The 56,651-nt window shown below is 65.2% G+C and carries 54 protein-coding genes (1 of these 54 cut by a window edge); 17 read left to right on the top strand and 37 right to left on the bottom strand.

The features are described 5' to 3' along the window. The 3 genes in view from AC56LN_RS19560 to AC56LN_RS19550 are tightly spaced (at most 45 nt apart) and all read right to left on the bottom strand, a layout consistent with a single transcriptional unit that may run on beyond the window. On the bottom strand, positions 1-267 hold the 5' portion of the coding sequence (locus AC56LN_RS19560; RefSeq protein ID WP_499574260.1) for a DUF3108 domain-containing protein. 480 nt of this gene lie to the left of the window's left edge; 267 of the gene's 747 nt are visible here — the first part of the coding sequence; the start codon lies at positions 265-267; the stop codon falls past the left edge of the window. Between the two features lie 7 nt (positions 268-274). Further along, positions 275-1,408 carry a DUF3108 domain-containing protein gene (locus AC56LN_RS19555; RefSeq protein ID WP_499574258.1) on the bottom strand — a complete coding sequence of 378 codons (1,134 nt, stop codon included), beginning with the start codon at positions 1,406-1,408 and terminating at the stop codon, positions 275-277. Positions 1,409-1,453: 45 nt separating this feature from the next. Continuing rightward, positions 1,454-2,257, bottom strand: a complete 804-nt coding sequence (locus tag AC56LN_RS19550) for an IclR family transcriptional regulator domain-containing protein (protein ID WP_499574256.1) — start codon at positions 2,255-2,257, stop codon at positions 1,454-1,456. A 175-nt stretch (positions 2,258-2,432) separates the two neighbouring features. Here AC56LN_RS19550 and AC56LN_RS19545 point away from each other — a divergent pair, with 175 nt between their 5' ends. From AC56LN_RS19545 to AC56LN_RS19515, 7 genes are all read left to right on the top strand, one after another. Continuing rightward, complete coding sequence (locus AC56LN_RS19545) at positions 2,433-3,110, top strand: 3-oxoacid CoA-transferase subunit A (protein ID WP_499574255.1); 678 nt, start codon at positions 2,433-2,435, stop codon at positions 3,108-3,110. Further along, positions 3,098-3,760, top strand: coding sequence for a 3-oxoacid CoA-transferase subunit B (locus AC56LN_RS19540; protein ID WP_499574253.1), 663 nt, complete (start codon positions 3,098-3,100; stop codon positions 3,758-3,760). The genes AC56LN_RS19545 and AC56LN_RS19540 overlap by 13 nt, the downstream gene beginning before the upstream one ends. Before the next feature lie 11 nt (positions 3,761-3,771). Then, positions 3,772-4,974, top strand: a complete 1,203-nt coding sequence (pcaF, locus tag AC56LN_RS19535; protein ID WP_499574251.1) for a 3-oxoadipyl-CoA thiolase — start codon at positions 3,772-3,774, stop codon at positions 4,972-4,974. Positions 4,975-5,063: 89 nt separating this feature from the next. After that, on the top strand, positions 5,064-5,792 hold the full coding sequence (locus AC56LN_RS19530) for an SDR family NAD(P)-dependent oxidoreductase (RefSeq protein WP_499574249.1): 729 nt from the start codon (positions 5,064-5,066) through the stop codon (positions 5,790-5,792). 85 nt (positions 5,793-5,877) lie between these two features. Then, positions 5,878-6,876: a Bug family tripartite tricarboxylate transporter substrate binding protein gene (locus AC56LN_RS19525; protein WP_499574247.1), complete on the top strand. Its 999-nt coding sequence runs from the start codon at positions 5,878-5,880 to the stop codon at positions 6,874-6,876. A 76-nt stretch (positions 6,877-6,952) separates the two neighbouring features. Then, positions 6,953-7,612 (top strand): PhaM family polyhydroxyalkanoate granule multifunctional regulatory protein, encoded by a 660-nt coding sequence (locus AC56LN_RS19520; RefSeq protein ID WP_499574245.1) that lies wholly within the window; start codon positions 6,953-6,955, stop codon positions 7,610-7,612. A gap of 111 nt (positions 7,613-7,723) precedes the next feature. After that, positions 7,724-10,870 carry a patatin-like phospholipase family protein gene (locus AC56LN_RS19515; protein WP_499574242.1) on the top strand — a complete coding sequence of 1,049 codons (3,147 nt, stop codon included), beginning with the start codon at positions 7,724-7,726 and terminating at the stop codon, positions 10,868-10,870. On the opposite strand, the gene AC56LN_RS19510 is transcribed toward AC56LN_RS19515, so the two are convergent. The 6 genes from AC56LN_RS19510 to pdxR all read right to left on the bottom strand — a co-directional run bounded on the left by AC56LN_RS19510 (position 10,867) and on the right by pdxR (position 17,546). Beyond that, the gene (locus AC56LN_RS19510; RefSeq protein WP_499574240.1) at positions 10,867-12,681 is read right to left on the bottom strand and encodes a tetratricopeptide repeat protein; all 1,815 of its coding nucleotides are present in this window, start codon (positions 12,679-12,681) and stop codon (positions 10,867-10,869) included. The genes AC56LN_RS19515 and AC56LN_RS19510 overlap by 4 nt on opposite strands. Then, a complete protein-coding gene (locus AC56LN_RS19505) occupies positions 12,678-13,379 on the bottom strand; it encodes a sensor histidine kinase (protein ID WP_499574237.1) in 702 nt (233 codons plus the stop codon). Before AC56LN_RS19505 ends, AC56LN_RS19510 begins: the two co-directional genes overlap by 4 nt. Positions 13,380-13,495: 116 nt before the next feature. Next, positions 13,496-15,202: an FAD-dependent 5-carboxymethylaminomethyl-2-thiouridine(34) oxidoreductase MnmC1 gene (mnmC1, locus tag AC56LN_RS19500; RefSeq protein ID WP_499574235.1), complete on the bottom strand. Its 1,707-nt coding sequence runs from the start codon at positions 15,200-15,202 to the stop codon at positions 13,496-13,498. Continuing rightward, a complete protein-coding gene (locus tag AC56LN_RS19495; RefSeq protein WP_499574233.1) occupies positions 15,168-15,731 on the bottom strand; it encodes a DNA-3-methyladenine glycosylase I in 564 nt (187 codons plus the stop codon). The genes mnmC1 and AC56LN_RS19495 overlap by 35 nt, the downstream gene beginning before the upstream one ends. Then, positions 15,728-15,994 carry an antitoxin Xre/MbcA/ParS toxin-binding domain-containing protein gene (locus tag AC56LN_RS19490; protein ID WP_499574231.1) on the bottom strand — a complete coding sequence of 89 codons (267 nt, stop codon included), beginning with the start codon at positions 15,992-15,994 and terminating at the stop codon, positions 15,728-15,730. Before AC56LN_RS19490 ends, AC56LN_RS19495 begins: the two co-directional genes overlap by 4 nt. Positions 15,995-16,022: 28 nt before the next feature. Further along, positions 16,023-17,546, bottom strand: coding sequence for a MocR-like pyridoxine biosynthesis transcription factor PdxR (gene pdxR, locus AC56LN_RS19485; RefSeq protein WP_499574227.1), 1,524 nt, complete (start codon positions 17,544-17,546; stop codon positions 16,023-16,025). Between the two features lie 102 nt (positions 17,547-17,648). On the opposite strand from pdxR, the gene AC56LN_RS19480 reads away from it, so the two are divergent. After that, on the top strand, positions 17,649-18,218 hold the full coding sequence (locus AC56LN_RS19480; protein ID WP_499574225.1) for an FMN-binding negative transcriptional regulator: 570 nt from the start codon (positions 17,649-17,651) through the stop codon (positions 18,216-18,218). On the opposite strand, the gene AC56LN_RS19475 is transcribed toward AC56LN_RS19480, so the two are convergent. The 3 genes from AC56LN_RS19475 to AC56LN_RS19465 form a co-directional block, all read right to left on the bottom strand. Continuing rightward, positions 18,215-18,844 (bottom strand): DUF4142 domain-containing protein, encoded by a 630-nt coding sequence (locus AC56LN_RS19475; RefSeq protein WP_499574223.1) that lies wholly within the window; start codon positions 18,842-18,844, stop codon positions 18,215-18,217. The two genes, AC56LN_RS19480 and AC56LN_RS19475, sit on opposite strands and share 4 nt — an antisense overlap. Before the next feature lie 193 nt (positions 18,845-19,037). Further along, complete coding sequence (locus AC56LN_RS19470) at positions 19,038-20,708, bottom strand: acid phosphatase (protein ID WP_499574221.1); 1,671 nt, start codon at positions 20,706-20,708, stop codon at positions 19,038-19,040. A 283-nt stretch (positions 20,709-20,991) separates the two neighbouring features. Then, positions 20,992-21,462, bottom strand: coding sequence for a GyrI-like domain-containing protein (locus AC56LN_RS19465; protein WP_499574219.1), 471 nt, complete (start codon positions 21,460-21,462; stop codon positions 20,992-20,994). A 106-nt stretch (positions 21,463-21,568) separates the two neighbouring features. On the opposite strand from AC56LN_RS19465, the gene AC56LN_RS19460 reads away from it, so the two are divergent. Then, positions 21,569-22,153 (top strand): O-methyltransferase, encoded by a 585-nt coding sequence (locus AC56LN_RS19460; RefSeq protein ID WP_499574215.1) that lies wholly within the window; start codon positions 21,569-21,571, stop codon positions 22,151-22,153. Positions 22,154-22,263: 110 nt separating this feature from the next. Further along, complete coding sequence (locus tag AC56LN_RS19455) at positions 22,264-22,893, top strand: head GIN domain-containing protein (RefSeq protein WP_499574212.1); 630 nt, start codon at positions 22,264-22,266, stop codon at positions 22,891-22,893. Positions 22,894-22,896: 3 nt separating this feature from the next. Here AC56LN_RS19455 and AC56LN_RS19450 read toward each other — a convergent pair whose 3' ends face one another. The 7 genes from AC56LN_RS19450 to cydD form a co-directional block, all read right to left on the bottom strand. Next, positions 22,897-23,235, bottom strand: coding sequence for a DUF4326 domain-containing protein (locus AC56LN_RS19450; protein ID WP_499574209.1), 339 nt, complete (start codon positions 23,233-23,235; stop codon positions 22,897-22,899). Positions 23,236-23,280: 45 nt separating this feature from the next. Then, the gene (locus tag AC56LN_RS19445) at positions 23,281-23,601 is read right to left on the bottom strand and encodes an ArsR/SmtB family transcription factor (protein WP_183554016.1); all 321 of its coding nucleotides are present in this window, start codon (positions 23,599-23,601) and stop codon (positions 23,281-23,283) included. A gap of 138 nt (positions 23,602-23,739) precedes the next feature. After that, a complete protein-coding gene (gene cydX, locus AC56LN_RS19440; RefSeq protein WP_482897127.1) occupies positions 23,740-23,847 on the bottom strand; it encodes a cytochrome bd-I oxidase subunit CydX in 108 nt (35 codons plus the stop codon). Positions 23,848-23,881: 34 nt separating this feature from the next. Further along, a complete protein-coding gene (gene cydB / locus AC56LN_RS19435; RefSeq protein WP_499574206.1) occupies positions 23,882-25,039 on the bottom strand; it encodes a cytochrome d ubiquinol oxidase subunit II in 1,158 nt (385 codons plus the stop codon). Between the two features lie 6 nt (positions 25,040-25,045). Then, positions 25,046-26,656, bottom strand: a complete 1,611-nt coding sequence (locus tag AC56LN_RS19430; protein WP_499574203.1) for a cytochrome ubiquinol oxidase subunit I — start codon at positions 26,654-26,656, stop codon at positions 25,046-25,048. Between the two features lie 42 nt (positions 26,657-26,698). After that, positions 26,699-28,441, bottom strand: a complete 1,743-nt coding sequence (locus AC56LN_RS19425; RefSeq protein ID WP_499574401.1) for an ATP-binding cassette domain-containing protein — start codon at positions 28,439-28,441, stop codon at positions 26,699-26,701. A 68-nt stretch (positions 28,442-28,509) separates the two neighbouring features. Then, a complete protein-coding gene (gene cydD / locus AC56LN_RS19420; protein ID WP_499574200.1) occupies positions 28,510-30,189 on the bottom strand; it encodes a thiol reductant ABC exporter subunit CydD in 1,680 nt (559 codons plus the stop codon). 285 nt (positions 30,190-30,474) lie between these two features. Here cydD and AC56LN_RS19415 point away from each other — a divergent pair, with 285 nt between their 5' ends. Next, positions 30,475-31,047 (top strand): GbsR/MarR family transcriptional regulator, encoded by a 573-nt coding sequence (locus AC56LN_RS19415; protein WP_499574198.1) that lies wholly within the window; start codon positions 30,475-30,477, stop codon positions 31,045-31,047. 75 nt (positions 31,048-31,122) lie between these two features. Further along, the gene (locus AC56LN_RS19410; protein ID WP_499574196.1) at positions 31,123-31,695 is read left to right on the top strand and encodes a hypothetical protein; all 573 of its coding nucleotides are present in this window, start codon (positions 31,123-31,125) and stop codon (positions 31,693-31,695) included. Here AC56LN_RS19410 and AC56LN_RS19405 read toward each other — a convergent pair. Next, a complete protein-coding gene (locus AC56LN_RS19405; protein WP_499574194.1) occupies positions 31,634-32,647 on the bottom strand; it encodes an alpha/beta hydrolase in 1,014 nt (337 codons plus the stop codon). The genes AC56LN_RS19410 and AC56LN_RS19405 overlap by 62 nt on opposite strands. Before the next feature lie 235 nt (positions 32,648-32,882). On the opposite strand from AC56LN_RS19405, the gene AC56LN_RS19400 reads away from it, so the two are divergent. The 4 genes from AC56LN_RS19400 (at position 32,883) to AC56LN_RS19385 (ending at position 37,363) form a co-directional block, all read left to right on the top strand. Continuing rightward, positions 32,883-33,887, top strand: a complete 1,005-nt coding sequence (locus AC56LN_RS19400) for a PEP-CTERM sorting domain-containing protein (protein ID WP_499574192.1) — start codon at positions 32,883-32,885, stop codon at positions 33,885-33,887. Positions 33,888-34,196: 309 nt separating this feature from the next. Then, a complete protein-coding gene (locus AC56LN_RS19395; RefSeq protein ID WP_499574190.1) occupies positions 34,197-35,636 on the top strand; it encodes a methyl-accepting chemotaxis protein in 1,440 nt (479 codons plus the stop codon). A gap of 18 nt (positions 35,637-35,654) precedes the next feature. After that, positions 35,655-36,914 (top strand): hypothetical protein, encoded by a 1,260-nt coding sequence (locus AC56LN_RS19390; protein ID WP_499574188.1) that lies wholly within the window; start codon positions 35,655-35,657, stop codon positions 36,912-36,914. A gap of 2 nt (positions 36,915-36,916) precedes the next feature. Next, a complete protein-coding gene (locus tag AC56LN_RS19385) occupies positions 36,917-37,363 on the top strand; it encodes a phosphate ABC transporter substrate-binding protein (protein ID WP_499574186.1) in 447 nt (148 codons plus the stop codon). 24 nt (positions 37,364-37,387) lie between these two features. On the opposite strand, the gene AC56LN_RS19380 is transcribed toward AC56LN_RS19385, so the two are convergent. From AC56LN_RS19380 to AC56LN_RS19350, 7 genes are all read right to left on the bottom strand, one after another. Continuing rightward, positions 37,388-37,657 carry a hypothetical protein gene (locus AC56LN_RS19380; RefSeq protein ID WP_499574181.1) on the bottom strand — a complete coding sequence of 90 codons (270 nt, stop codon included), beginning with the start codon at positions 37,655-37,657 and terminating at the stop codon, positions 37,388-37,390. A gap of 449 nt (positions 37,658-38,106) precedes the next feature. After that, complete coding sequence (locus tag AC56LN_RS19375; protein WP_499574178.1) at positions 38,107-38,985, bottom strand: phytanoyl-CoA dioxygenase family protein; 879 nt, start codon at positions 38,983-38,985, stop codon at positions 38,107-38,109. 742 nt (positions 38,986-39,727) lie between these two features. Then, entirely contained in the window at positions 39,728-40,501 is a 774-nt protein-coding gene (locus AC56LN_RS19370; protein WP_499574175.1) for an enoyl-CoA hydratase, read from the bottom strand. A 113-nt stretch (positions 40,502-40,614) separates the two neighbouring features. After that, positions 40,615-41,811, bottom strand: coding sequence for an acetyl-CoA C-acyltransferase (locus AC56LN_RS19365; protein ID WP_499574171.1), 1,197 nt, complete (start codon positions 41,809-41,811; stop codon positions 40,615-40,617). 24 nt (positions 41,812-41,835) lie between these two features. Next, positions 41,836-44,232, bottom strand: coding sequence for a 3-hydroxyacyl-CoA dehydrogenase/enoyl-CoA hydratase family protein (locus AC56LN_RS19360; RefSeq protein WP_499574168.1), 2,397 nt, complete (start codon positions 44,230-44,232; stop codon positions 41,836-41,838). Between the two features lie 130 nt (positions 44,233-44,362). Then, positions 44,363-46,153, bottom strand: coding sequence for an acyl-CoA dehydrogenase C-terminal domain-containing protein (locus AC56LN_RS19355; protein ID WP_499574166.1), 1,791 nt, complete (start codon positions 46,151-46,153; stop codon positions 44,363-44,365). Positions 46,154-46,200: 47 nt separating this feature from the next. Beyond that, positions 46,201-46,818 (bottom strand): TetR/AcrR family transcriptional regulator, encoded by a 618-nt coding sequence (locus tag AC56LN_RS19350; RefSeq protein WP_482897112.1) that lies wholly within the window; start codon positions 46,816-46,818, stop codon positions 46,201-46,203. Between the two features lie 327 nt (positions 46,819-47,145). Between AC56LN_RS19350 and AC56LN_RS19345 the strand changes: the two genes are divergently transcribed. Beyond that, positions 47,146-47,556, top strand: coding sequence for a hypothetical protein (locus AC56LN_RS19345; protein WP_499574164.1), 411 nt, complete (start codon positions 47,146-47,148; stop codon positions 47,554-47,556). A 12-nt stretch (positions 47,557-47,568) separates the two neighbouring features. On the opposite strand, the gene AC56LN_RS19340 is transcribed toward AC56LN_RS19345, so the two are convergent. From AC56LN_RS19340 to AC56LN_RS19295, 10 genes are all read right to left on the bottom strand, one after another. Further along, complete coding sequence (locus AC56LN_RS19340; RefSeq protein ID WP_482897110.1) at positions 47,569-47,955, bottom strand: RNA-binding S4 domain-containing protein; 387 nt, start codon at positions 47,953-47,955, stop codon at positions 47,569-47,571. Positions 47,956-47,967: 12 nt separating this feature from the next. Next, a complete protein-coding gene (gene clsB, locus AC56LN_RS19335) occupies positions 47,968-49,128 on the bottom strand; it encodes a cardiolipin synthase ClsB (protein ID WP_499574162.1) in 1,161 nt (386 codons plus the stop codon). Positions 49,129-49,132: 4 nt separating this feature from the next. Beyond that, positions 49,133-49,945, bottom strand: coding sequence for an endonuclease/exonuclease/phosphatase family protein (locus AC56LN_RS19330; protein WP_482897108.1), 813 nt, complete (start codon positions 49,943-49,945; stop codon positions 49,133-49,135). Between the two features lie 133 nt (positions 49,946-50,078). Next, positions 50,079-50,288 (bottom strand): hypothetical protein, encoded by a 210-nt coding sequence (locus AC56LN_RS19325; protein ID WP_499574160.1) that lies wholly within the window; start codon positions 50,286-50,288, stop codon positions 50,079-50,081. Positions 50,289-50,644: 356 nt separating this feature from the next. Then, positions 50,645-51,100, bottom strand: coding sequence for a dihydroneopterin triphosphate diphosphatase (gene nudB, locus AC56LN_RS19320; RefSeq protein WP_499574400.1), 456 nt, complete (start codon positions 51,098-51,100; stop codon positions 50,645-50,647). 47 nt (positions 51,101-51,147) lie between these two features. Further along, entirely contained in the window at positions 51,148-52,950 is a 1,803-nt protein-coding gene (gene aspS, locus AC56LN_RS19315; RefSeq protein ID WP_258837246.1) for an aspartate--tRNA ligase, read from the bottom strand. Between the two features lie 67 nt (positions 52,951-53,017). Further along, positions 53,018-53,644, bottom strand: a complete 627-nt coding sequence (locus AC56LN_RS19310) for a DUF502 domain-containing protein (protein ID WP_499574157.1) — start codon at positions 53,642-53,644, stop codon at positions 53,018-53,020. Between the two features lie 47 nt (positions 53,645-53,691). Further along, complete coding sequence (locus AC56LN_RS19305; protein WP_499574154.1) at positions 53,692-54,054, bottom strand: FmdB family zinc ribbon protein; 363 nt, start codon at positions 54,052-54,054, stop codon at positions 53,692-53,694. 333 nt (positions 54,055-54,387) lie between these two features. After that, positions 54,388-55,944 carry a ubiquinone biosynthesis regulatory protein kinase UbiB gene (gene ubiB, locus AC56LN_RS19300; protein WP_499574152.1) on the bottom strand — a complete coding sequence of 519 codons (1,557 nt, stop codon included), beginning with the start codon at positions 55,942-55,944 and terminating at the stop codon, positions 54,388-54,390. Continuing rightward, on the bottom strand, positions 55,941-56,630 hold the full coding sequence (locus AC56LN_RS19295; RefSeq protein ID WP_499574150.1) for a ubiquinone biosynthesis accessory factor UbiJ: 690 nt from the start codon (positions 56,628-56,630) through the stop codon (positions 55,941-55,943). Before AC56LN_RS19295 ends, ubiB begins: the two co-directional genes overlap by 4 nt. Between the last annotated feature and the right edge of the window lie 21 nt (positions 56,631-56,651).

Below are 56,651 nucleotides of genomic sequence, written 5' to 3'. Positions count from 1 at the left end.
CTGGCTGCGGTTATCGAGCAGCGTGCCCAGGATCGCCACGCGCGACTCGAAGCGCACGTCATATTTGCCGTCGCTGGCGCGCCAGGTGACGGTGGCGTCGCCTTTCAGCGCCAGACCTTTCTGGCGCGCGGCCAGGTCGTAGGCCAGATCAGCCGATGGCGGCAATTCGAACGCGCGCTTGACGGCCGGATGGGCGGGCTGGGCGGACGCGCCACCCAGTGCGAAGGTCAGCGCCAGGGCTGCACCGATGTGTCGAATGTTGTTCATAGGCATATCAAGATCCTGAATGGTCCAAGGCGATATTATTCACTGTTTGCGTGGTTACTGCTCCGTTTGCCTCGCTATTGCGAATCTGCACCGGATACCAGCCGTGCGCCGGGGCCAGCCAGATGTCCAGGCGCGACTTGTACGAGCCCGGTTGGGGCGGACGCGTCAGGTGCCAGGTTTGCAGTGTGCCGAGTTTGGTGTCGATCGCTTCCTGCCCCACCACCGTGAAGCGATAGATCACCGCGTCGCGGTCTTCCCCAACAAAAATATCGATGGCGCCGGTGAGCTGCTTCGGATCGCCGCGCGCGATCGCCGCCAGTTGCAGCGGGATGCTGGCCTTGTCCTGGGCGCCGGCCGGCAATTGGTGCGTCGCTTCCGATGCCGAAAACGTGATCACGCCCTTGCCCCAGTTGAAATGGGTGGCCGTCATGGCGCGGCCGCGCCGCTTTTCGGTCATCGTGATGGGCGCGAAACCCGTCGCAGCCACGGCGCCCTCGCTCTTCAACACCACCAGATTGACCCGCGCGAACACGACGCGGATACCCGCTTCGATCTGGATGCGGTAGCTGTCCGCGTTCAGTTGCCAGGCCAGCAGTGCCTCGCCCGACCACTCGGTGCCGTCGGCGTCGGTGCGCGCAACGTCGAGTGTGATCTTTGCGGGCGGCGGCATGTCGACCACGTAGCGGCGGGCTTCCGGTGCTGCCGGTGGCGGTGGCGGTGCAGCCGCTGCCGGCCCGGGTGCTGGTGGTGCCGGCGGGGCCGGCGCCACGGGCGTGGGCTCGGCCACCGGCGCGGCCGGCGCGGTGCCAGGACCGTCCGCGGCAGGCACCGCGGCAATGACCGGCGTGATGTCCCCTGGCCGGTCGGGTACCGCGATTTCCACCGGCACCGGCGGCACATGGGGCAATGGCGGCGGACTGGCCTCGGGCAGCGGGACCGGTTCGGGTGCAGGCATCGGTGCCGCATCCACCGGCAGCAGCTGGGTCACCAGCGTGACTGGCGCGTCTCCGGATGCCGCCCGATGCGGCAGGACCGGGCTGACGCCCTGCAGCACGGCCAGGACGATCCAGTGCAGCAGCACGACCACCGCCACTGGCAGCAGCCGGCGGCGACGGGGAAGAAGAATCGGTGCGGATGGCATGACGCTAGTGTAGCGCGGGCGCCGGGATGGACACGCGTGCCGGCATCAGGGCAGCAGGATCGACAACTCCTGCGCACCCGCGCGCAGGACCGGCAGGAAGTCGTCTTCCATCTTGCGCCGTGATACCCGCGCCGCGTGCGCGCCGATATTCAGCGCCGCCAGCACATTGCCCGACGCGCCGCGCACCGGCACCGCGATCGAGCGCAGCCCGACCTCCAGCTCTTCTTCCACCAGCGCGTAACCGGCCTCGCGCACCTCCGCCAGGATGGTCCTGAGCCGTTCGGGATTGACCACCGTGCGCCCGGTCATGGCCTTGAGCGGCACCCTTGCCAGGTAGTCATCCAGATCGGGCGCCGGCAGGTGTGCCAGCAGCATCCGGCCCAGCGCCGTGCAGTACGCCGGCAGGCGGCTGCCGGTAGTCAGCGACACCGACATGATGCGCGACGCCGCCGAACGCCCCACGTACAGTACTTCGTCGTCCTGCAGCACGGCGAGCGAGCAGGATTCGTTCAGGCTGCGGCTGACCTGGTTCAGGTAGGGATGGGCCGAGACCGTGAGCGGCGTCGACGACAAGTAGGAGTAACCGAGCGACAGCACCTTCGGCTTGAGCGAGAACTGGTTGCCGTCCGCACTGGCGTAACCGAGCGCGATCAGCGTGTGCAGGCAGCGCCGCACCGAGGCGCGCGGGATCGCTGTACGGTGGCTGATCTGGGCAATCGTCAGGCTGCGGCGCTGGTCGCTGAATGCCTGCAGCACCGCCAGGCCGCGCGCCAGCGACAGCATGAAATTCGGGTCGCTTGCAGCGACGTCCGCCGTGGCTGGCTCAGCCGGCTCGTGTGGCGTGTTCATGGTGCTCCTTGGCAATGAGGTGATAAACCGTTCGGCAATCGAACACATTCCGTCGAGCTGTCTTGCGCCGTGGGCCGGCACGCTCCTACACTCGATTCACCTGTTCAGTGATCAGACATTAGTGCGATTATCGAACAGTGTCAACGAGCGTCTTGCGCTGGAAAGGACCTGCACCATGATCGACAAGATTTCCCCTTCGCTGGAGGCAGCGGTGGCCGACATCCCCGATGGCGCGACCATCCTGATCGGGGGGTTCGGCACCGCCGGCATGCCTGCCGCGCTGATCGACGTGCTGATCGCCCAGGGAGCGCGCGACCTCGTCATCGTCAACAACAATGCCGGCAACGGCGACACCGGCCTGGCAGCGCTGCTCAAGGCGCGCCGCGTGCGCAAGATCATCTGCTCGTTCCCGCGCCAGGCAGATTCGCACGTGTTCGACGCGCTGTACCGGGCCGGCGAGATCGAACTCGAACTGACGCCGCAGGGCAACCTGGCCGAGCGCATCCGCGCCGCCGGCGCCGGCATTGGCGGCTTCTTTTCGCCCACCGGCTACGGCACCGATCTGGCGGCCGGCAAGGAAACGCGCCTCATCGACGGCCGCCACTATGTGCTCGAGTCGCCGATCCACGCCGACTTCGCGCTGATCAAGGCCTTCCACGGCGACCGCTGGGGCAACCTGGTGTACCGCAAGACCGCGCGCAACTTCGGTCCGATCATGGCGATGGCGGCGCGCTGCACCATCGCCCAGGTCACCCGCGTGGTCGACCTGGGCGAGCTCGATCCGGAAGCCATCGTCACGCCGGGCATTTTTGTTCAGCGTGTCGTACTGGGAGAACCCGCATGCAACGCTTGACCCGTGACCAGATCGCCGCGCGCGTCGCGCGCGACATTCCCGAAGGCGCTTACGTGAACCTGGGGATCGGCCTGCCGACGATGGTCGGCGCGCACCTGCCCCCGGACCGCGAGATATTCCTGCACAGTGAAAACGGCCTGCTCGGCATGGGCCCGCCCCCTGCCCCCGGCGACGAAGACGAAGACCTGATCAATGCCGGCAAGCAGCCGGTGACGCTGCTGGCCGGCGGCAGCTACTTCCACCACGCCGATTCGTTCGCGATGATGCGCGGCGGGCACCTGGACATCTGCGTACTCGGCGCATTCCAGGTGTCCGTGCGGGGCGACCTGGCCAACTGGCATACCGGCGGCCCGGACGCGATTCCGGCCGTCGGCGGCGCGATGGACCTGGCCATCGGCGCCAAGCGCGTGTTCGTCATGATGGAACACCAGACACGTGACGGTGCCAGCAAGATCGTCGAGCGCTGTACCTATCCGCTCACCAGCCTCGCGTGCGTGAGCCGCATCTACACCGACCTGGCCGTGCTCGACGTGACGCCCGCCGGCCTGGCGGTGCGCGAGATCGTCGACGGCCTGTCGTTCGCCGAACTCGAAGGCCTGACCGGGCTGACCTTGACGGATGCGACGCAGGCGCGCACCGACCAACCGTAACAGGAGCCACCATGCACGATGCGTATATTTGCGATGCCGTCCGCACGCCCATCGGCCGCTACGGCGGTGCCCTGAAGGACGTGCGCGCCGACGACTTGGCCGCCATCCCCTTGCGCACCCTGATGGCGCGGTACCCGGATGTCGACTGGTCGCAGGTCGACGACGTGATTCTCGGCTGCGCCAACCAGGCCGGCGAAGACAACCGCAACGTGGCGCGCATGGCCACCTTGCTGGCCGGCCTGCCGGAGCAGGTCAGCGCGACCACCGTCAACCGCCTGTGCGGCTCGGGGCTCGACGCGCTGGGCATCGCGGCGCGCGCGATCAGGACCGGTGAAGCGGCCCTGATCATCGCCGGCGGCGTCGAATCGATGACGCGCGCGCCGTTCGTCATGGGCAAGGCCGACAGCGCCTTCTCGCGCCAGGCAGGGTTGCAGGACACGACGATGGGCTGGCGCTTCATCAATCCGGCGCTGCAGGCGCAGTATGGCGTGGCGACGATGCCAGAGACGGCAGAAAACGTCGCGCGCGACTTCGGCATCAGCCGCGCCGACCAGGACCGCTTTGCGCTGGCCAGCCAGACCAAGACCGCCGCCGCCCGCGCGGCAGGCCTGTTCGACGCTGAAATCGTGGCCGTGACAATCCCGCAAAAAAAAGGTGCGGCGCTCGTGTTGTCACACGACGAACACCCGCGCGCGACGACGCTCGAGGCGCTGGCACGGCTTGCGCCCGTGGTCGCCGCCGACGGCACGGTCACGGCGGGCAATGCGTCGGGCATCAATGACGGCGCCTGCGCGCTGCTCGTGGCCAGCGGCGCGGCAGCAGCGCGCCACGGACTCACGCCGCGCGCACGCATCGTGGGCATGGCCACGGCCGGCGTGGCGCCCAGCATCATGGGCATCGGCCCGGTGCCAGCCGTGCACAAGCTGCTGCGCCAGACGGGCCTGACGCTGGCGCAGATGGACCTGATCGAACTGAACGAAGCGTTTGCCGCGCAGGGCCTGGCCGTGCTGCGCGAACTGGGGCTGGCCGACGACGATCCGCGTGTGAACCCGCAGGGCGGCGCGATCGCGCTGGGCCATCCGCTGGGCATGAGCGGCGCGCGCCTGGCCACCACCGCCCTGTTCCAGCTCGAGCGCAGCGGCGGGCGCTACGCGCTGTGCACCATGTGCATCGGCGTGGGGCAAGGCATCGCGCTGATCATCGAACGCGTCTGACTACAAAGGAGAAGACCCGCCCTACCCTGGTTCGTCAAGCAGCCGGCGCCCGACGCCAGCGCTTTCCTGTAAAAATACAAGGAGACAAAATGCATCGACAAGACGTGACACTGGTCACCGGCGGCAGCGCCGGCATTGGCCGGGCCATCTGCGAAACGCTGATCGCGCAAGGCCGCACGGTCATCAATCTCGACTACCGCCAGCCCGACTGGCGGCACGACCAGCTCGTGTCGTTCCAGGCCGACCTGACACGCCAGAACGAGACCCGCATCATCGCGCAGCAGATCGCCGCCGCCTACAACGTGACGGCGCTGGTGAACAATGCTGGCGCCACCCGCCCCGGCACCATCGACACGGCCACGATGGAGGATCTCGACCATGTCGTCGACCTGCATCTGAAGGCCGCCATCCTGCTGATCCAGGCGTTCCTGCCCGCGCTGCGCGCATCGGGACACGGCCGCATCGTCAACATCGCCTCGCGCGCGGCGCTGGGCAAGGCCGAGCGCATCGTGTACGCCGCCACCAAGGCCGGCCTGATCGGCCTGACACGCACGCTCGCGCTGGAACTGGGCGGCGACGGCATCACCGTCAATGCCGTGGCGCCGGGACCGATCGCAACTGAACTCTTCCACAACAGCAATCCCGACGGCGCGCCACAGACCCGGCGCATCATCGACAGCATCGTGGTGGGCCGCCTCGGAACGCCGGACGACGTGGCGCGCGCCGCTGCCTTTTTCCTGTCGCCCGACAACGGTTTCGTCACCGGCCAGGTGCTGTATGTGTGTGGCGGCACCACGCTGGGCGTGGCCCCGGTCTGATTCGATCAGCAACAAGGCCTGGCTGCCGCCTGCGCGCGTGCCCGGTCCATTTCGCCGCACCCGTTGTCCTTATTGGAGACCCATCATGTCACGTACTTTCCTGTCGACCCGCCGTACCCTCACCCTTGCCGCCGCGTCGGCCCTCGGCCTGCTGGCCCTGACGCCGCTGGCGGCGCAGGCCCAGGCCTTCCCTTCCAAGGCCATCACGATCATCGTCCCGTTCTCGGCCGGTGGCACGACCGACATCCTGGCACGCGTGCTGGGGCAATACATGAGCAAGGACCTTGGCCAGCCGGTCATCATCGACAACCGCGCGGGCGCAGGCGGCAATATCGGCACCCAGCTCGTGGCGCGCGCCGCGCCGGACGGCTACACCATCCTCATGGGCACGGTCGGCACCCATGCCATCAACCAGAGCCTGTATCCGAAACTGGGATTCGACCCGATCAAGGATTTCGCCCCGCTCACGCGCGTGGCGCTGGTGCCGAACCTGCTGGTGGCCAATCCGGCGCAGCCGTTCAAGACCGTCAAGGAGCTGATGGCGTATGCCAAGGCCAACCCCGGCAAGGTCACGTTCGGCTCGTCCGGCAGCGGCACGTCGATCCACCTGTCCGGCGAACTGTTCAACCAGATGACCGGGGTCGACATCCAGCACGTGGCCTACAAGGGCAGCGCGCCGGCCGTCAATGATCTGCTTGGCAACCATATCGCGATCATGTTCGACAATATGCCGTCGGCCATCGGCCACGTCAAAGCCGGCAAGCTGCGCCCCCTGGCCGTCACCACGGCGCAGCGCTCGCCGGCGCTGCCCGACGTGCCGACGATCGCCGAAGCGGGCGTGCCCGGCTACGAAGCCACGTCGTGGTTCGGCCTGCTGGCGCCGGCCAAGACGCCGGCACCCGTCGTGGCCAGACTGAACGCGGTGATCCTCAAGGCGCTGGCCGATCCGGACGTCAAGAAAAAGCTGCTGGAACAAGGCGCCGAACCAGCCGGCGAGACACCGGCGCAGTTCGCCGCCTTCATCGGCAGCGAGACGGTCAAGTGGGGCAAGATCGTCAAGCAGTCCGGCGCGACGGCGCAGTAAGCTGCCGTGATGTGCGGGGCGTGGTTTGCCCCGGCGTTATCTGCTACGCTAGCTGCACCAACCAAGGAGACGCCACATGCTCAAGCCGCCGATGCCCGGAATGACCGACACCCTCGACTTCGTCAAGAACCTGTGGGGCGGCATGCAGATTCCCGGCACCGTTCCGGGCATGGCCGGCATGCCCGCCATGCCCGGCGCCGGCATGTCGGTGGAAGACCTGGACAAGAAGATTGCCGACCTGAAGGCGGTCGAGGCCTGGCTCACGCTCAACCAGAACATGCTGCACGGTACGATCCAGGCCCTGGAAATCCAGCGCGGCACACTGGCCACGCTCAAGGCGATGGGCGACAGCATGGCCCAGGCCATGGGCCAGACGAAGGTCGGCGAATCGTCAGTCGCGCCGTTCGCGCAATTCTTCGCGCAGATGGCGCAGGCGGCCACGCCGGCTGCTGCGGCGCAAACGCCGCAAACGCCACCAGCGCCAGCGGCACCGCCGCCGCCGCCCGACCCGGCGCAGGCTGCACCGGATGCCGCAGGCGCTGCCATGCCAGCCGCCATGGCTTGGTGGAACTTGTTGCAAGACCAGTTCCGCCATGCCGTGGCCAGCACCATCCCGCCCGAGGGCGCTGAAGGCGCCGACGCGGCCGACCCTGCAGCCGCCCCGCCCGATGCACCATCGGCGGAACCGGCAGCGCGCGCCCGGCGCACCAACCGCGGCAAGGCCGACAAGCCCTGACGCCGGTAGCGCCCCATTGACGGGGCTGGTAGCGCACGCGCATAAACCGTGCTGAACTGATCGGGCGGCCCGCCTTTCGCGGCCGCGCCTGTCGTCCAGCCGGAGCGCGCCATGCTGCCCAGTGACCTGTCCCACCTGACACCATCGCAGGTCGACGACCTGCGCCGCAAGCTGGCCGCCGCCGGCTGCCATCCCCCACCGCACGCCACCACGATCAGCCAACTGCACGACGCGTTCGTGCGGCTGCGTCGCCGTCACGGCCTGGCGCCGGCAAGCACCATCGATGCCGACACGCTGCGCTGCCTGGACCTCGGCGCCGGCCTGCTGTTTGGCGAAGTGCTGCGCGACGAACTCGATCTGCTGCGGCCCGCCAGCAGCGAACCACTGGATGCCGGCGTGCCGCCCGACCACGCACGCTTGTCTGCACGCGCCCACGACGGCATGCTCACCGGCCTGGCCCTGTCCGGCGGCGGCGTGCGCAGCGCCACGTTCGGCCTGGGCGCCCTGCAGGCGCTGGCACGCCACCGCTTGCTGGGCCGGATCGATTACCTGTCCACCGTGTCGGGCGGCGGTTTTGTCGGCGGCTGGCTGGCACGCTGCCTGCACGCGCATGGCAACGACATCCACCAGGTCGAAGCCCTGCTGGCGCCGCCGGCCGGCAGCGGCGAAGCGCCCGAACTGCGCTTCCTGCGCCAGTACAGCAACTACCTGTCGCCGCAGGGCGGCATGTTCAGCGCCGATACCTGGACCCTGCTCGGCATCTATCTGCGCAACACGGGCCTGAACCTGACCATGCTGGTGGCCTGGCTGTGCGCGCTGCTGCTGCTGCCGCGCTGTGCCGTCTGGGGCGTGCATCGGGTCGTGGCGCCGGGCGGGCCGTGGACCCACCTGGGCGACGCCGCCTGGATCGCGGCCGTGCTGCTGTTCCTGTGCGCCGTGTTCTGCATCGCGCTGTCGGTCTCCAGCAAGCCGGAAAGCTCGCGTGGCCGGCGCCGCTTTCCGCTGTCGCAGGGCGCAGTCCTGTGGTGCATCAACCTGCCGCTGCTGCTGGCGGGCTTTCTCGGCAGCCTCGCGCTGTGGCGCCACGGCGGCGCTTCGCCCGCGACGCTGCTGCCGCCGCAACTGGCCGCGCGGCCGTACTGGCTGCTCGCGCCGGGCGTGGTCTACTTCATTGTCTGGGCCTGCGGCTGGTATCTGGCGCACGACCGGTCCAGTCCCTACCGGCGCGCCGGCTATACCGTCTGCAGCGCCGGCGCCCTGGCGGTGCTGCTGGTCATGCTCGACGCCGCGCGTACCTTCGCACCGGCGATGGTGGCGTGGCTGCCGGACGGCGGCGCGCCGCTGTCGTGGTGGCTGTGCGGCGGCGTGGCACTGCTGCTGGTGTTTGCGCTCTGGCTGGTCATGTACACGCGCCTGCGCGCCGATCAGCCGCCGCGCGACCTGACGCGCGCAGAACTGGGCGAAGGCCTGTCGCACTTTGCCTGCGCGATGGGCGCGCTCACGCTGGGCACCGTGCTGCTGCTGTGCGCGCTGGCGCTGCTGCCGGCGCCCGGCACGCATCCGCTATTCAACAACGCGGTCGCGCTGGCCACCTTCGGCATGCCATCAATGATGGCGCTGTTTGCCGTCACGATGAACCTGATGATCGGCCTGATCGGCCGCCAGTACAGCGACGCGAGCCGCGAGTGGTGGAGCCGCCAGGGCGCCTGGACGGCGATCTTCGCGCTCGGCTGGCTGGCCGTCCACGGTGTGTGCTTCTTCTTCGCGCCGCTGCTGCACTGGGCCTGGCTCACGTATGCGCCGTGGTCGAACCTGGCCACGCTGCTTGGCTGGCTGGCCACGACGGCGTTCGGCCTGAAGGCCGGCAGCGGTGGCGCCACGGGGGCCCGCGTCGCGCGCGATCCGAAGCTCGAACTGGTGGCGCGCCTGGCACCGTATCTGTTCACGGTCGGGATCTTCGCGCTGCTCGGCAGCCTGGTGCAGCTGACGGTGGCGCGCCCGCACCTGGACTGTCCGGGCGCCACGTTCGCGTGCGTGTTGCAGGCGCACGCGAACGCCACGCTGGCGACCCGGGGCAGTACGTTGCTGGTGGCGTTTGCGGGTTTTCTGGGCGCCGCACTGGTGCTCGGCTGGCGCGTCGACATCAACAAGTTTTCGCTGTACATGCTGTACCGGAACCGCGTCGTGCGCGCCTGGTTCGGCGCCGCCAACCGCGCGCGACGGCCGCACCCGTTCACCGGCTTCGACCCGGGCGACGACATGCTGCTCGCCGATCTCAAAAACGCGCGCCCGTACCCGATCGTCAACACCGCGCTGAACCTGGTGGATGGCGAAGAACTGGCATGGCAGACGCGGCGTACTGCGGCATTTGCATTCACGCCGCGCTGGTGCGGCTACGAACAGCCCGGTCCCGGCGGCGCCGGCTGCTACCGCCCCACCGCCGGCTATGCCGCGCAGGCGGGCGTTGGCCTGGACGATGACGCCGGCGTGCGGCTTGGGATGGCGGTGGCGCTGTCGGGCGCCGCGGCCAGTCCGAACATGGGCGCGCATTCGTCGGCGCCGCTGAATTTCCTGATGACGATGTTCAATGTGCGCCTGGGACGCTGGTGCCCGAACCCCGCGCGCCCGACCTGGACCAGTTCCTCGCCGCCCATTGGCTTGTTCAGCCTGTTGGCCGAGCTGTTCGGCCAGCTCGATGCGGACGCCGGCTACGTGCACCTGAGCGATGGCGGCCACTTCGACAACCTGGGCATCTACGAACTGGTGCGGCGCCGCTGCCGCCTGGTGATCGCGGTGGACGTGGGCAGCGACCGCGAACATGCGTTCGAAGACCTGGGCAACGCGATCCGGCGCTGCGCCACCGACCTGCACGTGCGGATTGACCTGGATGTGGCGCGCCTTGCGGTCGCGCCGGAGACCGGCATGTGCAGCGCCAGCTGCGCCGCCGGCAGCATCCGCTACGGCCAGGCCGACGGCGCTGCCGGCGATGGCGTCATCCTGTACGTCAAACCGGCCATCGTCGGCACCGAAAACGCCGACCTGCTCAATTACCGCAAGCTGCATCCCGACTACCCGCACGACAGCCTGGCCGACGGCTGGTTCGATGAAGCGCGTTTCGAGAGCTACCGCGCGCTGGGCGAACACGTGCTGGCGGGCGCGCTGGGCGATGCAGCGCGGGCGGCAACGCAGGCCGATGGCGGCTGCGATCTCGACGTGCTGTGCGCGGAATTGCTGCGCCAGCACGGGCCGGTGCGCTAAGCGAAGCGGTTGCTGTGCGTGGGCTTCGGCGCCGGCGTCGATTCGGCCGGCGTCCCGGCCGCTTCTTCCTTCTGCTCGGGCGCATCCACCGGTGCAGGCGGCGGCGCCGGATCGGCTTTCGGCTGCAACCCGCGCAACTGTTCCATCAGCTGCGCGAAGCGCTGCTGCCCCGGCTGCAGCTTGTCGACGTGTTCGAGCACCATGCGTGCCTCGACGTCGAGTTCCTCGTCATAGCCTTCCTGCTGCATGTGCGAGATCGAAATCTGCACGGCGTTGAACAGCACCCGCACATTGTCCGGCACCCGTCCGCGCGCCATGCGCATCCACTTGACGGCGTCGGGCAGCTTGCCGCTCTTCCACAGCACGACGCCCTGGTTCATCAGGTCGACCGCTTCCTTGCGCGCGGCGCGGATGATGGCGGCGCCCTCGTCGCTCAGGCGCGCCTTGTCGAAGATGGCCTGGACTTCATCCTGCAGCAGGCTGTTGTCGTGGTTGTTGCGCACCACGTGGGCCAGCACCTCGCCCGGCGTGTCCTTCACGCCCACCGCAAACAGCAGGGTCGCCATCTCGATGCAGATCGCCGTGCCGGGCCGCTTCGGGTCCTCGCCCAGCATCGTCTCGAGCTCATCGCCGGCGCGTCGCGCGTTGCGGTAGTCGCCGCTCTCGTGGTGGATCAGGCCTTCGGTGATCTTGGCGCGCAGCGCCATGTCGTCGTATTCACCACCGAAGTCGCGCTGGGCCAGTTGCAGCAGTTGCAGCGCATCCTTGGTATTGTTTTTCAGGCCGCACACGCGCGCCAGGCCAAGGTAGGCATCGGGCGTCTTGCGGATCGAGTATTCGCCGATCACCAGGCACTTGCGAAACGCCTTTTCGGCCAGCACGACATTGCCCAGCTTGAGCGCGGCCTGGCCCAGGTTGCGCTGGCGCGGCACCGAGTTGGGCGAGAGCTTGGCCGCGCGCTCCAGAATCGCGGCGGCTTCGTCGTGCCGGCCCAGGCCCTGGTAGGCCTGCGCCAGCTGGTCGTAGGCGTCGATGTAGTGGCGGTTCTCGGCGATCACGGTCTGGAACATCTGGCGCGCCTGCTCGAAGTCGCCGTCGGCCAGGCGAATCTTGCCCAGGCCAGCGCGGGCCCAGTGGTATTCGCGCTGTGCCAGCACCTGCTCGTACACGGCGCGCGCCAGCGCCGGCTGGCCGCTGCGCTCGAGCATGCGCGCCTTCATGCGCAGTAGCTCGATCACGTGCGTGCGGTTGGCGGCGATCTGCTCGTCGCACAGGGCCGCGGCGCGCAGGTAATCCTTTTCCATGAAGGCCTGGTCGATCAGGCGAAAGATCTGCTTGCGGCGCCACACGCGGTTCAGGCGCGACAGCAGCACGCCTTCGGTGATCGGCTTGACGAGGTAGGCGTCGGGCTGGTGCTCGGCCGCGCCCATCACCGATTCGACGCTCTTTTCGGCCGAGACCATCACGAACACGCTCGATGGCAGCAGCAACTGGCGGATGCGCGCTTCTTCCAGCACCTGCTGGCCGTTCTTGCCCTCTCCCAGGTTGTAATCGCACAGCACGACGTCGTAACGTGTCTTGGTCAGGAGGCTCATGGCCTCGCCGCCGCTCGAGGCCTGGTCGATCGTACGCGCGCCCAGGCTGCGCAGGCTTTCGCGCAGCAGCTGGCGGATGCCGGCAAAGTCGTCGACGATCAGGTAATGCTTGCTGGCCCAGTCGATCTGTTCGAGGACCTTGGGCAAGGCGGGCGTGGGCCCCGCAGGGGTGGGCGTGGGCACGAGGGCTGCGATGGCGGCGGCGGGCGCGGTCATGGCAGTGTCAGGATGAAGCAGCCGCCGCCCAGCTGGCCGCCGTTCTCGAGCCGCACCGCGCCGTGGCGCCCGCGATGCTGGTGCATGCGCGCCACCTCGCTCGAAAAATACAGGCCCAGACCCGCGCTGTTGGTCGCAAAATTGACACCGATGTCGCCGCTTTCGGGCGTGCCGGCTGCCAGCAGGGCCGGCGGAAAACCGGCGCCGTTGTCTTCGACGCGGATCTCGAACTGCCCGTCGACCTCGCGCGCGGCCAGCAGAATGCGGTCGCGCGTGTAGTGCAGCGCATTATTGACCGCGTGCGAAACGACGCCGACGATCAGGTCTTCGTCGACGTGGACAAGCAGTTCGGGATCGACATCGAGTTCGAGCCGGATGCCGCGCGACTCGAGCAGCACGCGCGAGAGCGCCACGACCTGCTCGACGACCTGCCCGACTTCGAGCGGCTGCACATCGAACGGGTAGCCGGGCTTGCCGACCTGCTTGTACAGCGCGAGCAGTTGCATCAGGTTGTCGTTCAGGCGGCGCGTCTGGTACAGCATCTGCCCCATCTGGCCGTACGCCTTCTCGGTCTCGGGCGTGGCGCCGTCGAGCAGCCGCTCGAGCGTGCTGGACAGCACGCTGATCGAGTTCTTCATGTCGTGCGCAGTCACCGCGAGAAACAGGAACAGCTCGGGCGAATGTGGTGCATCTTCCATCGCGAACAAGCCTCCTTCGGCGGTTGATAATTGCTACCGGTAAATTATACCGGCTCGACCGCCACAGTCTGGACGCGATTGCCCGGGATGAGCGCACATTTGCGGCAACGCAACAGCTACAGGTCGCCCGCGCTGCTGGCCGGCTGCCGGGCGCCGCGGCGTGCACGCAACACGAAGCGGGCCGGATCGAGCGCATCGACCAGTGTCATTTCCAGCGGCAGCGGCTCGCCTTCCAACTGGGCCGCCAGCAGTTCGGCTGCCAGCGGCGCCCAGATCAGGCCACGTGACGCATAGCCCAGGAGGCCGTACAGCCCCGGATGGCGCGGCACGTCGCGCAGGCGCTCGGTGCTGCCGACGGCGCCGAAGTCGGGCAGGCGGCCGACAAGCGGCAGGCGGTCCGGCGCCACGCAGCGGAACCCCACGCGCCCCGCCAGTGGCGCAGCATCCGCTGCGTGTGGATTGGACACCAGCGCGCGCAGGCGCGCCACGTTTTCCAGCTGGCTGCTGGCGCGCAGCGCGGGATCGGCGTCGAGGTCATAGGTCGCGCCGGCGCACAGCACGCCCTGCGCGGACGGCGTCAGGTAGGCTTCGCGGCACAGCACCAGCGGCAACTGCGGCGCTGCGCCCGGCGGCAGGTGCGTGACCTGGCCGCGCAGGGCCTGCAGCGGCAGATCGGCGGTGTGCGCCATGCGACGCGCGCCGGCACCGCTGGCCAGGACCGCCGTCGGGGCGGTGGCCAGCATGGCGCCATCGGGCGCGCGTGCCAGCCAGTTGTCGCCTTCTCGCGCCAGCGTCACGTCACCGGCACCGAAGCACCGCGTCAGGCGCGCGCCGCACGAGGCCAGCAACGCTTCGCAGACGCTGCCCGGACGCGCCCAGCCGCCTTGCGGGAACAGCCAGCCGCCATCCGGCGCCGGCAGGCCAAGCAAGGCCTCGGCCTCCGGGGATTCGAGCCAGCGCGCGAAATCAGGCGGGACGCTGCCATCGTTTGCGATGGCGCGCGAGACCGCCGCGTGATCGGCATCGCGCGCCAGTTGCAGTACGCCGCAAGGGGCGCCGTCGAACGCCTGGCCGACGCCGCCCAGCTGGTCCCACAGGCGCAATGCGTACAGGTAGGCGGCGCGCGTCAGGCGCGTCGGCACATTGTCGTCGCGCGACAGCAGCGGCATGAAGATGCCGGCCAGGTTGCCCGACGCTTCCATTGCCACCTCGGGGTGCCGCTCGATCAGCGTGACTTGCCAGCCGCGCGCGCACAGGCGCGCGGCCAGTGCGCAGCCGGCCAGGCCCGCCCCCAGCACCAGCGCGTGGCGGACGGGTTCCGGCGTGACGGGCAGGCGCGGTTTGCGGCTGGCGAAGATCGCGATGTCGTCGTTGTCGAATACGAAGCCTTGCGCTGCCAGAGCGGTTCTCTGCGCGTCATCCAGACCCGATGCAACCAGGCGCGCGCCAAGTGTCGTCAGGCGCGCCAGTGGTCGCGCAAAGGCGCTGCCGGCGGGGGCGTGCAGCCGGATGCAATCGAAGTGCGCATTGAGTTCGGCCAGCGCGCTCTCGAGCGGCGCGGCCAGCAGGTCGAGGGTGACGCCCGGCGTGACGCCAGCGTCGGCTTGCGGGATGCGGTGAAAGCCCGGCTGCAGATCGGGCGCCAGCGCCACGATGTGCAGGTGCTGCGGACGCTGCGGGTCGGCGCGCCAGGCCGCGACCAGCGCGGCAACGCGCGCGCCATCGCCATGGTCGCTGTCGAAGACGGTGTAGCGCGTGCGGCCACGCCAGTGGTCCTGCATCGGCATGTCAGCGCCGCGTGCGACAGATGCAGTCGCGGTCATGGTCATCGACCATGCCGATGCCCTGCATGTAGGCATACACGATGGTCGAACCGACAAACTTGAAACCGCGCTTGCCCAGGTCTTTCGACAGGCGGTCGGACAGGTCGGTGCGTGCCGGGCGGGCGCCGTCCGGCCAGTCGTTGACGATCGGCGCGCCGTCGACGAAGCCCCACAGGTAGGCGTCGAGCGTCAGGCCCTGCTCGCGCATGGCCAGGTAGGCCCGCGCATTGGTGATCGCCGCCGCCACCTTCAGGCGGTTGCGCACGATGCCGGGATTGGCCAGCAGCTCGGCCTTCTTGGCGTCGTCGTAGGCCGCAATCTTGTGCGCATCCCAGCCATCGAAGGCGGCGCGGTACGTGTCGCGCTTGTTCAGGATGGTTTCCCACGACAGGCCGGCCTGCGCACCTTCGAGATTGAGCATCTCGAACAGCGTGGTTTCATCGTGACATGGCACGCCCCACTCGTGGTCGTGATAGGCAATGTAGCGCGGGTTGGCCATATTGGCCCACGAGCAGCGGGTGATGGTCATCGCTTGGCGCCGCGCGGCGGCATCTGGCGCAGGCAGGCCAGCACGTCATCGACGCGGCCGGCAGCGACCAGTTGCGCAGGCGTGCTGTCGCCAAGCGCGGCCTGGGGCGTGGTCATCCAGACATCGGCGACGTCGATGCTGCCGAGCACCTGGCGTACCTCGTGCATGACCGCGTAATGGGTCTGCGCCTTGCTCGAATGGTCCTGGAAGCGGGCCTGCAAGGCGCTCATGCTGTCGGGAGAAAGACGTTCTGGATCGGTCATGGTGTGGGTCTCGGTGGCGTTGACGGCATCATACCTTGCGCCGGCGCGTGCCGGCCGGCCAGTGCGCCTCGATCACCTGCGCCAGCGCCGCCACGCCGCGCCGGATATCCTGTGGCGGCACTGCCGAAAAGCCCAGCAGCAGCCCCGGCGCCACCGCGCAGTCGGGCGTGGCGGCGGGGTTCGCAAAATACCCGAGCGGGCGCAGTTCGATGCCGGCGTCAAAAGCCGCCTGCGCCACCCGGGCTTCGACTGGAATGCGGCCACGCCCGTCAGGCCGGAAGTGCGTGCACAGGTCGAGCCCCGCATCGGCCGGGCCGCAGCGCAGGCGGTCGCCAAGCCGGTCGTCCAGCGACGTCAGCAGCACCGCGCGGCGCTCGGCATACGCGTCGCGCGTGCGTCGGATGTGACGCATGAAGTGGCCTTCGCCGATGAAGTCGGCCAGCACCGCCTGCGGCAGGATCGCGCTCTGGCGGTCGATCAGCGCTTTCGCGCGCGCCAGCGGTTCGGCCAGTGCCGGCGGCGCGACCACGTAGCCAAGTCGCAGCGCCGGGAACAGCACCTTCGAGAACGTGCCCACGTAAATGACGCAGCCGGCGCGGTCGAGGCTTTGCAGCGACGCCAGTGGCGGGCCGGTGTAGCGGTACTCGCTGTCGTAATCATCTTCGATCACCCAGGCGCGGTTGGCCGTGGCCCAGCGCAGCAGTTCGAGCCGGCGCGCAAGGCTCATCGTCGCGCCCAGCGGCAGCTGGTGCGACGGGGTGGCGAACACCATGCGCGCGTCCGGATAATGCAGCGCGCCGTAGGCCACATCCATCCCTTCGTCGGTCACCGGCACCGTGCACAGGCGCGCCCCGGCCACCTGCATCGGGGCGCTGGCGCCCTGGTAGCCGGGCGACTCGAGCCAGACCCCGTCGCCCGGCGCGAGCAGCAGTTGCGACAGCAGGTACAACGCCTGCTGCGAACCGGACGTGATAACGATCTGCGCCGGCTCACATACCACGCCGCGCGAGGCGCGCAGGTAAGCGCACAGCAGTTCGCGCAGCGGTGCATGGCCGTTGGCCATGCCATAGCCGAGGTAGGGACTGGCACGATGCGCGCGCCGCAGCTGGCGCGCTTCGAGCTTGCGCCACAGGTCGAACGGAAACAGGTCCAGGCCCGGCATGCTGGGGCGGAAAGCACGCGGCGGACCATCGCCCGGCGGCGCCCGGCCCATGGCGGTGGTCATGGCGAAGCCGCGCGCCGGCAGCGCCCGCAGCAGGCCCGCCGTCGGGCGCGGACGGCGCGCCAGCGGCAAGGCGTCATCGACAAACGTGCCCTGCCCCACGCCGCCACGCAGATACCCCTCGGCGGTCAACTGGTCATAGGCCGCCAGCACGGTCTGGCGCGACACGCCCAGCACGGCGCACAGCGTGCGCGTGGCCGGCAGCCGTGCGCCGGGGGCCAGCGCGCCTTGCAGGATGGCGTCCTTGAGCCGGGCGTACAGCTGGCGAAACAGGGGGATCTCGCTGCGCCGTTCGAGCGGGGTGGCGGCGATCAGGTCGTGGGCATGCATGCTGGGCAATCTTGAATTGGTACGCCCATCTTTACCGTAATTGGCTATTTTGAAAAGCCAATTTGCAGTTCAGGATGCAGGCTCACCCTGGAGACATATTGCATGTATTGCCCTGCCCGTTTTGCCCAGCCTGACAGCACCAGCCTGCACGACCTGATCGCCGCCCATCCACTGGGCATGCTGGTGACGCACCGCGATGGTGTGCCGGACGCCGATCACCTGCCATTTGATCTGTACGCCAGCGACGGGGTGTTGCGCACGCATGTCGCGCGCCGTAATCCTGTCTGGCAGCGCGACGGGCAGCAGGTGCTGGTCGTGTTTCGCGGGCCATCGGGCTATGCGACGCCGGACCGCGTGGAAAAAGAAACGACGGGTGGGCGCGTGGTGCCCACCTGGACCTACAACGTGGTGCATGTCCACGGGCGGCTGCACACAATCGACGAGCCGGCCTGGCTGCTGGCGCAGGTGACGCGCCTGACCGGCCGCATGGAACGCATGCAAGCTGAACCATGGGCGGTGCGCGATGCACCGGCCGATTACATCGACGCGATGCTGGGCGCCATCGTCGGCATTGAGATCGTGATCGAGCGGATCGAGGGGAAATGGAAAACCGAGCCGGCGCCACGGGTGCGATCCACCCTTGATGCCGGCCCGGTCAATACCGAACCTTAGTGGCTGGCGCCGGTCGTACCTGCGGCGCCCGAGCTGCCCGTGCTGCCCATCTTGCTGCCAGCGACTTGCTCGGCGTGCTTCAGGTGCTCCTGCACGACCGGGATGGTCTTGTCGACCTGACCCTTGACGTCCGCGTCCTTGGCCGCCTTCGACGCTTTTTGCAGCTTGGCCAGCGTTTCCTTGTGGGCTGCTACGCCGCCCTGCTTCGTATAGGCCTTGTCGAACGCAGTGCCGTTGGCCTTGTCCAGCTTGGCCGCCAGTGCCTTGTGCTTGGCGTCGAGCTCGGTCGGCAGGGTCACGCCCTTCGATTGCGCCAGCGTCTGCACTTCGGCCAGCGCCTTGCCATGGTCATCGACCATTTTCTGGCCGAAGGCTTTCACATCGGCATTCTGGCTCTTGGTTTGGGCCATTTTGCCCATTTCGACCTCGGCCATGTTCGACATCGCCATGTCCATGATCGCCTTGCGATCGGCAGCCGTCAGCTTGGCCGTGCCACTGGCGGTGGCGGCCGTCGCGCTGGCGCCCATCTGGGTGGAGGCGGTTTGCGCCTGGGCGCCAACCGAACCGAACATGGCTGCGGCGACCGACACGGCCAACAGGCGCTTGATGAATTGGGTTTTCTGCATGGTGTATCTCCTGGTTTTTGACATCGTGTATGTTCAGTCGATTCAATACTGCTTGTTGAACCCGCCGTGACAGTGGTTATCAACGAATCAACATCGAGTGCGCAGACTGTATACCCGTGTAATTGTTACCAGCGCTCGATAGCCAATAGGAAACTTTCAATCAAAAAATCCAGCCTCGATGGCTGGCTTTGTATCAACGAAACTGCAACGTTGCCGTCAGATCGCCCGGCGGACGGGCGCCGCGCCCTTCGAACGCGGCGTTGCGCACGGCCAGGCCTTCCAGCAGCGGCAACCCGTGCAGGCGCGTGATGAAGCGCAGCACCGAGGTCGTGTCATAGAAATTGTGGTCGACCGCGCCGCGCTTGGCATGCGGCGACACCACGATCGCCGGGATGCGCGAGCCCGGTCCCCAGCGGTCGCCCTTGGGCGGCGCCACGTGGTCCCACCAGCCACCGTTCTCGTCGAACGTAATCACGACCACCATGTCTTTCCACTGCGGTGACTTTTTCAGGTGCTCGATGACGTTGGCGACATGGGCGTCCCCCGACTCGATGTCGGAGTACCCGGCATGCAGGTTCAAATTGCCTTGCGGCTTGTAGAACGCGACCGCCGGCAGCTTGCCCGCAATGACGTCGGCAATGAAGCGGTTGGAGATCGGGCTGTCGCCCAGGCCGCCGTCGCGCAGATGGTTGGCGCGCGCTTTGGTTCCCGGGGCGAACTGCCTGAAATAATTGAATGGCTGGTGGTGATACTGGAAGTTCGGCTTCTGGCCGGCGCCGCGGCCATCGAGCGCCGCTTGCTGCCCGCCGCCATACCAGGCCCAGCTCACGCCGCGCCGGGACAGCAGGTCACCGATCGTGTCGTAGGTTTGCGGCGGCAGCACGCTGGCGTCCTGCGGATCGGCGTGCAGCGGGTCGCCATCGACCGCCGGGCGCACCCAGCTCGGCTGGTACGGCGGCGCCATCGTGTTGACGGCATACCCGTCCGGCGTCATTGCGCCGTTGCGCACGACCTTGGGCGGGCCTTCCAGCGCCGAGGCCGGCGAATCGGGGTCCAGCGCCAGGCGCACGCCCTGCGGGCCATCGGCCAGCACCGCGATCTTCGATTTGGCCGCGGTTTGCGCGGCATCGAAGTATTCCGGCACCCGGCCGCTGATCAGGAACTGGTGGTTCAGGTACGAGCCGCCAAACGCGGCCATGAAGAAGTTGTCGCACAGCGTGAATTCGCGAGCGATCTGCCACAGGCCGAGGTTCTTCGACGTTTCGCCGTAATAGCCCATCACCATGCCGCCGGCATCCGACCAGGCGGCAAAGCCGTCGTTGCGACCGCCATTGATCTGCATCTGGTTGTGATAGAACTGGTGCACCAGGTCACGCGTGACGATCGCTTCCGGCAAGGGCTTGCCGTCGCTGTCGGTCAGCTTGAACGGTGCGTTCGGCAGCGTGGTGAATTGCTTTTCGTCGATCAGGTAATCCTTGCCGCCGACATTCTGGCGGCCCGGCACCATGCCGCCCCAGACTTTGGGCAGGGTCGGCAGGACCGAACCATCGCGGTCACGCTGCTGCAGGCGCGCCGCAGGCACGCTCGCCAGAGGCTCGGCCAGGCCGGGGAAATCGGCAAACAGATTGTTGAAGCTGCGGTTTTCCAGGTAGATCACAACCACGTTCTTGACCCGGGCGCGCAGCTTGGCGTCGAGCGAAGGGCTGGCCGGCGCCCGGGCAGCAGCGGGCGCTGCACTGGCGACACCGGGCAGCGTGCCGGCGCCAGCCACCACGCCGGCGGCTGCGGCGGCCTGGAAGATGCGCCTGCGCGCGGGATTGCCTGGCTGGGTGGACGCGTCCGGTCCGGAATCTTGTTCGTGCACGTGCTGCTCCTGTCGCTGGCGGTCATGGCGACCGCAAAGCAGGCATTATCCGTGAGCTTTACAAAGGGAAACAAGCAAGAGAAAACGAATTCGTCCGGATCGTCAAACGGTTGTCACATTTAAGCAGCACAATGCAAGTGCTCCTTGGGAAGGGAACGCGGCAGCGCGAGCTGCCCTACCGGCGCCGGCGGTCGGGAAATATACCGGCACCAATTTATAGAGATGGACACCACGACACGGCCCCGACGCGGGCCGTGTCCCTGTCGGTGTCCTTCATGTCAGCTCAGCCGTACAGCGGCACCAGAATGTCGTAGGCATTGTCGGGCCGCGCGCCATCGTCGACGGTCGGCGTATAGCGGCGGTCGTACCGCTCCAGGCGTATCCCCTCTTCATCGGCTTCCATGCCCAGTTGCTCCATCGCGGCCGTGCCGGTCACGCGCGAGGCTTGCGCGTGCACCATCGGGCCGCGGTGCGTCATCAGGGCGTAGCGGCGCGCCGGTACGCGGATGCCGATCATGCCGGGCGGAAGCTGGTCCAGGTCAGCGACCTCGACCGCCACACATTCGACCTGCTCGCCATTGTCCTGCCGCAGCGTGACGCCATAGCGGACGCCGTTGTGCTCGCCCAGCTCGCTTTCACGGGCAAGGAATGCTTTCCAGACCTCGGGCAACTCCGTTTCAGGCGCTGAAGCTGGCACAACTGCGGGTAGCCCGGCGAGCTTCATTTCAGGTAGTGTGATGGTCGAGATGTGCATGATGTGGACTTCTAAAGAGACGAAAAGATTATAGGCTTATCGCTTCGGCAATATTAGCAACGTCGCAATCGTGCGCCTCGATTCCCGGACAAAATGGAGACAACCGTTGACCACTTCACTTAAAGCCCTGCTGAAAGAGCTGGAAACCTTCGGCGCCAGTCACGATGCGGCCCCCGAGAACCGTGCCAGCCGCATGCTCAACATCACCCACGATACCGGCGAGTTCCTGGCCGTTATGGTGCGGGCGATGGGCGCACGCCGCATTCTCGAGATCGGCACATCCAATGGGTACTCGACACTGTGGCTGGCCGATGCCGCCGCGGCCCACGATGGTCTGGTCACGACAGTCGAGCTGTCGCCGGCGAAGGTCGCGATGGCGCGCCATAACCTCGCGCGCGTCGGGCTGCAGGACCGGCTCCGTCAGGTCGAAGGCGACGCAAGCGATCTGCTGGCCGACGCTGCCGATGGGGCGTTCGACCTCGTCTTTCTCGATTCGGAGCGCACCGCCTACCTCGCCTGGCTGCCGCAGATCGCGCGCGTGCTGCGACCGGGCGGGCTGGTCGTGGTGGATAACGCCACCTCGCACGCGCAGGAGCTGGCGCCGTTCATGCAGGCGCTGCGCTGCGCGCCGGGCTGGAGCACCAGCCTGGTCGCGGTCGGCAAGGGGCAGTTTCTCGCCACGAAACACTGATTCCGGCGCCTGTGCAGTTCAGCCCCCGTTTCTTGCAATCCATCGCAAGGGCGGGGCTGCGGGGGGATGGCGTGCCTAGAATGGGCGTCATCAACTCACCGGAGAACATCATGAAACGTGCCGTCATCGTCGCCCTTCTGTCGCTCGCATCCCTCTCGATCCAGGCCGCCGAACAGGTGCGCAGCGTGACGCCGTTCAAGACCATCGATTCACAGGGCCCGGTGAGCCTGGTGGTCGAGGTGGGCAAGGCGTACTCGGTGCGGGTCGAGGGCAACCAGAAATTCATCGACCGCGTGAAGACCGACGTCGTCAACGGCGAACTGCGCCTGTCGTTCGCCGACAGGAACAGCAAGAACATCCATATCGACGATGGCGAACGGGTGGTCGTGACCATGCCTGAACTCACGAGCTTTCGTGGCGAAGGCGCCGGCCTGATGATCCTGAATAACGTGCGCACCGAGCGCTTCGACGTGAACTACCGCGGCGCAGGCAGCCTGCAAATGAACGGCAAGGTCGGCCAGTTGCGCCTGAATGCCGAGGGCGTGGGCGAAGTCGACGCCAGGGCCCTGATCGCACAGGATGCCGATGTGACCTTCCGCGGCATTGGCGACGTGAGCGTGCATGCCACCAACAAGCTCAACGCCAGTGTTCAGGGCCTGGGCAACCTGACCTATTACGGCAAGCCGGCATCGGTGAGCAAGTCGGTCTCGGGCATCGGCAACGTCACCGCCGCCAAATAACCATCACGCATTGACGAGATCGATCAGCACCTGCGCATGACACGGCGTGCCCGGTCGGCACCAGCATGCCAGGTCATGGCCGCGCAGCGACGCATGTGCCTGTTGCGCCACCTGCTGCCCCGCAGGATCGATCTGCAGCCACAGGCGATACGCCGCCACGGCTTCTTCGACTGTGGGCATCGCGATATAGCGCCCTGCGGGTGTGCCGGGCGCCAGCCCGGGCAGCACCGAAAACGGATTGCCCCACTTGCCAGGCCGCGCCACGGAGATCGTGTTGGGCGGCATGCGCCAGCCTTTCTTGCGGCTCAGTTGCACCCGTTGCGGCGTGGTGGTTGACGTCATGGTGATCCTCGTCGATGGCAGCACCGGCAATTCCGGCATCGACGATCATACCGTCGCCAGGCGCTCCTGCATCGACTGCGCACCTGCGTTGCCGCAGGTGGCGGACAGGAACTCCATCAGGCCCTGCAGGGTCTCCACGCGCGCGCGATAGAAGATGAAACGGCCCTGCTGACGCGGCGCGACCAGGCCCGCGTGCGTGAGTTCCTTCAGATGGAATGACAGGGACGATGCCGGCATGTCGAGGGTTGCTGCAATATGGCTTGCGGACTGGCCCTGGGGGCCGGCCTGCACCAGCAGCCGAAACGCGGCGAAACGGGATTCCTGGGCAAGCGCGGAGAGTGCAACGATGGCGAGATTGGTTTGCATGCGGTCATTCAAGGTTCGATTCAACGGTCCCGGACGCTTACACCGCCGGGCCACGGTTCGAATACTGTCGAATGACTTTGACAGGGTGATGACATGGAAGCCTGCCGGCGTCAATCAGCCACGCCGGCAGGCCCGTCATCAGGCCTGCTCGCGCTGCGCGTCGTCCATCAGCTCGTACCACATTGCATTGAGGACGGCGAAGGCAGCCGCGAGCGGCAGGCCGAGTAGCCAGGCGAAATACCACATGGTGAAGTCCTTTCTGGTTGCGTTATTCGTTCAGTTAATACGCGTGGCTCTTGCCGCCGCTGATATCGCCTGGCACCACCTTGCCCCACAAGACCTTGTAGACCCAGCTCGTGTAGACCAGGATCAGGGGCAAAAAGATGCAGGTTGCAACGAGCATGATGAACAGCGTCAGGTGGCTCGACGACGCATCCCATACCGTCAGGCTGGCTTGCGGCTGGATCGACGATGGCAAGATAAACGGGAACATCGATGCCCCCACGCTGAGCACGATGCCGGCGATCGACAGGCTCGACGTGAGCATGGCCACACCTTCCCGGCGTCGCACCAGCGCCATCAGGGTCAGCAGCGCACCGACGATGCCGGCTGCTGGCGCGAGCTGCGTCCATGGATGCGCGGCGTAGTTGGCAAACCAGCTGCCCGCCACGCCCGCCTCGACGGTCTTGAACAGTGGATTCGACGCCCCGCCCGTCACCACCGCGCTCGTGATGCGGTAACCATCGACAAAGCCCCACAACAGCACGCCGGCCACGGCGTACAGCACCACGGTGGCGATGGCAGCGCGGATGCCCCAGGCACGTGCACGGCTGGCCACCAGGCCATCGGTCTTGAGCACCAGCCAGGCCGCGCCGTGCATCACGAGCATGGCCACCGACACCAGGCCGCACAGCACGGCAAACGGATTGAGCAGGGCAAAGAAACCGCCCTCGTAGAAGATCTGCTGATCGGGCGCGAGGCGGAACGGCACGCCCTGCAGCACGTTGCCCATCGCGACGCCGAAGATCAGCGCCGGCACGAAGCCGCCGACGAACAGGGCCCAGTCCCAGGTCGCGCGCCAGGCGATGCTGTCACGCTTGCTGCGGTATTTAAAGGCGACCGGCCGCAGGATCAGCGCCAGCAGCACGGCCGCCATCGCCAGGTAGAAGCCCGAGAACGAGACCGCATACAGCTGCGGCCAGGCCGCAAAGATGGCGCCACCGCCCAGCACCAGCCAGACCTGGTTGCCTTCCCACACGGGGCCGACGGCATTGATGACGACCCGGCGTTCCAGGTCGGTGTTGGCGACAAACGGCAGCAAGGTGCCGGTGCCCAGGTCAAACCCGTCGGTGACGGCGAAGCCCACCAGCAGGATGCCCAGCAGCAGCCACCAGATGATGCGCAGCGTGTCGTAGTCGAGAAGCGTATGAAGAATCATGGTGTGTTACTCCGCAGTGATCATGGGCGCAGTGCGCATTGCCGGCGTGGTGCCGACCAGTGGGCTGTGGGTGCCCGGCGCGTGGGCAGGTTCGTCGTCCGGCCCCTTGCGAATGGCCTTGAGCATCAGTTTCATCTCCACGACAATCAAGATCGAATACAGCACGACAAAACCGATCAGGGTCGTCAGCACGGTCTGGATGCCAAGGTTCGACACCGCGACGGCGGTGGGCAGCACGCCTTCGATGGCCCACGGCTGGCGTCCCAGTTCGGCGACGATCCAGCCGGCTTCGGCAGCGATCCAGGGCAGCGGGATCGACCACACGGCCACCTTCAGCAGCCACGGATAGGCATCCAGACGGCGGCGCGCCGACAGCCAGAAGAACACGGCCGTGAGCACAATGAAGAACATGCCCAGGCCCACCATGATGCGGAACGACCAGAACAGCGGTGCGACCTGCGGCACGGTGTCCAGGGCCGCTTGCCGGATCTGCGCGTCGCTGGCCTGGCGCGGATCGTCCACGTAACGCTTGAGCAGCAGCGCGTAGCCCAGCACCGCGCTGTGCTCTTCGAAGCGCGCCTGCAGGGCCGGCGACACCGGTGCCCGGCCGCCGAGCGCGCGAATCTCTTCGAGCGCGCCATAGGCCACGATGCCCTGGCGCACGCGCACTTCAGCCAGCTTGACCAGATCATTGATGCCGGGGATCTCGTTCGACAGCGAACGCGTGCCGATCAGGCCCATCACCCACGGGATGTGGATCGCATAGTGCGTCTCGCGCGCGCCCTGGTCGGGAAAGCCGAAGGCGGTAAACGCGGCCGGCGCCGGCTGCGTCTCCCACATGCCTTCGATGGCTGCGAGCTTCATGTGCTGGTGTTCGGTTGCGAGGTAACCGCTTTCGTCACCCAGCACCACCACCGACAGCGAGGCGGCCAGGCCGAACGACGCAGCCACCGTCATCGAGCGCTTGGCCAGTTCGACATGGCGGCCCTTGAGCAGGTACCAGGCGGCGATGCCCAGCACGAACATCGCCGCGATCACATAGCCAGCCGACACGGTGTGCACGAACTTGGCCTGTGCCACCGGATTGGCCAGCACCGCACCGAAGTCCGTCACTTCCATGCGCATTGTCTGCGGATTGAGCGTGGCGCCGATCGGGTTCTGCATCCAGCCATTGGCGATCAAAATCCACAGCGCCGAGAAATTGGTGCCGAGCGCCACCAGCCAGGTCACCACCAGGTGCTGCACCTTCGACAGGCGATCCCACCCGAAGAAGAACAGGCCCACGAAGGTCGCCTCCAGGAAGAACGCCATCAGGCCCTCGATCGCCAGTGGCGCGCCGAACACGTCGCCCACGTAATGGCTGTAGTAGCTCCAGTTCATGCCGAACTGGAATTCCATCACGAGGCCCGTCGAGACGCCGATGGCAAAATTGATCCCGAACAGCACGCCCCAGAACTTGGTCATCTGGCGCCAGATGGGGCGCCCGGTCATCACATACACGGTTTCCATGATGGCGATGAGCATCGACAACCCCAGTGTCAGGGGCACAAACAGAAAGTGGTACAGCGCCGTCAAGGCAAACTGCAGTCGGGAGAGCCCGACAACGTCGAGATCCATGGTGAATCCTTTCTTCTTAAATACGTCGGTGGTTGGTTATTCTTAGTGTTGACGCAGCGTATCCAGCGCCGCATCGAATGCATGGGTGCCACGCTGCAGGTCGGCATCGATGCGCCCGTCCTTCATCACCAGCAGGCGGTCGGCCAGCGCGGCCTCGCGCCGCAGATGCGTGGCCACCAGCAGCGTGCGGCCGTGCGCGTGCAGCGCCAGGCGCGCCAGTACGTCGGCCGCAGTAGCGCCGTCCAGTGCCTCGGTTGGTTCGTCCAGCAGCCAGAAGTCGGCCTGGCGCAGCAGCAGGCGCGCCAGCGCCAGCCGGCGCGCCTGGCCGCCCGACAGGCCAAGACCGCCCTCGCCCAGCAAGGTGTCGAGACCCCGTGTGAAGCCACGCACGTCCTGCTCCAGGCCGGCGGCTTGCAGCGCGGCCCACAATTGCGCATCGGTGGCGGCGGGATCGGCCAGGCGCAGGTTGTCGCGCAGGCTGTCGCAAAACAGCTCGGTACGCTGGGTCAGCCAGGTGGCGGGCCGCGCCCAGACCTGGCCCGCTTGCGCGGCCAGTTCGCCGGCGGCCAGCGCCAGCAACGTCGACTTGCCCACACCGCTGCTGCCCACCACGGCAACCCGCTCGCCAACGGCAATGCGCAGGTCGGTGGCATGCAGGGCGGCGCCGCTGCGGCCGGGGTGGACCACGGTGGCGCCGTACAGCAGCAATGCCGTGCAGGTGCCGGTGCCGGTATCGATGCCGGTGCCGGGCGGCGCTGGCACGGCGGCGTCATCCTGCTGGCGCAGGCGTGGTCCCACGCGGCGCATGGCCAGCCAGCTGCGGCCGGCCTCGATCGCGCCACGCCGCAGCGCGGCAAACGGTTCCAGCGCAGCCAGCGCGATCAGCAGCGCCAGTGCTGCAGCGGGTGCGCCCAGCTGCTGCACCTGTGTCTGTATTGGTTGCACCTGCTGCTGCACCGGATGCACTACCACTTGCTGCGCCAGCGCCCCCACTGCCAGCAGGATGGCCGCGACGGTGACATGGCCACCGACCGCATACGCCCAGCCGGCGCCGGTTTCCAGGCGGTGCAGCGCGGCGTCATGGCGCGCCAGGGTCATGTCGAGGCGCGCCAGTTGCGCGCACTGCGCCGGCAGCCGGCCGGCCAGCGCCAGGTCGGTCTGGCCGGCGACCAGGTCGATCGCCTGGGCGCGCAGCCGTTCCAGCGCCCGGACGCGGCGCAGCGCCACCGGCCGCGCCCGGCGCGCGACGAACACGGTCACGCCCCAGCCGACCGCCAGCAACCAGACGAACATCGCCAGACCAAGACGCCAGTCGAGGTTCGCCAGCACCAGGCCCGCCAGCAGCGCTGCGCCGCAAGCCGCGACCGCCGGCACGATCAGGCGCAGGTAGATCGATTCGAGGGCGTCGATGTCGCCCGTCAGGCGAAACAGCAGGCGCGACGGCCGGCGCAGCAGCGCGCGTGCGGCATCCGGCGTGGCCCAGCCACGAAACAGCTGCTCGCGCAGCGCGGCCAGTACGCCAAGCGTGGCGTCGTGCGTCACCGTGCGCTCGGCATAACGGCCGAAGGTCCGGCCCAGGGCCAGCAGGCGGATCGCCGCGCTCGGCACGAATACATTGAACATGACGGCGCTGCCGGCCAGGCCTGCCAGGGCGGCCGAGGTGATGAACCAGCCGGAGGTGCCCAGCAGCGCCATCCCGGCCAGCACCACGAGCGTCGACAGAGCCGCGCCCAGGGCCAGGCGCCGCCCGCCGGTCCGGATGAACAGGGACAGCACCGGCTGCATGTCGTTACCGCGTTTCACATCGTTACCGTGCTTCAAGTCGGTACCGCCCTGCATGTCGTTGTTGCGTCTCATGCTGCGCTCCGTTGAATCAAAGGTTCGCCGAGACGCACGACGCGGCCCAGACGCGCGGCCAGTACCAGATCGTGGGTGGCGACGATCATGGTGCGGCCCTGCGCCAGGCGCAGCAGCGCATCGATCACGCCGGCAGCCGTGTCGCTGTCGAGGTGGGCAGTAGGTTCATCGACCAGCAGCAGGCCCGCGTGCGGCGCGCACATCGCCCGGGCCAGCGCAAGGCGCACCAGCTCGCCGCCCGACAGGCCAAGGCCGCCCTCGCCCAGGCTCTCGCCGGGCGTCGCGTGCTCGATCTGGCCAAGGCCAGCACGCGCCACGGCACGGCTGACGGCATCGACCGTCACGCCATCGCGCTCGAGCGCCACATTGGCGCGCACCGAACCGGCAAACACGTGCGGCTTCTGGCCGATCCAGGCCATGCGCGCGCGCAGGCCGGCAGCCGACCCGGTGTCCAGCGGCACGCCACCGATGCGCACGGTGCCGCCTTCAAACGGGACGAGGCCCGCGATGATCGACAGCAGCGTGGTCTTGCCGCTGCCGCTGGGGCCGACCAGCGCCACGTGCTCGCCGACGCGCACATACACATCCTGGTTGTCGAACAGCGGCGCTTCGCCCGGGTGCGCAAAGCGCAGGCCCTCGATATCGACCGATGGCGCGCGCCCAATGCGCAGTGCTTCGTCCTGCCCTTGCAGCGCGCCCGGCAACGGCACGCCAGCCGCCTGCAGCTTGTCCAGCGCCTCGAATGCCGCCTCGCCCGCAGCCTTGTCGTGCCACACCGCCGCCAGTTCGCGCAGCGGTTCGAAAAACGCCGGCGCCAGCAGCAGCACGAACAGGCCTTCGGCCAGCGTCAGCCGGCTGCCCCAGCTGCCAGATCCGATTTCGCCGAGCAGGTGAAAACCCACGTACACCGCAACCAGCGCCACGCCCAGCGCCGAAAACAGTTCGAGCGCAGTCGACGACAAGAAGGCGATGCGCAGCACGCGCATGGTGCTGGCGCGCACCGCTTCACTGGAAGTCCGTACCCGGCGAGCGGTGGCATCGACGGCGCCCAGCGCGCGCAGCGTCGACAGGCCGCGCAGCCGGTCGAGCAGAAACCCGCTCATGCCGCCAACCAGCTGCAGTTGCGCTTCGCTGGCAGCCTTGGCGCGCCAGCCGATGACGGCCATGAACAAGGGAATCAGGGGTGCGGCCAGCACCAGGATCAGCGCCGCAAGCCACGAAAAATAGCAAACCACGAGCGCGATGACGGGCGGCACCAGCAGCACCCGCATGCGCGCCGGCCCGTAGCGCAGCAGCCATGGCAGCACCGCTTCGGCCTGTTCGGCAACGATGCTGGCAGCCTGGCCGGATGGCAGGCGCGCACGGTCCAGTGGCGAACGCGCGGCCAGGGCCTGCACCGCAGCCTGGCGCATGGCGGCGAGCTGGCTGCGCGACACGGCAAACAAGTGGCGCGCACCCCACGCTTCGCTGCTGGCGCGCAGTACGCCAAGGGCCAGGAACGCCAGCGCCGGCAGCAGCATGTCGGCCAGCCCGGCGCCCTGGGCCAGGCGCCCGACGGCATGCGCCAGCAGCGCCGCCTGCGGAATCCACAGCAGCGCCGCGCCGCTCATCGCCAGCGTGGCGCCACGGGCAGGGCCAGTAGGCAGTGCCGGGCGGCGGGGTTGGCTGCGGTGCATGGTGGTTCTCCAAACGTTGTTGCAAGAAAGCGGCAGACGTGCGGGGGCCATGGCCATCAGCGGACGTGCCCCGGAATAAACTTTTTGTATTTTCTAGAACTTCAGAAATTTCGGAAGGTGAACGGATTATGCGCTGAAACTTTTGGTTTGTCTGCAATGGGTGACCAGGTTAGTCGGGAATTACGAACGTATTAACAACAATGGCAGCAAACACGCGGATGCGTGGTACGTGTCCGGGTGACGTGGGATAATTCTCCTTTCATAAGCATCGAAAAGTTCGCAACCATGACGCCACTTGTCCAAACGTTTGTCAGTCACTTCGGCGAGATGGGCAGCCGCTGGGGCATCAACCGCACGGTGGGGCAAATCTACGCCCTGCTCTTCGTTTCCGAAGACCAGCTGCATGCCGACGACATCGGCGAAAAACTCGGCATCTCGCGCTCGAACGTCAGCATCGGCCTGAAAGAATTGCAGTCGTGGGGCCTGGTGCGCCTGTCGCGCATTCCGGGCGACCGCCGCGAATACTTCACGTCGCTGGGCGACGTGTGGGAAATCTTCCGCGTGGTTGCCGCCGAGCGGCGCCGGCGCGAAGTCGCCCCGACGTTGTCGGTGCTGCGCGAGTCGCTGCTGGCCAACGCCAGCCACCCTGAAGACAAGTTCGCGCAGGAGCGCATGCGCGAGATGCACGAGCTGGTCGACCTGGCCAACAACTGGTTCGACGACCTGCAGCGCCTGTCGCCCGAATCGATGGCGCAGCTGATGAAGATGGGTTCCAAGGTCCAGAAGCTGCTCTCGGCCAAGGACCGCCTGTTCGCTGCCAAAGACGGCAAGGCGCCAAAGCAAACGCCCGAAGAATAAGGCGGTCGGCAGAGCCGTGCTCGCCTCTTTCGGCTGACCGGCTAGACTGGACTTTTATACCTACCAGTCCAGTCCATGAATATCGTTTGTATCGCCTGGGGTTCGCTGCTCTGGAAACCCCAGGGCCTGAAGCTCGCCTCCGGATGGCATCCGGGCGGCCCCGCCATGCCCATCGAATTTGCCCGCCAGAGCGACGACAGCCCTGAACTGGCGCTCGTGCTGTGCGACAGCGCGCGCCTGATGCCCACCTACTGGGCCTACGTCGCCACCCATGACCTGGATACCGCGCGCGCCATGCTGTGCGCACGCGAAAAGATCCGGCCCGCGTTCCCCGAGTGGGTCGGCAGCGTCCCGGCGCAGAACGGCGCAGAAGATCATCCACGCGTGGCCGCCTGGCTGCGCGCCAGGGGCATCGACGCCGCCATCTGGACCGCGATCCCGCCCAAATTCGACGGTGTGAGCGGCCGCGTGCCGACCGTCGACGAAGCCGTGGCATGGCTGGACAGCTGCAGCGGCGCACAGCGCGCCGCCGCCGAGGACTACATCCGCCGCACGCCGGCCCATATCGACACATCGTACCGGCGCATCATCGCGGCGCGCCTGGGCTGGCACCCGCTGCGCGAGGCGCATGTGACGCAGATGCGCTGACCGGCGCGATGCGTTGCCGCACCCAGGCCTGCGCATGCGCCAGCGTCACGCTGGCCATTGCGGTTGGAAAATGAATGAACCCATGTGGCGCTTCGGGCGCCACGCTCAATTCGACGTCGGCCACCTGGCGCCAGCGCTGCGCCAGCTGCAGCGTGTCGTCGAGCAGCGGATCGCCACTCCCAACGATCATCAACGCCGGCGGCATGCCGGCCAGGTCGCCGAACAGCGGTGACAGCGGCGGCCGACGGCGCCCGGCGTCGGCCAGGTCGGGCGTGAGCCTGCGCAGCCCGGCCAGCATGCGCGGCCCGTCGAGCACCAGCGTTTCAGGCCCTGCCCTGCGCACGCTGTCGGTGCCGGCCATGTCGTAGACGCCGTAGTACAGGACGGCCCCGGCGACGCGTTCCAGCAGCGCCGGCCAGTCACGCAACCGCTGCAGCGTGGCCGCCGCCAGGTGCGCGCCCGCCGACTCCCCCACCACGATGACCGGCAAGCCGGCATCGTCGGCCAAGCCGTCCTGCAACAGCCAGCGCGCCGCAGCCAGGCACTCTTCCATCTGCTCGTGCACCGATGCGCGCGGTGCCAGACGGTAATCGACCGACACCACGGCCAGGCCACAGCGGCTGGCAAAACCGGCATTGAACGCATCGTTCATGCGCGCATTGCCAACCACCCAGCCGCCGCCGTGGATGTCGAGCACGATGCCGGCCACCGGCCCGCGCGGGCGGATGACCCGGACCTGCACCTTCACCCCACCCATCTCCACCATGCGCATCTCGACCTGCAGGCCGGCGCGGCGCAGCTTGCGGTCGGCGCCGACCTGGGACAAGCGCAGCAGGCCCTGTACAAGCGGCGGCATGAAGCGGTGGCGCATGCCAAAGCGCGGCGCGCGTGCAAGCCGCGCGTTGAAGCGTGCCGCTTCGTCCAGCGTGGTGTCGTCAAAGGTCAATGGCATCGGCGTTCCTGAAGCATGAAAGAGTCAAACGGCTGGCAAGCGTACCACTGCATTCAAACTGCCCCCGGAAACGACGTACCGTGTCGGCCTGCTTTACACCATGTCCGCGCCGTATGCGGCAGGCATCCATAACTGACTGATTATTCACTAATATCCATCACCGGCATACGACTTGCTTGACTGTAAAAACGCAGCAGCCTTTGCGCGCCAACAAAAAAACATACTGGAGACTTTGATGACAATCCCTTGCAGCCTGCGCCGTTCCGGCACGGTACTCTTTGCCGCGTTCGCACTGGGCGGCCCGGCCCTGCCCGCCTCTGCCACGACGATCCTTTTCGTCGGCAACAGCTTTACCTATGGCGATCCGGCAGGCGCCAAGGCGCCACTCGTGCAGAACTACCGCCCCGATACCGTGACCGACCTGAATGGTCTGGGCATCGGTGGCGTACCGGCGCTGTTCAAGGCCATGACGATGCAGGCCGGCCTGGATTACCAGGTGAGCCTGGAAACCGAACCCGGCTCAGGCCTGGATTTTCACTACAACAACCGCTTCAGCACGATCGTGAAGCCGTTCGACATGGTGCTGCTGCAAAGTTACAGCACGCTTGACGGTGCCAGGCCAGGGAATCCGGAAACCCTGATCCGCTATTCGGGCCTGCTGGCCAATGCATTGCGCGAGCAGAATCCGGATGTCGACGTGCGCCTGACGGCCACCTGGTCGCGCGCCGACCTGACGTACCAGAACGTGAACAGCCCGTGGTATGGCAAATCGATCTACGCGATGGCGCAGGACGTGCGCGCCGGCTACGATGCCGCCGATTCGGCCTCGAGCATCATCAATGGCGTGATCCCCGTGGGCCAGGCCTGGAGCCAGGCCATCGCGGGCGGGCTGGCCGACGCCAACCCGTACGATGGCATCGGCGCAGGCCAGATCAATCTGTGGGCGCCGGACTCCTACCACGGCAGCAACTACGGCTACTACCTGGAAGCGCTGACCATCTTCGGCAACGTGACCGGCCTCGATCCACGCTCGCTGGGCGCCAGCGATTACGTCGCGCGCGACCTCGGCATCAATGTGGCGACGGCGCTGGCCCTGCAGGGCTTTGCCGCCGCACAGCTGGACGCAGAAGAAGTGCCGGAACCCGGCATGCTGGCGATGTTCGCGACCGTCGGCGGCTTGCTGGTGGCCGTGCGCCGTCGTCGTGGCAATGCAAAGGCACGCTACGCCGCAGCCTCGTAGCACCTGATTGCGACACTGACTGCCACGTCTGTACGAATTGCCATAACTTCTGGCCGATTTGCACGATGTGGCCGTCAGACATGTCAGCACTGCAGATTCTGCGAAATTTCAGTTTAGAAATTACTCACACTTTCTCACTTTTCTCATCATATTTACTGATCTGGGATCTGCCACGAGATAGAAGAATGGCAAGAATGCATACGATCCGTCCGCCTTTCGGTACAGAAAGATATTGAACATCGCCAGCAGTTTCTCTGAATCCATATTTTTCAGGTTAAATAGTGAAAAAATTCACTATCTGAGACTCTGATGCCGACCCAACCCAACCTGCTGCCCGTCTACCGCCATGCCGACCGCCTGCTGATCATCGTGCTCTGGGCAATGCTCGGCTTTTCGCTCGCATTGACGGGCATGCACGACACCATGACATGGTCGCTGCTGGTCGGCCTGCCGATCGTTGCCATTGCAAGCGGCGTCACGTTCCTGGCCAGCGGCACGCTCACGAGTCGGCTGGTCAATGCCGCCGCACTGATGGCGATGTGCGCGCTGCACATCCATCAAGGTAATGGCCGGGAAGAACTGCACTTCGGCATCTTCGTATCGCTGGCGATCCTGCTCTGCTACCGCGACTGGCGCGTGATCCTGTTCGCGGCCGGTCTGACCGCGGTCCACCACTTCAGCTTCAACTACCTGCAGGAACTTGGCTACGGCGTCATCTGCCTGACCCGGCCGGGCCTGGCAATCGTCTTCATCCACGCCGGCTACGTCATCGTCGAGACGATGGTGCTGTGCTACATCGCGCTGGTGCTGCAACGCGAAGCGCTGCGCTCGGCCGAGCTGCGCGCCAGCGTGTCGATGCTGCAGGCCCAGCACGGGATCATCGACCTGCGCTCGCTGGCGCCGGTCACCAGCAGCAGCGGCCGCGCGCTGCGCGACGTGCTGCACACGCTGCAGACGGCCATTGGCCAGGTGCGCGACACGGTCGAGACCACGCGCGGCGCCGCCAGCGACATTGCCGAAGGCAGCGCGCAGCTGTTCGAACACTCGCGGGACCAGACCGAGGCCTTCGGCCGCGCCGCCGCCTCCATCGATGAACTGGGCGACATCATCCGCGCCAATGCCGACCACGCCCGCCAGGCCAATGCACTCGCGACGCAGGCCTCGGGGATCGCCGCGATTGGCGGGCGCCAGGTCGGCGCAGTCGTCGAGCGCATGGGTCTGATCGACACGTCGTCGCGCCAGATCGCCGAGATCACTGCTGTCATCGACGGCATCGCGTTCCAGACCAATATCCTTGCTCTCAACGCCGCGGTGGAGGCCGCCCGTGCCGGCGAACAGGGGCGCGGTTTTGCGGTCGTCGCCGCCGAAGTGCGCCAGCTGGCCCAGCGTTCGGGCGCCGCCGCCCGCGAGATCAAGGGTCTGATCGAGGAATCGGTGCGCCAGGTCAGCGCCGGCAGCAAGCTGGCCCAGGAAGCCGGGCGCACGATGGACGACATCGTCCTAAGCGTGACCAATGTGACGGGCGTGGTGGGCCAGATCAGCGCGGCCGGCGATGAACAGGCCGTGCGCGTGGCCTCGGTATCGGATGCCATCGACGCCATGGACAGGTCGTTGCAGCACAACACGCAGATGGTCAGCAAGACCGCCGCGGCAGCCGATTCGCTGCAGCAGCGCGCCCATGGCCTGGCGCAGATCGTGCGCATCTTCCGGCTCGACACGCCAGGTACGGCGCAGCTTGGGCTGCCATGAACACGCTGCGATAAGGGCATGGCGTTGACGTTCACGTTCCCACCAGCCGCGCCGCGTGGCGTCGCTCCCCTTGCCATGGCGCTGTGCCTGCTGGCCTGGCCGCAGGGCGATGCACGCGCGCAGGCAACGTGGAACGTGACCGGATTCGGCACCGTCGCTGCCGTCCATGCCACAGAAGACCAGGGCGACTACACGGTCAACCCCAACTCGCCGGGTCAGGCGGGCTACTCCAAGGCGTGGACCTTCGACGTCGACAGCCGCGCCGGTGCCCAGCTCGATGTCCGGTTCGACAAGCGCTGGTCGGCCGTAATGCAGGCGACGCAGGAAAAAAGCATCGACAATTCGTACAGGACCTACCTTACCTGGGCCAACGTGAAGTTCCAGGCAACGCCGGAGCTGTCGCTGCGCGCCGGACGGATTGCGCTGCCGCTGTTCCTGGCCGCCGACTATCGCAAGGTGGGCTACGCCCTGCCCTGGATGCGCGCGCCCGTCGAACTGTACAGCCTGATACCGATTGCCTACAGCGACGGCGTCGACGCCTCGTATCGCTGGCATACCGGGCCGGTCAAGCACGAGACCACGCTCTCGCTCGGCCATGCGACCGCACGCCTGAACAAGGACATCACCGGCAAGGCCCGCAACATCGTCGGCCTCACCGAGAGCGCGACCGCAGGCGCACTGACCGTGCGCTTCACGGCAGCCCAGGCGCTGCTGGTGGTGCCGGGCGCCGAAGCGCTGTTCGACGGCCTGCGCGCCTTCGGGCCGCCGGGCGAGGCGCTGGCGACGCGCTACGATATCGCCAAGCGCCATGTGCGCGTGTTCAGTGCCGGCTTCAACTACGATCCGGGCGACTGGTTCGTTACTGGCGAGAGCGGACGCATCAATACCGGCTCGATCCTGGGCGACCAGACGGCCTCGTATCTGTCTGCCGGCCGCCGTTTCGGTAATGTCGCGCCGTACGTCACCTATGCGCGCCTGGTCGCCAACCTTGCCACGCAGACGGCCGGTCTGCCGCTGGACGACTTGCCGCCCGATGCGGCAGCGTTGGCGGGATTTCTCAACGATGCATTGAACGACCAGCTGCGCCAGATCGGTGTCCAGGATACGGCCAGCGTCGGCGTGCGCTGGGATGTCGCGCCGAGCATTGCGCTCAAGGCGCAGCTGGATCGCGTCAAGCCGCGCGGCGGCTCGGTCGGTACCCTGATCAATGTCCAGCCGGGGTTCCGCTCCGGCCAGGCGTTCAATGTCATCAGCCTCGGCATGGACGTCATCTTCTGACCATGATGCACCGCCCGCTTCCCACACTATTGCTGGCCCTGTGCCTGGGTCCGGCACTTGCGCTGGCGCCCGACGCTGCCCTGTCAGCCGAACTCGCCGTGATCGTCTCGGCGCGCAGCAACATCAGTATGCTCAGTGCCGATCAGGTCGCTGAAATCTTCCTGTTTCAGACCAACCGCTTTCCGAACGGCAATGAAGTGGTACCCATCGACCAGGATCTCGGTTCGCCGCTACGTAACGAGTTCTACAGCAAGGTCACGCACCGCACCCCGGCGCTGGTGAAGGCCCATTGGGCCAGGCTGATCTTCACTGGCCGCGGTCAGCCACCGGCCGAGGTCGATGGCAACGCCGCCATGCGCAGGATGATCGCCGAGAATCCGGGGATGATCGGCTACGTCGAGCGCACAGCGCTGGACCCCAGCGTGCGCGCAGTGCTGATCGTGCCCTGACGGCACGCCGGCACCCGCCGCGTATCAGCGGTTTTCGGGATCGGCACGCCGTTCCGGCGGATCGCCCTCTTCAAAGCCGGCGACAAACACCAGCAGCACATCGTTCAGGATTTTTTCCTGGCCTGCTTCGAGCAGCGCATTGGCCACCCGGGACAATTCGACCGGATCGGCCTTGCCATAACTGCCATCGATTGCCCTGCGCGTTACCTTGCCAAGTTCAAACGCCAACTCGGCGGCCGCAGTACTTTCTGTAGTTCTCATATCACCCTTTGTCGTGTCGAGCGCGCGCTCCATGCAAACCGCCATTGTTGGCGGCCTCAGTACCATGCATGATACCGGCGAATCGAGAAATCAGATTTCCCGCGATGCGCGCTCATCGCCGCTGGAAGGCAGGTTGCCCGACACGGAATGCAGGCGTTCGCACTACTGAAAGCCAGCGATGTGATTGACCACGTCAATCCTGGATTGTGCATGATTTACATTCATCGCAGACCAGGATGGCCTGCCTACTCGGCGCCACGCCTGGGCCACGGGTCAGCGCGGCAAGGTGCTCGCGCAACAGGCAGGACATGCTTGCTGTCGGTGGTGTCCACGAACTTGCACTTCCAGACTGGACTCAGTCGGGCCAGCAATGGCGTAAGCACCACTGACTGAACAAGGCAAGCCACGATGGAGCGTTACAGGGCACCCTGCGTAGAGCCAGGAGACGGGATCACCCTATCCTAAGGAAGCCTCACCCGATATCAGGCGATCATCAATCGATTGACGTATGTTTGTAGTTTCAATGAACCGGTATAGGGCACTGGCTCATACTTGAACAATGGGCATGGCAACAGGCTATATTGCACGCCGAGCATCAGTCTGGGTTTGGCTGTTGGAATGCTACCTTTGTGCAAACCACGTGTATCAATGAAGAAGGTCGTTCCAACGCTGCCGAGAATTGCCTTGCGCTCGCCACCGACCTGATTATCTGAAAAACTTTGGAGACGTACGGGCATTCTGTCGAGATGGGTACCCGTTGCAAAGGTGTGTGGTCCAGATTCAGCGTCCACATCCGTAAGATACACCATTAATTTTATGCTACCCATTTCGCAATCACGATGGAATCTTTGTACTTTATCGGGTGTATTTGAATGAGGAAAAGTCCACCGAAGACTCAGACCCGTTATGACTGGCATGAAGCCGAGATATTCGAAAGCCAATCCCAGGATATCTGGATGATTCGCCAGCTCCATCACGTTGGGGCAGTTGACAACGGTAGACAGTGGGTAATCGCCAATTTGGCAGTCTTCAGGAACGTCATCTAACACAAAGGTTTTTCCAGAACCTTTGGTGTCGACTAGCGGACAAGTCAAAAGATATGAGCGGATTTCTTGACATTGCATCTCAGACAGAATTGGAGCTAATTTGATGTAGCCAAGGCTTTGAAAATCTTTTAACTCGGTACCTGGTCTTGGACTGGAAAGCGTGAAATGCGGAAAGCAGCGTCGTAAAAACAAGAGCAGGATGCGAAGAGAAAATCGTCGAACTTTAAGACTGGTGATAAACCGTTGACAATAATAAAATCCTAGCCGCATGCGTTCGGACTTGGATGCAGATGCAAAAGTGATGTAGCGTTGCACGATAATAGTCCTTGAATTAGCTGAGCCAACGATAACTAGTTGCATCGCTCACATGCTGTCTAACGGCATCGAGACAAGAAAACCTTCGCTTTAAAATTTCATTATATCTAACATACCCGGACCAAGGCCATAGATCATGGATCAATTATTGGCGAATGAGGCACAGCCTTCATTGGATTAGCATAGATTGCTTTAAAATTGATTTAAATCAAACCGCGTTTTATTCTGCAAGAATTAAAGATGTGCGCTACGCATGAAGATGGGGTTTTCGCTCTCGGCTTCGTATTGCCTCGTCCAGTAAATCGACGATGACGATAGAAGCACAGAATTACTTGAATCCGGAGGTACCGATTACGTTGTGGTCCATCGGGTCGTATGACGGAGACAGGTTTCGGCTTGTTGGCGCTGGCTTGGGGTGCGCGGTTGAGAATCCAGCGACAGAATTGCCCACGTCGAGCGTGGCGTCGGCATGGTGCGCGGAATTACATTGCCGAACATGCTTCATTCTTAAATTCGGGAAGAATCGTTCAGCGAAGGCATTCTCCCAGCAGTATCTTTGCGGCTCATGCTGCAAATTAAGCCATACCTGGTCAGGATGGCCGGGACTGGTTGCTCATACTGGCCGACGCGATCGGAATGGATGACCAGTCCGACCGCTGGACGGCGTGCCTGTATCGCCATGCGCGAGAGACCACTACACGTCGCATGCCACTCAACGGCTCTGCAGCCGCCAGTTCGCCAGTCAGTCGAACTGGCTGAAATCCGGCTTGCGCTTCTCGAAGAACGCCGTGAACGCTTCCTTCGCTTCGGCGCCGCCCAGCATCGCGCTGAATTGCTCGTTTTCGGCAGCGATGGTGTCCCTGACATGCGCAGTGCGCGCGCGGCGCATCAGTGCCTTGGTCGTGCGGATCGAGGCTGGGGGCAGCTTGACCAGTTTTGCCGCCTGCGCCTGCGCGAACGCGAGCAGCTCGGCCGCTGGCACGACGCGCGCGACGATGCCCATCTCCAGCGCTTCCTGGGCCAGGAACGGCTCGCCCAGCATCAGCTTTTCGGCGGCGCGCGTGTAGCCGGCCGACTGCGCAATCAGCAGCGACGACGCAAATTCAGGGCACAGACCCAGCTGCGAAAATGGCATCGAGAATTTGGCGTTGTCGGCCGCGTAGACCAGGTCGCAATGCATCAGCAGCGTGGTGCCGATGCCGACGGCGGCGCCGGCCACGGCCGAGACCACCGGTTTGGTGCAGCCTTCCAGTGCCAGCATGAACTGGAACACCGGACGCCCCGGCGTCATCGCACCTTCGCCGGTGTTGTTCAGGAAATCGTCGAGGTCGTTACCGGCGGTGAAGATCTCGGGCTGGCCGGTGATCAGGATGGCGCGGATCGCGGTGTCCTGCTCGGCGGCGCGCAAGGCGTCGGCCATTGTCTGGTACATCGCGCCGGTGATCGCGTTCTTGCGTTCGAGGCGGTTGAAGGTGATCGTGAGGATGCCGTCGGCGGTCGTGGTGAGGATGCTCATGGTGCTTGTCTCCCGTTTATTCTTGGGCTGGTTGGACGCGTGGGCGGGAGACCCGCCCACCCTGCGAGAGGGTGGCCCGGTCTCCCGCCCACGCGGTGATCGTACTGGCTTGCTTAGACGCGTTCGATGATGCCCGCAGCGCCCATGCCGGCGCCGACGCACATCGTCACCATGCCGTACTTCAGGTTATTGCGACGCAGCGCGTGCACGACGGTCGCGGCGCGGATCGCACCGGTTGCGCCCAGCGGGTGGCCTAGGGCAATTGCGCCGCCCAGCGGGTTGACCTTGCTGGTGTCGAGATTCAGGTCGCGGATCACGGCCAGCGCCTGCGCAGCGAAGGCTTCGTTCAGTTCGATCCAGTCCAGCTGGTCCTGCGTGATGCCGGCGGCGGCCAGCGCTGCAGGAATCGCGAACTTCGGACCGATGCCCATGATCTCCGGCGGCACGCCGCGCACGGCGAACGACGAGAACTTGGCCAGCGGCGTCAGGTTGTGCTCGCGCAGGATTTTTTCGCTGACGACGATCAGGGCGCCGGCGCCATCGGACATCTGCGACGACGTGGCGGCCGTGACCGAACCCTTGGCCGCAAACACAGGCTTGAGTTTGCCCATGCTTTCCATGCTGGCGTCGGCGCGCGGGCCTTCGTCGGTGTCGACCGTGCGGGTCTTGACGTCGATCTGGCCGGTGGCCAGGTTCGGCGTGCGGGTGATCACCTCGACCGGCGTGATCTCGTCCTTGAAGTGGCCGGCCTGCTGCGCAGCGATGGCGCGGCGGTGCGATTCCAGGCCAAAGGCGTCCTGGTCTTCGCGCGAGATTTTCCACTGGTTCGCGACGTTCTCGGCCGTCAGGCCCATGCCGTAGGCCAGGCCCACGTTCTCGTCCTTGAACGTGTCCATGTTGATCGACGGGTGGTGGCCCATCATCGGCACCATCGACATCGATTCGACACCGCCGGCGATCATCACGTCGGCTTCGCCCACGCGGATGCGGTCAGCGGCCATCGCCAGTGCGGTGATGCCCGAGGCGCAGTAACGGTTGACCGTCACGCCGCCCACGGTGTTCGGCAGGCCAGCCAGCACCACCGAGTTACGGGCGATGTTGAAGCCCTGCTCGGCTTCCGGGAACGAGCAGCCGATGATCGCATCGATGATCAAAGCCGGATCCAGGTTCGGCACGGCTGCCATGGCGCCGCGGATCGCGTGCACCAGGAGGTCGTCCGGGCGGGTCTTGTTGAACATGCCGCGCGGCGCCTTGCCGATCGGGGTGCGGGTCGCTGCGACGATGTATGCGTCTTGAAGTTGTTTGCTCATGTCAGTGTCCTGTTCTGTCGACGCTTAGTTGCGCACTGGCTTGCCGGTCTGCATCATGCCCATGATGCGTTCCTGCGTTTTCGGATTGTTCAGCAGCGCCACGAAGGCCTTGCGCTCCAGGTCGAGGATCCACTGCTCGCTGACCACACTGCCCTGGTCGATGTCGCCGCCGGTGACGATCTCGGCGATGGTGTCGCCCAGCTGGTAGTCATAGGCCGAGATGAAGCCGCCGTCGCGCATATTGACCATCTGGCCGCGGATCGTGCCCCAGCCGTAACGGCCGGTGACCGGGAACGTGCGGCGCGCCGGTGCGCGGTAGCCGGCATCGGCCATGGCGCGTGCCGTTGTCTTGGCCACGTGCAGCAGTTCGTAGGCGTTGAAGACGATCACGTCGTCTTCTTTCAGGTAACCCATTGCCTTCGCTTCCAGCGCCGACTTCGACACTTGCGCGGTGGCCGCGTTCATGAAGCCGTTCTTCAGGAATTGCAGGATGTCGTTGCCCTTGGCTTCGGTTGCCGCGCGCAGCGCTGCTTCCTTCAGGCCGCCGCCGGCAGGCACCAGGCCCACGCCCACTTCGACCAGGCCGATGTACGACTCGATCGACGCGACACGCTTGCTGGCATGCAGCGCCAGCTCGCAGCCGCCGCCCAGCGCCAGGCCCGCCACTGCAGCAACGACCGGCACGTTCGAGTACTTGAGCGCCATGAAGGTGTCCTGCAGCTCACGCACGATCGGCTCCATCGCCTTCGCGCCGCCGGCCATGAAGGCTGGCAGGGCCGATTGCAGGTCGGCGCCGGCCGAGAACGCGCCGCCTTCGGCTGCGTCGGTGTTCCAGATCACGATGCCCTTGAAGCCGGTTTCAGCTTCTTTCAGCGCGCGCTGCAGGCCCTTGATGACGCCATCGCCGATGACGTGCATCTTGGTCTTGAGCGAGACGACCAGGACTTCATCGTCCGAGTGCCACAGGCGCACGGATTCGTCTTCGAACACGGTGGTGCCAGCGGTTTTCGGATCGGCGCCGCCCAGGCCCACGACCGGTGCGCGGAACTGCTGGCGCTTGTACACCGGCAGGTCCGACAGCGGCACATAGCCGCTCTTGGCAACCGAGTACGAACCTTCAGGGGTGTGCACACCCTTCTCGGCGACCGAACCCTCGAACACCCAGGCTGGCAGCGGTGCAGTCGACAGCGCCTTGCCGGCGTCGATGTCTTCCTTGACCCACTGCGCGATCTGCGTCCAGCCAGCGCCCTGCCACGTTTCGAACGGGCCGACGCTCCAGCCGAAGCCCCAGCGCATCGCGAAGTCGATGTCGCGCGCGTTGTCGGCGATCGATTCGAGGTGGAACGCGATGTAGTGGAAGGCGTCGCGGAAGATCGCCCACAGGAACTGCGCCTGCGGGTTGGTCGACTCGCGCATGGCCTTGAACTTCTTGACCGGGTCTTTTTCTTTCAGGATGCGGCCAACGATGTCGGCTGCCTTGGCGCCGCCCGTGACGTACTCACCCGTGGCGAAGTCCAGGCGCTGGATCTCCTTGCCGACCTTCTTGTAGAAACCGGCGCCGGATTTCTGGCCCAGCGCACCTTTTTCGATCAGCTTGGCCAGGATGTCCGGCGTCTTGTAGACGCTGAAGAACGGGTCGTCCTTCAGGTTGTCCTGCATCGTCTTGATCACATGGCCCATCGTGTCCAGGCCGACCACGTCCGCGGTGCGGAAGGTGCCCGACTTGGCGCGGCCCAGCTTGGCGCCGGTCAGGTCATCGACCACGTCCACCGACAGTCCGAATTTCTCGGCTTCGACGATCGTGGCCAGCATGCCGAAGATGCCGACGCGGTTGGCGATGAAGTTCGGCGTGTCTTTTGCGCGCACGACGCCCTTGCCCAGCGTCGAGGTCAGGAACGTTTCGAGCTGGTCCAGGATGTCAGGACGGGTGTCCGTGGTCGGGATCAGTTCGACCAGGTGCATGTAGCGCGGCGGGTTGAAGAAGTGCACGCCGCAAAAACGGGCCTTGAGCTCCGAGTCGAAGCCTTCGGCCAGCTTGTTGATCGACAGGCCCGACGTGTTCGACGCAAAGATCGCGTTTGGCGCGATGTGCGGCGCGACTTTCGCGTACAGGTCGTGTTTCCAGTCCATGCGCTCGGCGATGGCTTCGATGATCAGGTCGCAACCGGCCAGCACGTCGAGGTTGTCTTCGTAGTTGGCCACTTCGATCAGGGCCGCGTCATCCTTGTTGCCCAGCGGGGCTGGCGAGAGCTTTTTCAGGTTCTCGATGGCGCGCAGGACGATGCCGTTCTTCGGGCCTTCCTTCGCAGGCAGGTCGAACAGCACGACTGGCACCTTGGCGTTCACGCAGTGGGCGGCGATTTGCGCGCCCATCACGCCGGCGCCCAGCACGGCGACTTTCTTGACGATGAAATTGGACATGTGTATTCCTTAATCCTTGGTTGGCGCGTCATTCCCGCGAAGGCGGGAACCCCAGTTTGCCAGCGTTACCGCTGCGCTGAACCTGGGTTCCCGCCTGCGCGGGAACGACGGCGATGGTCTCTGCTTGTTGTTAGAACAGGTCGGCGTCCAGCGCCGTCAGGTTCGCGGCGCCCGAACGTGCCTGGCGGATCAGCATCGCGGTTTCCGGATACAGGCGTGCGAAGTAGAAGCGGATCGTCGCCAGCTTCGATTCGTAGAAGCGGTCGCCCGAATCGAGCTTGGCCAGTGCGATCTTGGCTTGCTGCGCGAACAGGTAGCTGTAGACCAGGTGACCGGCCACGCGCAGGTAAGGCACGGCGGCGGCGCCCACTTCGTCCGGGTTCTGGAAGGCCTTCATGCCGATTTCCATCGTCAGCTTGGTGACCTTGTCGCCCAGCTCGCCCAGTGGCGTGACGAATTCGGACATGTTCTCGTCCAGGCCATTGTCTTCGACAAAGCTCTTGATCTTCTCGCCGAACTTGCGCAGCTTGGCGCCGTTGTCCATCAGGATCTTGCGGCCCAGCAGATCCAGCGACTGGATCGTGTTGGTGCCTTCATAGATCATGTTGATGCGCGCGTCGCGCACATACTGCTCCATGCCCCATTCGGCGATGTAGCCATGGCCGCCGTAGACTTGCATCGCTTCGGACGTTGCGATCCAGCCGTTGTCGGTGATGAAGGCCTTGATGATTGGGGTCAGCAGCGCGACTTCGTCCGCGGCTTCCTTGCGCACGTCTTCATCCGTGTGGTTCAGTTCGCGGTCGATCTGCAGCGCGACGTACGACGAGAACGCGCGGCCGCCTTCGGCGAAGGCTTTTGCGGTCAGGAGCATGCGGCGCACGTCCGGGTGCACGATGATCGGGTCGGCTGGCTTGTCCGGTGCTTTCACGCCCGACAGGCTGCGCATCTGGATGCGGTCTTTTGCATAAGCCAGCGCGTTCTGGTATGCCACTTCGGTCAGGCCGAGCGACTGCATGCCCACGCCCAGGCGGGCCGCGTTCATGAACACGAACATCGCCTGCAGGCCCTTGTGCGGCTGGCCGATCAGCGTGGCGCGTGCATTGTCCAGGTTCATCTGGCAGGTCGAGTTGCCGTGGATGCCCATCTTTTCTTCGATGGCGCCGCAGGCGATGCCATTGCGCTCGCCCAGCGAGCCGTCTTCGTTCGGCATGAACTTCGGCACCAGGAACAGCGAGATGCCTTTCGAGCCTTCCGGTGCATCCGGCAGGCGTGCCAGCACCAGGTGGACGATGTTGTCCGAGATATCGTGTTCGCCGGCCGAGATGAAGATCTTCGAGCCGGTGATCAGGTAGGTGCCGTCGCCTTGCGGTTCGGCTTTCGAACGCAGCAGGCCCAGGTCGGTGCCGCAGTGCGCTTCGGTCAGGCACATGGTGCCGGTCCATTCACCCGAGACGAGCTTTGGCAGGTACAGGCGCTTCTGGTCGTCGGTGCCGTGTTCGAGCAGGCACTCGTAGGCGCCGTGCGACAGGCCCGGGTACATCGACCAGGCCTGGTTCGACGAATTGAGCATCTCGTAGAACGAGTTGTTCAGCGTGATCGGCAGGCCCTGGCCGCCGTATTCCGGATCGCATGCCAGCGCAGCCCAGCCGCCTTCGACATACTGTTTATACGCCTGCTTGAAGCCCTTCGGCGTGGTCACGCTCTTGTCGGCGGCATTGAACGTGCAGCCTTCGCGGTCGCCCGAGTGGTTCAGCGGGAACAGCACTTCCTGGGTGAATTTTGCACCTTCTTCGAGTACCTGGTTGATGATGTCGGTATCGATTTCCTGGTATTTCGGCAGATTCTTGAATTCTTCGGTGACATTGAGGAACTCGTGCAGAACGAACTGCATATCCCGGATTGGCGCGACGTACTGACCCATGGTTTTCTCCTGAAGAGTGTGACGATTGTTGGACGTGACAGGCGGCCTTATGCCGCCTGGTGGTCTTGCGATTGTTGGGAATTGCGGTAATTCTCGATCAGGCGTTCAAAGCCGGCGCGGGCCCGTTCGACGGCGCCCGGATTGCGCAGGAAACGCGCATCGTGGTGCAGCGCCAGGATCAGGCCATGCATCTCGAATACCAGTTGCTCGGCATCGAAACCGGTGTGCAGGTGCTTCAGTTCAATCGCCTGCTCGACGCTGCGCAGCAAGGCGCCCTGCCACGCGCGGACCATCGACACCAGCTCTTCGCGGATCGGGCCTTCGCGGTCGTCGTATTCGACGGCGCCACTGATATAGATGCACCCCGACGCGATTTCGACCGACACCCGCTTGACCCAGCGCGTGTACATCGCCACCAGGCGCGGCAGGCCGCGGGTTTCCTTGATGCTCGGGTAGAACACCTCTTGCTCGAAACGGTGGTGGTACAGCTTGACCACCTCGAGCTGCAGGTCTTCGCGCGAACCGAAGTGGGCGAACACGCCGGACTTGCTCATGCTCATCCGGTCGGCCAGCAGGCCGATCGTCAAGCCTTCGAGGCCGTTGCGGCTGGCGAGTTCGAGCGCGACGTCGAGAATTGCTGCCCGCGTCTGCTCGCCCTTGCGCATGAATTTTGCTGAAGTACTGATAGCTTCCCCTGGTCTCGAAAAAATCCGAACGCTCGTACTATTATCTATCGGGCCTGGAATGTCAAACGGGAACTTAGAGGTGCGGTTCTATTGATGATAAACAACCCGCGACACCCGGAGAAAGCGCCTTTTGCTGACGGCTCGGCTTGCAGGCGAGCGGCAGAAAATTGTTGTTTCATCTGCTTAAGGTACAGCATTTTCGGGGTGACCGGTGCGTCATTTACCAGCACGGCGCACCCGTTTGCGGCTTGACTGTTACCATTAATAATCCAGCAACATTCAGCGCGCCGACGAAAGGTCCACAGCATGAGCAGCAACGATCAGAATCAACAGGTCGTCGAACCAGACGACAGCGCGCTGCAAGTGGCAATTCGCGCTTTCTCGCTGCAGGAAGGTGGCACCGAACCCGCTCAGGCAGCGGCAGCAGGCGCGGATTCGATGCAGCATTTCCTGGTGCTGATCGGCCACGCCAGCGCGCGGCTGAACAGCGGCGCACTGGCGGACGACGCAATTGCCGATCTGGTCCGGCGCGGACTGGACCGCGACACGGCGCAGGTTGTCGTCGACAAGGCCGTCGATGTCGTCGCGTCGAACCGGGCGCTGGAAAGTGCACCACCCGCGCAGCATGTACGGGCAAGATCCGGCAAGAGCATCCGCGTGTTTGCCATCGTGCTCGTGGTCGTCGCGCTGGTCGTTGCCTGGCTGGTCATGCGATAACGCCCGCCACGTCTATTCGCCCGCCTGCTCCATCGCCCGGCGATCGCGCTTGGTCGGCCGCCCCTTGATGTCCAGGCTCGGCTCCGGGTACAGGCGCCGCGCGACTTTATCGAGTTCGCGCTTGGCGATGCTCTCGTCGGTTTCGAAATACAGCGTGCGCGCCACCGGGGCGCCACCGCGCGCACCAGAGATGGCGGCGACGATGATTTCCCAGCGGTCCGAGCCGTTATCGATCAGCATCCTGTCATTGATCTTGACCGTGCGCGCCGGCTTGACCGGCTCGCCGTCGATCCGCACGCGGCCCCGCTCGACCGCATCCTGCGCCAGCGAGCGCGTCTTGAAAAAGCGCGCTGCCCACAGCCATTTGTCCAGCCGGACGTTCTCTTTGTCTTTGTCCATCGTTATCCCTTATTACGCATACCCGATGGCGCACACGCGCATCACCAGTTTGTAGCCGACATACGCGCAGCCGTTGACGGCGCGCCGCAGCCAGCCGATGTCGGCAAATTCCTGCGGACAGACTTCGACCCCGTCCGCGATGCCCCGTTCGATGTGCGCGCGCATCGACGCGGCAAACACCGGATCGTCCACGACGATATTGGCTTCCTGGTTCACGAACAGCGACAGGCCGTCGCAATTGCTCGAACCCACCGTGGCCCAGTGGTCGTCCACCACCGCCACCTTGGCATGCAGTTGTGTCTTGCGGTATTCGACCACGCGGATGCCGTCGGCCAGCAGTTTCGGATAGAACGATTGCGCGACCGCGTCCTGGATCGCGAACTCGCCCACCCCGATCAGCAGCGTGACGGCAACGCCGCGCTGCGCCGCGTGCGCGAGCGCCTTGCGGAACTTGCGGCCCGGCGCAAAGTACGGCGTGGCCAGCAGCACGCTGTGGCGCGCATGGCCCAGCGCCTGCAGGTAAGCGCGCTGGATCGTGGTGCGGTTGCGCAGGTTGTCGCGCACGACAAACGCGGCGCGCGCGGGACTGGCGCACGATGGCGGGGGCTGCTTGCGCATTTCGCGGAACAGTTCCAGGCGCTTGCGCAGCCGCAGGCGGCCGGTGCGGGTCCATTGGCCCTGTGCCTCGTGGTGGATCTGCGCAACGATCGGCCCGCGCAGCCGCGCCGTGAAATCCCAGCGCGGCGCCGGCAGGCGATGGCCGTCGGCGTGGTCGCACAGCCAGTCGTCGTTGACGTTGATGCCGCCGACAAAGGCGACCTCGCGGTCGATCACGGTGATCTTGCGGTGCGAACGGGCAATGCCGCGCTTGCACAGCGGATTGAAGACGCGGTACTGGGCACCGGCCTCGGCCAGCACCAGGCCGAGCCGCGATGTGACGCGGTGACCGGTGCCGAACCAGTCGACCAGCACCCGCACCTTCACGCCGCGTTTGGCCGCGCGCGCGAGCGCATCGCGCACGGCGTCGCCCGTTTCGTCTTCGGCAAAAATATAGGTTTCGAACAGGACTTCGTGGCGGGCGGCGTCGAGCGCGGCGATCAGCGCCGGGAAGAACGCGACGCCGCTCTCCAGCAACGTGATGTCGTTATCGTCAACGAAGGTAACGCTGCGCATGGCCTCAGGCCAGCTCGAGTTCCGCCACGATCGGTGCGTGGTCGGACAGCTTGGCCCACAACGGACCGTGCATCACTTGCGCCGAATTGACCTTGAAGCCACGCACATAGATGCGGTCGAGGCGGAACCACGGCAGCATGGCCGGGAACGTGCGTGCCGGCGCCAGGCGCGGCTTGCGCCCGGCCCAGCTGCGCACCATGTCGCCCATCGGCGAGCGCGGGCCCAGCTCGTCGAACACTTCGCACACGCCCAGGCCGGCGCGCAGCTTGTCGCTCAGGGTGTTACGCCAGTCATTGAAGTCGCCCGCGATGATGACCGGCTCGCCGTTCGGCGCCGACGAATTGACGGCGTCGATCAGCGACTGCGTCTGGCGCCCGCGCCCGCCTTCGAACAGGCCCAGGTGCACGACATAGCAGTGCACCGGACACTCGGGCGTACCCAATACGCAGTGCAGGATGCCGCGCTGCTCGTACGCATGGTCCGAGACGTCGTGGTTGTGCGAGTTTTCAATGGGATACGTACTGAGCAGCGCATTGCCGTGGTGACCGTGGTCATAGACCGCGTTCATGCCATAGGCCGTGTGGTGCAGGTCGGAGGCGAAGTAATCGTACTGGGCGGTTTCGGGCCAGTGGCGATGGCCACGGTCTTCCTTGCCGAAGCGTGCCTGGTGCCGGTCGTGCCGGCCCTGGACTTCTTGCAGGAAGACGACATTGGCGTCGAATTCAGCGATCGCTTTCTTCAGTGCGATCACGCGGGGCGTGCTGCGCAGGGAGGAGACGCCCTTGTGAATGTTGTAGGTAGCCACACGAATTTTCATGGGAACATTCTACCCGGATCGGACCGCCGTTCTCGTGAAACAGGCCCAATCGTGCGCCTCGTGGGACGCTGGCGCGTTCGGCAGGTTGCTGGCCATCGCACTCTTTTTCGAAACCGACAGTTACAAACCGGCTTCAGGCGATCGCGTGCGCCTGGTCGTACACGGCTTCGTGGCCCGACACGATCATGCGGCGCGGTCGGTGCGCAGCCGCCTCGTCTTTTTGCGAGCGCGGCGCCATCGGGCCACACAGGCGCAGACCGTCCATCAGGTCGATATAGATGCAATCGTCACCAAGAGTGATTGCTTTTACTTTCTTGTCGCTATTCAGTTTGAAGTTATCCATTTTTCTCTCAGAATCATCCACTTAAAAGTTGCAGATCAAAAATTCACACTGGGTGAACTGCTGACCTTAGTCTACTGATTTAGGACTGTCAACCGTGGAATATATGGTGCCTGCGGCTGACCAACCGTATTTAATTCATTGTCGAAACGTGTCACCACATGTCTTCAAATGTATCTTCATAGGGGAAAGTCGACTTTTTTATGCGTATCTGCGCGCCAGCGAACAGAGCGAAATTAAAAAAAGCACTTCCGTACTTTTGCTGCAAAACGTCATTTTATTGCTTTGAAGGAGCAAAATTCAATGATGATTTACTGCAAAAATGCTTCTCTATAGAAATTTTATTTTCTTTTGGAAAATCATCGCGTCAACTGGCGGGGCAGTTGCAGGATGGCTTCGGCGTTCGATGCTGAAAAGCAGCGATCGGCTGCATCGAGGTAGGGCAGCCAGGCGTGGGCAATGTGCTCGCTTGGACTGAGGATGATGGGAATGTCGCGCGGCACACAGACGGAAAACACGTGTTCGGTGTTCTGCGTCACGCCGGGGGCGTAGCGGTGGCGCCAGAGGGGATAGATCTCGTAGATATTGGATAACTGCCAGTCACACAGGACGATCTGTTCGCCGTCGGCCCGGATGCCGGTCTCTTCGAACAGTTCGCGCGCGGCCGTCTCCAGCAGCGGCTCGTCGAGCCGATCGAGCGAGCCGGTGACCGATTGCCAGAAGCCCGGCTGACCAGCGCGTTCGATCACCAGCACGTCCAGGTCGGACGTGTGGATGACTACCAGCACCGATTCAGGGATCTTGTAGGCTTCCATGACAGGAAGAGCGGGGTCGGCGGCCAGGCCACCTCCCCCGCCCGCCATTATGCGACCTTCGGCTCGTTACGCAGGCGGATGTGCAGCTCTTTCAATTGCTTCTCGTCGACTTCGGACGGTGCATTGGTCAGCAGGCACTGCGCGCGCTGCGTTTTCGGGAACGCGATCACGTCGCGGATCGACTCGGAGCCCGTCATCAGCGTGATCAGGCGATCCAGGCCGAAGGCCAGGCCACCGTGCGGCGGCGCGCCATATTGCAGCGCATCCAGCAGGAAGCCGAACTTGAGCTGGGCTTCTTCGGCATCGATCTTCAGCGCGCGGAACACCTTGCTCTGGACTTCTTCGCGGTGGATACGGATCGAACCGCCGCCCAGTTCCCAGCCGTTCAGGACCATGTCGTAGGCCTTGGCGATGCAGGCGCCCGGATTGGTCTCGAGCATGTCTTCGTGGCCGTCTTTCGGGGCCGTGAACGGGTGGTGGGTCGCGGTCCAGCGATCGCCGTCTTCGTCGTACTCGAACATCGGGAAGTCGATCACCCACAGCGGCGACCAGACGTCGTCGAACAGGCCGGCCTTCTTGCCGAATTCCGAGTGGCCGATCTTCACGCGCAGCGCGCCCAGGGCGTCGTTGACGACCTTGGCCTTGTCGGCGCCAAAGAAGATCAGGTCGCCGTCTTCGGCACCCGTCAGTTCCAGCACCTGCGCCAACACCTCGTCGGACAGGTTCTTGACGATCGGCGACTGCAGGCCGTCACGGCCCTTGGCCTTCTCGTTGACCTTGATGTAGGCCAGGCCACGGGCGCCGTAGATCGCGACGAACTGGGTGTAGGCGTCGATTTCCGAGCGTGGCATCGAACCACCCTGCGGCACGCGCATGCCGACCACACGGCCGTTCGGCAGGTTGGCGGCGCTGTTGAACACCTTGAACTCGACCGTCTTCATCAGCTCGGTCAGTTCGGTGAAGGCGAGCTTGACGCGCATGTCCGGCTTGTCCGAACCGTACATCGCCATCGCGGTGGCGAAGTCCATCACCGGGAACGGGTTCGGCAGTTCGATGCCGGTCGTGTTCTTGAACACGACGCGCATCATTTCTTCGAACATGTCGCGGATCTCTTGTTCGGTCAGGAACGAGGTTTCGCAGTCGATCTGGGTGAATTCAGGCTGGCGGTCAGCACGCAGGTCTTCGTCGCGGAAGCACTTGGTGATCTGGTAGTAACGGTCGAAGTTGGCGACCATCAGCAGCTGCTTGAACAGCTGCGGCGACTGCGGCAGCGCGAAGAAGTTGCCCGCGTTGACACGCGACGGCACCAGGTAGTCGCGCGCGCCTTCCGGGGTCGACTTGGTCAGCATCGGGGTTTCGATGTCGATGAAACCCAGGTTGTCGAGGTACTTGCGCACTTCCATCGACACCTTGTAGCGCAGCTTCAGGTTGTGCTGCATCTGGCCGCGGCGCAGGTCGAGCACGCGGTGCGTCAGGCGGGTGGTTTCCGACAGGTTGTCGTCGTCCAGCTGGAACGGCACCGGCACCGAGGCGTTGAGCACTTCGACTTCGGTTGCGGTCACTTCGATCTTGCCCGACGCCAGGTTGGCGTTGACGGTGCCGGCCAGACGGTTGGTCACGGTGCCGACGATGCGCAGGCAATACTCATTACGCACGTGCTCGGCTGCCTTGAAGACGGCGGCGTTGTCCGGATGGCAGACCACCTGCACCAGGCCTTCGCGGTCGCGCAGGTCGATGAAGATCACCCCGCCGTGGTCGCGGCGGCGGTGCACCCAGCCGCACAGGCTGACGGTTTGGCCCAGCAGTTCCTCGGTGACGAGGCCGCAGTAATTGGTACGCATGGTGGACATAGTTTTCGTTCCAGGTTGATTGATTTGTCGGCGCCGCCATCGCGGGCGGCCCAGATTCTGTGATGCGTTATTTGGTTGCCGCAGTCATGGCGGCACCGGATGGCACATGGCTCGGTGCAACCACGCCCATCGAGACGATGTACTTGAGCGCCGCGTCGACCGTCATGTCGAGTTCTTTCACGCGGCTGCGTTCCATCATCAGGAAAAAGCCCGAGGTGGGATTCGGCGTCGTGGGCACGTACACGCTCACGAAGTCGCCCACCAGGTGGTTGGTCACGTCGCCGCCCGGCACGCCGGTCAGAAACGCGATCGTATACGAGTCGGCATGCGGATACGGGATCAGCACCGCCTGGCGGAAGGCATTGCCGGACGACGAGAACAGCGTGTCGGACACCTGCTTGACGCTGCCGTACAGCGAGCTGACGACCGGGACGCGCTTGAGCAGGCGCTCGCCCACGCGCACGATGTACTTGCCGACCAGGTTGTTGGTGAGCAGGCCCGTGACGAACACGATGGCCAGCGTCAGCACCGCGCCGATGCCCGGTACGTCCATGCCGATGAACTGGCGCGGCTGCCAGGCGGCCGGCACGAACATCAGCGACTGGTCGAGCGTGCTGATGATCAGGCTCAGGACCCAGGCCGTGATCGCCAGGGGCACCAGCACCAGCAGGCCGGTGATGAAATATTTACGCATCGGATATCCCGTTATTCTTGTTGGCGCGGCGCAGGGGCGCGCCGGGCTCAGGTGCTGCTCTTGTCGCCACCACCGCTGCTGCTGCCACCGCTATTGCCACCGTTGTTGCTGCCCGTAGCCGGTGCGGCCGGCGCTGGCGTGGCCGGTGCGGCTGCGGCGGCCGGCGCGGCCGCTGCGCCCGTGTCAGCACCGCCCGTGCCAGCAGCGGTGCCGGTGGCAGGTGGCGTGCCGCCACGGAAATCGGTCACGTACCAGCCCGAGCCCTTGAGCTGGAAACCGGCCGCAGTTACCTGCTTCTTGAACGATGGCTTGGCGCAGGACGGGCAGACGGTCAGGACCGGGTCCGATATCTTTTGCAGTACATCTTTGGAAAAACCGCATTCTTCGCAGCGATAGGCATAAATCGGCATTCTGGTGCTCCGCAAAAATCTTCAAAACCCTGAATTATAAAGCTTTTGCCGCAGCATTTACGGATTGCCGCGGCCCGGAGGCAAGACAGCACGGCGATCGGCAAACGGCGGCAGTATCGTGTTGTTTTTCACCACGTCAGCAGGTGATAAGTTTGCTCGTGCGCAGCATCGGTGATTTAATACGGCTTCTTTACCGGATGTTGGTCGCAGGAAAGTTCTGCCACTGCGAGAACACAAGAAACAGAAGGCTGCGAGATGTTCGTATCAGCGCAGCCCATAAAAGAACACAGCTTATCAAGCCCGCTCACGCGGGCTTTTTTCTTGGGCGCGCGCTCAGAGGAAGTACAGCGCGGCCAGGGCCGTGCACGTTCCCAGCGCCAGGAAGGTCAGGAACGTGAGCATGCGATTGGTGCGGCGCTGCTCCACCACCAGCATCGCCATCATCTCGCTGTTGGCGATGTGCGGATGCTGCCCTTTCGACTCGCGCTCCAGCGCCTGGTGCACGAGGCGCGGCAGTTGCGGGAAGATCTGGGCGTAGCGCGGCGCTTCTGCCTTCAGGCGCTCGACCAGGCCTTGCCAGCCCACCTGCTCGGCCATCCAGCGCTCCAGATACGGCTTGGCCGTCTTCCACAGGTCGAGGTCAGGGTCGAGCTGACGGCCCAGGCCTTCGATATTGAGCAGTGTCTTTTGCAGCAGCACGAGTTGCGGCTGCACTTCGACATTGAAGCGGCGCGAGGTCTGGAACAGGCGCAGCAGGATCTGGCCGAACGAAATGTCCTTGAGAGGGCGATCGAAGATCGGTTCGCAGCAGGCGCGCACGGCCGCTTCGAGTTCATCGACGCGCGTGCTTGGCGGTGCCCAGCCCGATTCGATGTGGGCTTCGGCCACGCGCTTGTAGTCGCGCTGGAAGAAGGCCAGGAAATTCTGCGACAGGTAATCCTTGTCGAAGTCGGTCAGCGTGCCGACGATGCCGAAGTCGAGCGCGATATAGCGGCCCAGTGTTTCCGGCGCGGTCGAGACCAGGATATTCCCGGGGTGCATGTCGGCGTGGAAGAAACCGTCACGGAACACCTGCGTGAAGAAAATCTCCACGCCATCGCGCGACAGCTTCTTGAGGTCGACGCCGGCAGCGACCAGGCGATCGATCTGCGACACCGGCAAGCCGTGCATGCGCTCCATCACGATCACGCTGCTTGAGCAATAGTCCCAGTACATCTCGGGCACCATCAGCAGCGTCGAATCGGCGAAGTTGCGGCGCAGCTGGCTGGCGTTGGCGGCCTCGCGCATCAGGTCGAGCTCGTCGTGCAGGTATTTGTCGAATTCAGCCACGACTTCGCGCGGCTTCAGGCGCCGCGCTTCGCCCCAGACCTTTTCGATCAGGTTCGCCGCCATGCGCATCAGCGCCATGTCCTCGTCGATCAGCTTCTTCATGCCCGGGCGCAGCACCTTGACGGCAACTTCCTTGCCGTTCTTGAGCGTGGCGAAGTGAACCTGGGCAATCGATGCCGAGGCGATCGGCTCGCGCTCGAAATGGGCAAACAGCTGGTCCGGATGGGTGCCGAGCGAGCGCGTGATCTGCGCCACCGCCAGGTCTGAGCCGAACGGCGGCACGCGATCCTGCAGCATGGCCAGTTCATCGGCGATATCGGGCGGCACCAGGTCGCGCCGGGTCGACAGCACCTGGCCGAACTTCACGAAGATCGGGCCCAGTTCTTCGAGCGCCTGGCGCAGCCGCACGGCGCGCGGCGACGTGATCGTACGCCAGAAGAAGAACGTGTTCATCAGGCGCGCGGTGCGCGGGGCATTGATGCTGGTGACGGCGATTTCGTCCAGGCCGTACTTGGTGAAAACGGTGAGAATGCGCAGCAGGCGCAGGAATTTCAATATCATCGACGATCCGGATTCTGGTCTGCGCTTACAGCAATGGTGGAAGAAGGTTTGGCAGCGCTGCGCTGGGCAAGCGCCTGCTCGAGCCGCGCGATGCGCTTGGCGCTGCGCTCGACGTCGTCGCGCAGGCGCACGACATCGGCGGCAAAGGCGTCGCGCTGGACCGGCCGCACCAGCACCGGCCGTTCGTCGGCCAGGAATTCGGCGAGGTTCTCGGCCAGGCGGCGTCCTGCTTCGCCCAGGCCACTGACGGTGCGGCGCGCGCCCTGGTGCAAACGGTAGGCGGCCACGGGGCCGACCACACGCTCGAGATCGTATTCGGCATCCCAGCGCAGGCCGTTGGCCAGTTGTGAAATCACGTTGGCAAATTCGGCATCGCCTTCGATCTTCACGTACGACAGCGCGCGCGTGCGGTCCTGTGCGATCAGCGGCAGGTCGGCCGGCTTGATGCGGATGGTGACGTTGGCCGGCCCTGCGTCCTGGCTCGCCTCGAACAGGCCGTCCGCTGCCACCAGCACGCGCAGCTGGGCCACGCCGGCATCGATGCACGCCTGCTTGCCGACATGGCGCGCGAGCGCGGCCCGGGCCCAGGCTTCCTGGGCCAGCAAGTGGTTGATCGCGGCAACGGCAGGCACGGTCAGCGCATGCTGGGGTGACAAGGTCGACAGGGATGGAAGATTCGGAAACATGGCAGGACTACCCTCAAAAAA

The organism is Telluria sp. ZT3P26 (genome assembly GCF_059686035.1).
This window is presented reverse-complemented; position numbering and strand designations above follow the sequence as displayed.

Bases quoted from the DNA above. Each gene is read 5' to 3' on its own strand.
- AC56LN_RS19555 (WP_499574258.1), bottom strand. From the start codon at position 1,408: ATGCCATCCGCACCGATTCTTCTTCCCCGTCGCCGCCGGCTGCTGCCA.
- AC56LN_RS19550 (WP_499574256.1), bottom strand. From the start codon at position 2,257: ATGAACACGCCACACGAGCCGGCTGAGCCAGCCACGGCGGACGTCGCT.
- AC56LN_RS19545 (WP_499574255.1), top strand. From the start codon at position 2,433: ATGATCGACAAGATTTCCCCTTCGCTGGAGGCAGCGGTGGCCGACATC.
- AC56LN_RS19540 (WP_499574253.1), top strand. From the start codon at position 3,098: ATGCAACGCTTGACCCGTGACCAGATCGCCGCGCGCGTCGCGCGCGAC.
- pcaF (WP_499574251.1), top strand. From the start codon at position 3,772: ATGCACGATGCGTATATTTGCGATGCCGTCCGCACGCCCATCGGCCGC.
- AC56LN_RS19530 (WP_499574249.1), top strand. From the start codon at position 5,064: ATGCATCGACAAGACGTGACACTGGTCACCGGCGGCAGCGCCGGCATT.
- AC56LN_RS19525 (WP_499574247.1), top strand. From the start codon at position 5,878: ATGTCACGTACTTTCCTGTCGACCCGCCGTACCCTCACCCTTGCCGCC.
- AC56LN_RS19520 (WP_499574245.1), top strand. From the start codon at position 6,953: ATGCTCAAGCCGCCGATGCCCGGAATGACCGACACCCTCGACTTCGTC.
- AC56LN_RS19515 (WP_499574242.1), top strand. From the start codon at position 7,724: ATGCTGCCCAGTGACCTGTCCCACCTGACACCATCGCAGGTCGACGAC.
- AC56LN_RS19510 (WP_499574240.1), bottom strand. From the start codon at position 12,681: ATGACCGCGCCCGCCGCCGCCATCGCAGCCCTCGTGCCCACGCCCACC.
- AC56LN_RS19505 (WP_499574237.1), bottom strand. From the start codon at position 13,379: ATGGAAGATGCACCACATTCGCCCGAGCTGTTCCTGTTTCTCGCGGTG.
- mnmC1 (WP_499574235.1), bottom strand. From the start codon at position 15,202: ATGACCGCGACTGCATCTGTCGCACGCGGCGCTGACATGCCGATGCAG.
- AC56LN_RS19495 (WP_499574233.1), bottom strand. From the start codon at position 15,731: ATGACCATCACCCGCTGCTCGTGGGCCAATATGGCCAACCCGCGCTAC.
- AC56LN_RS19490 (WP_499574231.1), bottom strand. From the start codon at position 15,994: ATGACCGATCCAGAACGTCTTTCTCCCGACAGCATGAGCGCCTTGCAG.
- pdxR (WP_499574227.1), bottom strand. From the start codon at position 17,546: ATGCATGCCCACGACCTGATCGCCGCCACCCCGCTCGAACGGCGCAGC.
- AC56LN_RS19480 (WP_499574225.1), top strand. From the start codon at position 17,649: ATGTATTGCCCTGCCCGTTTTGCCCAGCCTGACAGCACCAGCCTGCAC.
- AC56LN_RS19475 (WP_499574223.1), bottom strand. From the start codon at position 18,844: ATGCAGAAAACCCAATTCATCAAGCGCCTGTTGGCCGTGTCGGTCGCC.
- AC56LN_RS19465 (WP_499574219.1), bottom strand. From the start codon at position 21,462: ATGCACATCTCGACCATCACACTACCTGAAATGAAGCTCGCCGGGCTA.
- AC56LN_RS19455 (WP_499574212.1), top strand. From the start codon at position 22,264: ATGAAACGTGCCGTCATCGTCGCCCTTCTGTCGCTCGCATCCCTCTCG.
- AC56LN_RS19450 (WP_499574209.1), bottom strand. From the start codon at position 23,235: ATGACGTCAACCACCACGCCGCAACGGGTGCAACTGAGCCGCAAGAAA.
- AC56LN_RS19445 (WP_183554016.1), bottom strand. From the start codon at position 23,601: ATGCAAACCAATCTCGCCATCGTTGCACTCTCCGCGCTTGCCCAGGAA.
- cydX (WP_482897127.1), bottom strand. From the start codon at position 23,847: ATGTGGTATTTCGCCTGGCTACTCGGCCTGCCGCTCGCGGCTGCCTTC.
- cydB (WP_499574206.1), bottom strand. From the start codon at position 25,039: ATGATTCTTCATACGCTTCTCGACTACGACACGCTGCGCATCATCTGG.
- AC56LN_RS19430 (WP_499574203.1), bottom strand. From the start codon at position 26,656: ATGGATCTCGACGTTGTCGGGCTCTCCCGACTGCAGTTTGCCTTGACG.
- AC56LN_RS19425 (WP_499574401.1), bottom strand. From the start codon at position 28,441: ATGCAGCCGGTGCTGTCCCTGTTCATCCGGACCGGCGGGCGGCGCCTG.
- cydD (WP_499574200.1), bottom strand. From the start codon at position 30,189: ATGCACCGCAGCCAACCCCGCCGCCCGGCACTGCCTACTGGCCCTGCC.
- AC56LN_RS19415 (WP_499574198.1), top strand. From the start codon at position 30,475: ATGACGCCACTTGTCCAAACGTTTGTCAGTCACTTCGGCGAGATGGGC.
- AC56LN_RS19410 (WP_499574196.1), top strand. From the start codon at position 31,123: ATGAATATCGTTTGTATCGCCTGGGGTTCGCTGCTCTGGAAACCCCAG.
- AC56LN_RS19405 (WP_499574194.1), bottom strand. From the start codon at position 32,647: ATGCCATTGACCTTTGACGACACCACGCTGGACGAAGCGGCACGCTTC.
- AC56LN_RS19400 (WP_499574192.1), top strand. From the start codon at position 32,883: ATGACAATCCCTTGCAGCCTGCGCCGTTCCGGCACGGTACTCTTTGCC.
- AC56LN_RS19395 (WP_499574190.1), top strand. From the start codon at position 34,197: ATGCCGACCCAACCCAACCTGCTGCCCGTCTACCGCCATGCCGACCGC.
- AC56LN_RS19390 (WP_499574188.1), top strand. From the start codon at position 35,655: ATGGCGTTGACGTTCACGTTCCCACCAGCCGCGCCGCGTGGCGTCGCT.
- AC56LN_RS19385 (WP_499574186.1), top strand. From the start codon at position 36,917: ATGATGCACCGCCCGCTTCCCACACTATTGCTGGCCCTGTGCCTGGGT.
- AC56LN_RS19380 (WP_499574181.1), bottom strand. From the start codon at position 37,657: ATGGAGCGCGCGCTCGACACGACAAAGGGTGATATGAGAACTACAGAA.
- AC56LN_RS19370 (WP_499574175.1), bottom strand. From the start codon at position 40,501: ATGAGCATCCTCACCACGACCGCCGACGGCATCCTCACGATCACCTTC.
- AC56LN_RS19365 (WP_499574171.1), bottom strand. From the start codon at position 41,811: ATGAGCAAACAACTTCAAGACGCATACATCGTCGCAGCGACCCGCACC.
- AC56LN_RS19360 (WP_499574168.1), bottom strand. From the start codon at position 44,232: ATGTCCAATTTCATCGTCAAGAAAGTCGCCGTGCTGGGCGCCGGCGTG.
- AC56LN_RS19355 (WP_499574166.1), bottom strand. From the start codon at position 46,153: ATGGGTCAGTACGTCGCGCCAATCCGGGATATGCAGTTCGTTCTGCAC.
- AC56LN_RS19350 (WP_482897112.1), bottom strand. From the start codon at position 46,818: ATGCGCAAGGGCGAGCAGACGCGGGCAGCAATTCTCGACGTCGCGCTC.
- AC56LN_RS19345 (WP_499574164.1), top strand. From the start codon at position 47,146: ATGAGCAGCAACGATCAGAATCAACAGGTCGTCGAACCAGACGACAGC.
- AC56LN_RS19340 (WP_482897110.1), bottom strand. From the start codon at position 47,955: ATGGACAAAGACAAAGAGAACGTCCGGCTGGACAAATGGCTGTGGGCA.
- clsB (WP_499574162.1), bottom strand. From the start codon at position 49,128: ATGCGCAGCGTTACCTTCGTTGACGATAACGACATCACGTTGCTGGAG.
- AC56LN_RS19330 (WP_482897108.1), bottom strand. From the start codon at position 49,945: ATGAAAATTCGTGTGGCTACCTACAACATTCACAAGGGCGTCTCCTCC.
- AC56LN_RS19325 (WP_499574160.1), bottom strand. From the start codon at position 50,288: ATGGATAACTTCAAACTGAATAGCGACAAGAAAGTAAAAGCAATCACT.
- nudB (WP_499574400.1), bottom strand. From the start codon at position 51,100: ATGGAAGCCTACAAGATCCCTGAATCGGTGCTGGTAGTCATCCACACG.
- aspS (WP_258837246.1), bottom strand. From the start codon at position 52,950: ATGTCCACCATGCGTACCAATTACTGCGGCCTCGTCACCGAGGAACTG.
- AC56LN_RS19310 (WP_499574157.1), bottom strand. From the start codon at position 53,644: ATGCGTAAATATTTCATCACCGGCCTGCTGGTGCTGGTGCCCCTGGCG.
- AC56LN_RS19305 (WP_499574154.1), bottom strand. From the start codon at position 54,054: ATGCCGATTTATGCCTATCGCTGCGAAGAATGCGGTTTTTCCAAAGAT.
- ubiB (WP_499574152.1), bottom strand. From the start codon at position 55,944: ATGATATTGAAATTCCTGCGCCTGCTGCGCATTCTCACCGTTTTCACC.
- AC56LN_RS19295 (WP_499574150.1), bottom strand. From the start codon at position 56,630: ATGTTTCCGAATCTTCCATCCCTGTCGACCTTGTCACCCCAGCATGCG.